General features: G+C 61.5%; 68 protein-coding genes and 1 tRNA gene (2 of these 69 cut by a window edge). 40 read left to right on the top strand and 29 right to left on the bottom strand.

The genetic code is table 11. The annotated features are described in order from the left end of the window. Positions 1-155: the end of a hypothetical protein gene (locus tag LT972_RS07225; protein ID WP_232572530.1), read on the top strand. 922 nt of this gene lie to the left of the window's left edge; only the last 155 of its 1,077 coding nucleotides appear in the window; its start codon lies beyond the left edge, outside the window; its stop codon occupies positions 153-155. Between the two features lie 99 nt (positions 156-254). Beyond that, positions 255-1,430, top strand: coding sequence for a Cdc6/Cdc18 family protein (locus LT972_RS07220; RefSeq protein ID WP_232572528.1), 1,176 nt, complete (start codon positions 255-257; stop codon positions 1,428-1,430). A 6-nt stretch (positions 1,431-1,436) separates the two neighbouring features. Here LT972_RS07220 and LT972_RS07215 read toward each other — a convergent pair whose 3' ends face one another. Next, positions 1,437-1,706, bottom strand: coding sequence for a DUF7571 family protein (locus tag LT972_RS07215; protein ID WP_232572526.1), 270 nt, complete (start codon positions 1,704-1,706; stop codon positions 1,437-1,439). 159 nt (positions 1,707-1,865) lie between these two features. On the opposite strand from LT972_RS07215, the gene LT972_RS07210 reads away from it, so the two are divergent. Then, entirely contained in the window at positions 1,866-2,285 is a 420-nt protein-coding gene (locus LT972_RS07210; protein ID WP_232572524.1) for a universal stress protein, read from the top strand. A 43-nt stretch (positions 2,286-2,328) separates the two neighbouring features. After that, entirely contained in the window at positions 2,329-2,454 is a 126-nt protein-coding gene (locus tag LT972_RS14870) for a hypothetical protein (protein ID WP_269780551.1), read from the top strand. A gap of 1 nt (position 2,455) precedes the next feature. On the opposite strand, the gene guaB is transcribed toward LT972_RS14870, so the two are convergent. Then, a complete protein-coding gene (guaB, locus tag LT972_RS07205; protein WP_232572523.1) occupies positions 2,456-3,952 on the bottom strand; it encodes an IMP dehydrogenase in 1,497 nt (498 codons plus the stop codon). A gap of 486 nt (positions 3,953-4,438) precedes the next feature. Between guaB and LT972_RS07200 the strand changes: the two genes are divergently transcribed. Together LT972_RS07200 and LT972_RS07195 are read left to right on the top strand one after the other, a co-directional pair. Beyond that, positions 4,439-5,341 (top strand): DUF5794 domain-containing protein, encoded by a 903-nt coding sequence (locus tag LT972_RS07200; protein ID WP_232572522.1) that lies wholly within the window; start codon positions 4,439-4,441, stop codon positions 5,339-5,341. A 54-nt stretch (positions 5,342-5,395) separates the two neighbouring features. After that, positions 5,396-5,620: a DUF5795 family protein gene (locus tag LT972_RS07195; RefSeq protein WP_232572521.1), complete on the top strand. Its 225-nt coding sequence runs from the start codon at positions 5,396-5,398 to the stop codon at positions 5,618-5,620. Here the strand turns inward: LT972_RS07195 and LT972_RS07190 are convergent. Then, a complete protein-coding gene (locus LT972_RS07190) occupies positions 5,617-5,826 on the bottom strand; it encodes a hypothetical protein (protein ID WP_232572520.1) in 210 nt (69 codons plus the stop codon). The genes LT972_RS07195 and LT972_RS07190 overlap by 4 nt on opposite strands. 37 nt (positions 5,827-5,863) lie before the next feature. Then, positions 5,864-6,184: a hypothetical protein gene (locus LT972_RS07185; RefSeq protein ID WP_232572519.1), complete on the bottom strand. Its 321-nt coding sequence runs from the start codon at positions 6,182-6,184 to the stop codon at positions 5,864-5,866. 78 nt (positions 6,185-6,262) lie between these two features. On the opposite strand from LT972_RS07185, the gene LT972_RS07180 reads away from it, so the two are divergent. Continuing rightward, positions 6,263-6,436, top strand: a tRNA-Trp gene (locus LT972_RS07180). 126 nt (positions 6,437-6,562) lie between these two features. Here LT972_RS07180 and LT972_RS07175 read toward each other — a convergent pair. The 3 genes from LT972_RS07175 to LT972_RS07165 are packed head-to-tail and all read right to left on the bottom strand — an operon-like array spanning position 6,563 to position 7,917. Beyond that, positions 6,563-6,904 (bottom strand): PIN domain-containing protein, encoded by a 342-nt coding sequence (locus LT972_RS07175; RefSeq protein WP_232572518.1) that lies wholly within the window; start codon positions 6,902-6,904, stop codon positions 6,563-6,565. After that, entirely contained in the window at positions 6,901-7,059 is a 159-nt protein-coding gene (locus LT972_RS07170; RefSeq protein ID WP_232572517.1) for a hypothetical protein, read from the bottom strand. Before LT972_RS07170 ends, LT972_RS07175 begins: the two co-directional genes overlap by 4 nt. 45 nt (positions 7,060-7,104) lie before the next feature. Next, a complete protein-coding gene (locus LT972_RS07165) occupies positions 7,105-7,917 on the bottom strand; it encodes a hypothetical protein (RefSeq protein WP_232572516.1) in 813 nt (270 codons plus the stop codon). 110 nt (positions 7,918-8,027) lie between these two features. On the opposite strand from LT972_RS07165, the gene LT972_RS07160 reads away from it, so the two are divergent. Next, complete coding sequence (locus LT972_RS07160) at positions 8,028-8,219, top strand: hypothetical protein (protein WP_232572515.1); 192 nt, start codon at positions 8,028-8,030, stop codon at positions 8,217-8,219. A gap of 16 nt (positions 8,220-8,235) precedes the next feature. Here LT972_RS07160 and LT972_RS07155 read toward each other — a convergent pair whose 3' ends face one another. Both LT972_RS07155 and LT972_RS07150 read right to left on the bottom strand, forming a co-directional pair. Next, a complete protein-coding gene (locus tag LT972_RS07155; protein ID WP_232572514.1) occupies positions 8,236-8,697 on the bottom strand; it encodes a hypothetical protein in 462 nt (153 codons plus the stop codon). A 107-nt stretch (positions 8,698-8,804) separates the two neighbouring features. Then, entirely contained in the window at positions 8,805-10,175 is a 1,371-nt protein-coding gene (locus tag LT972_RS07150; RefSeq protein ID WP_232572513.1) for a PQQ-dependent sugar dehydrogenase, read from the bottom strand. Positions 10,176-10,290: 115 nt separating this feature from the next. Here LT972_RS07150 and LT972_RS07145 point away from each other — a divergent pair, with 115 nt between their 5' ends. The 5 genes from LT972_RS07145 to LT972_RS07125 all read left to right on the top strand — a co-directional run bounded on the left by LT972_RS07145 (position 10,291) and on the right by LT972_RS07125 (position 13,700). Further along, complete coding sequence (locus LT972_RS07145) at positions 10,291-10,704, top strand: DUF7522 family protein (RefSeq protein WP_232572512.1); 414 nt, start codon at positions 10,291-10,293, stop codon at positions 10,702-10,704. Position 10,705: 1 nt separating this feature from the next. Next, complete coding sequence (locus LT972_RS07140; RefSeq protein WP_452176539.1) at positions 10,706-11,293, top strand: DUF7504 family protein; 588 nt, start codon at positions 10,706-10,708, stop codon at positions 11,291-11,293. Positions 11,294-11,363: 70 nt separating this feature from the next. Further along, entirely contained in the window at positions 11,364-12,128 is a 765-nt protein-coding gene (locus tag LT972_RS07135; RefSeq protein ID WP_232572510.1) for a GTP cyclohydrolase III, read from the top strand. 32 nt (positions 12,129-12,160) lie between these two features. After that, positions 12,161-13,396, top strand: coding sequence for a DNA polymerase IV (gene dinB / locus LT972_RS07130; protein WP_232572509.1), 1,236 nt, complete (start codon positions 12,161-12,163; stop codon positions 13,394-13,396). A gap of 31 nt (positions 13,397-13,427) precedes the next feature. After that, positions 13,428-13,700, top strand: a complete 273-nt coding sequence (locus LT972_RS07125) for a hypothetical protein (protein ID WP_232572508.1) — start codon at positions 13,428-13,430, stop codon at positions 13,698-13,700. Here the strand turns inward: LT972_RS07125 and LT972_RS07120 are convergent, their stop codons facing one another. The 7 genes from LT972_RS07120 to hisC are packed head-to-tail and all read right to left on the bottom strand — an operon-like array spanning position 13,701 to position 18,117. Then, entirely contained in the window at positions 13,701-14,405 is a 705-nt protein-coding gene (locus LT972_RS07120; RefSeq protein ID WP_232572507.1) for an SDR family oxidoreductase, read from the bottom strand. A gap of 51 nt (positions 14,406-14,456) precedes the next feature. Beyond that, entirely contained in the window at positions 14,457-14,636 is a 180-nt protein-coding gene (locus LT972_RS07115; protein ID WP_232572506.1) for a hypothetical protein, read from the bottom strand. Between the two features lie 43 nt (positions 14,637-14,679). Beyond that, entirely contained in the window at positions 14,680-15,327 is a 648-nt protein-coding gene (gene tpiA, locus LT972_RS07110) for a triose-phosphate isomerase (RefSeq protein WP_232572505.1), read from the bottom strand. 35 nt (positions 15,328-15,362) lie between these two features. Continuing rightward, entirely contained in the window at positions 15,363-15,902 is a 540-nt protein-coding gene (locus tag LT972_RS07105; protein ID WP_232572504.1) for a multiprotein bridging factor aMBF1, read from the bottom strand. A gap of 42 nt (positions 15,903-15,944) precedes the next feature. After that, positions 15,945-16,544 (bottom strand): CDP-alcohol phosphatidyltransferase family protein, encoded by a 600-nt coding sequence (locus LT972_RS07100; protein WP_232572503.1) that lies wholly within the window; start codon positions 16,542-16,544, stop codon positions 15,945-15,947. Further along, the gene (locus LT972_RS07095) at positions 16,541-17,047 is read right to left on the bottom strand and encodes an adenylate kinase family protein (RefSeq protein ID WP_232572502.1); all 507 of its coding nucleotides are present in this window, start codon (positions 17,045-17,047) and stop codon (positions 16,541-16,543) included. Before LT972_RS07095 ends, LT972_RS07100 begins: the two co-directional genes overlap by 4 nt. Continuing rightward, entirely contained in the window at positions 17,044-18,117 is a 1,074-nt protein-coding gene (gene hisC / locus LT972_RS07090; RefSeq protein WP_232572501.1) for a histidinol-phosphate transaminase, read from the bottom strand. Before hisC ends, LT972_RS07095 begins: the two co-directional genes overlap by 4 nt. Before the next feature lie 132 nt (positions 18,118-18,249). Here hisC and LT972_RS07085 point away from each other — a divergent pair, with 132 nt between their 5' ends. The 5 genes from LT972_RS07085 (at position 18,250) to LT972_RS07065 (ending at position 20,862) form a co-directional block, all read left to right on the top strand. After that, positions 18,250-18,981, top strand: a complete 732-nt coding sequence (locus LT972_RS07085; RefSeq protein ID WP_232572500.1) for a hypothetical protein — start codon at positions 18,250-18,252, stop codon at positions 18,979-18,981. A 21-nt stretch (positions 18,982-19,002) separates the two neighbouring features. After that, complete coding sequence (locus LT972_RS07080; protein WP_232572499.1) at positions 19,003-19,449, top strand: hypothetical protein; 447 nt, start codon at positions 19,003-19,005, stop codon at positions 19,447-19,449. Positions 19,450-19,512: 63 nt separating this feature from the next. Next, a complete protein-coding gene (locus LT972_RS07075; protein ID WP_390226262.1) occupies positions 19,513-19,920 on the top strand; it encodes a hypothetical protein in 408 nt (135 codons plus the stop codon). Positions 19,921-19,960: 40 nt separating this feature from the next. Beyond that, a complete protein-coding gene (locus LT972_RS07070; RefSeq protein ID WP_232572498.1) occupies positions 19,961-20,386 on the top strand; it encodes a hypothetical protein in 426 nt (141 codons plus the stop codon). Between the two features lie 41 nt (positions 20,387-20,427). Beyond that, a complete protein-coding gene (locus LT972_RS07065; protein ID WP_232572497.1) occupies positions 20,428-20,862 on the top strand; it encodes a Rieske (2Fe-2S) protein in 435 nt (144 codons plus the stop codon). A gap of 43 nt (positions 20,863-20,905) precedes the next feature. Here the strand turns inward: LT972_RS07065 and LT972_RS07060 are convergent, their stop codons facing one another. From LT972_RS07060 to LT972_RS07050, 3 genes are all read right to left on the bottom strand, one after another. Then, positions 20,906-21,148, bottom strand: coding sequence for a hypothetical protein (locus LT972_RS07060; protein ID WP_232572496.1), 243 nt, complete (start codon positions 21,146-21,148; stop codon positions 20,906-20,908). A gap of 96 nt (positions 21,149-21,244) precedes the next feature. Next, entirely contained in the window at positions 21,245-22,834 is a 1,590-nt protein-coding gene (locus tag LT972_RS07055) for a GMC family oxidoreductase (protein ID WP_232572495.1), read from the bottom strand. Beyond that, positions 22,831-23,349, bottom strand: a complete 519-nt coding sequence (locus LT972_RS07050) for a gluconate 2-dehydrogenase subunit 3 family protein (RefSeq protein WP_232572494.1) — start codon at positions 23,347-23,349, stop codon at positions 22,831-22,833. The genes LT972_RS07055 and LT972_RS07050 overlap by 4 nt, the downstream gene beginning before the upstream one ends. A 98-nt stretch (positions 23,350-23,447) precedes the next feature. On the opposite strand from LT972_RS07050, the gene LT972_RS07045 reads away from it, so the two are divergent. After that, entirely contained in the window at positions 23,448-24,689 is a 1,242-nt protein-coding gene (locus LT972_RS07045; RefSeq protein ID WP_232572493.1) for a DUF2268 domain-containing protein, read from the top strand. Positions 24,690-24,716: 27 nt separating this feature from the next. On the opposite strand, the gene LT972_RS07040 is transcribed toward LT972_RS07045, so the two are convergent. Continuing rightward, positions 24,717-25,454, bottom strand: coding sequence for a fumarylacetoacetate hydrolase family protein (locus tag LT972_RS07040; RefSeq protein WP_232572492.1), 738 nt, complete (start codon positions 25,452-25,454; stop codon positions 24,717-24,719). 57 nt (positions 25,455-25,511) lie between these two features. Next, a complete protein-coding gene (locus LT972_RS07035; protein ID WP_232572491.1) occupies positions 25,512-26,495 on the bottom strand; it encodes an aldo/keto reductase in 984 nt (327 codons plus the stop codon). Between the two features lie 126 nt (positions 26,496-26,621). Here LT972_RS07035 and LT972_RS07030 point away from each other — a divergent pair, with 126 nt between their 5' ends. The 3 genes from LT972_RS07030 (at position 26,622) to LT972_RS07020 (ending at position 28,404) form a co-directional block, all read left to right on the top strand. Then, on the top strand, positions 26,622-27,350 hold the full coding sequence (locus LT972_RS07030; RefSeq protein WP_232572490.1) for a metal-dependent hydrolase: 729 nt from the start codon (positions 26,622-26,624) through the stop codon (positions 27,348-27,350). Between the two features lie 113 nt (positions 27,351-27,463). Further along, the gene (locus tag LT972_RS07025; RefSeq protein ID WP_232572489.1) at positions 27,464-27,859 is read left to right on the top strand and encodes an OsmC family protein; all 396 of its coding nucleotides are present in this window, start codon (positions 27,464-27,466) and stop codon (positions 27,857-27,859) included. A 74-nt stretch (positions 27,860-27,933) separates the two neighbouring features. After that, on the top strand, positions 27,934-28,404 hold the full coding sequence (locus LT972_RS07020) for a DUF5799 family protein (RefSeq protein ID WP_232572488.1): 471 nt from the start codon (positions 27,934-27,936) through the stop codon (positions 28,402-28,404). On the opposite strand, the gene LT972_RS07015 is transcribed toward LT972_RS07020, so the two are convergent. Continuing rightward, positions 28,401-28,547: a DUF7557 family protein gene (locus tag LT972_RS07015; RefSeq protein WP_232572487.1), complete on the bottom strand. Its 147-nt coding sequence runs from the start codon at positions 28,545-28,547 to the stop codon at positions 28,401-28,403. The genes LT972_RS07020 and LT972_RS07015 overlap by 4 nt on opposite strands. Before the next feature lie 76 nt (positions 28,548-28,623). On the opposite strand from LT972_RS07015, the gene LT972_RS07010 reads away from it, so the two are divergent. Beyond that, complete coding sequence (locus LT972_RS07010; RefSeq protein ID WP_232572486.1) at positions 28,624-28,917, top strand: DUF5779 family protein; 294 nt, start codon at positions 28,624-28,626, stop codon at positions 28,915-28,917. Here LT972_RS07010 and aglM read toward each other — a convergent pair whose 3' ends face one another. Then, on the bottom strand, positions 28,918-30,195 hold the full coding sequence (aglM, locus tag LT972_RS07005; RefSeq protein WP_232572485.1) for a UDP-glucose 6-dehydrogenase AglM: 1,278 nt from the start codon (positions 30,193-30,195) through the stop codon (positions 28,918-28,920). Positions 30,196-30,314: 119 nt separating this feature from the next. Here aglM and LT972_RS07000 point away from each other — a divergent pair, with 119 nt between their 5' ends. After that, complete coding sequence (locus tag LT972_RS07000) at positions 30,315-30,692, top strand: methylglyoxal synthase (protein ID WP_232572484.1); 378 nt, start codon at positions 30,315-30,317, stop codon at positions 30,690-30,692. A gap of 23 nt (positions 30,693-30,715) precedes the next feature. On the opposite strand, the gene LT972_RS06995 is transcribed toward LT972_RS07000, so the two are convergent. Then, positions 30,716-31,066 carry a TRAM domain-containing protein gene (locus LT972_RS06995; protein WP_232572483.1) on the bottom strand — a complete coding sequence of 117 codons (351 nt, stop codon included), beginning with the start codon at positions 31,064-31,066 and terminating at the stop codon, positions 30,716-30,718. A gap of 62 nt (positions 31,067-31,128) precedes the next feature. Next, positions 31,129-31,812, bottom strand: coding sequence for a VOC family protein (locus LT972_RS06990; protein ID WP_232572482.1), 684 nt, complete (start codon positions 31,810-31,812; stop codon positions 31,129-31,131). A gap of 70 nt (positions 31,813-31,882) precedes the next feature. Here LT972_RS06990 and LT972_RS06985 point away from each other — a divergent pair, with 70 nt between their 5' ends. After that, positions 31,883-32,566 carry a hypothetical protein gene (locus LT972_RS06985; RefSeq protein ID WP_232572481.1) on the top strand — a complete coding sequence of 228 codons (684 nt, stop codon included), beginning with the start codon at positions 31,883-31,885 and terminating at the stop codon, positions 32,564-32,566. Positions 32,567-32,581: 15 nt separating this feature from the next. On the opposite strand, the gene aglJ is transcribed toward LT972_RS06985, so the two are convergent. Then, on the bottom strand, positions 32,582-33,496 hold the full coding sequence (gene aglJ / locus LT972_RS06980; protein WP_232572480.1) for an S-layer glycoprotein N-glycosyltransferase AglJ: 915 nt from the start codon (positions 33,494-33,496) through the stop codon (positions 32,582-32,584). An 89-nt stretch (positions 33,497-33,585) separates the two neighbouring features. Here aglJ and LT972_RS06975 point away from each other — a divergent pair, with 89 nt between their 5' ends. Both LT972_RS06975 and LT972_RS06970 read left to right on the top strand, forming a co-directional pair. Continuing rightward, positions 33,586-34,728 carry a glycosyltransferase gene (locus LT972_RS06975; protein WP_232572479.1) on the top strand — a complete coding sequence of 381 codons (1,143 nt, stop codon included), beginning with the start codon at positions 33,586-33,588 and terminating at the stop codon, positions 34,726-34,728. A 72-nt stretch (positions 34,729-34,800) separates the two neighbouring features. Further along, a complete protein-coding gene (locus LT972_RS06970; RefSeq protein WP_232572478.1) occupies positions 34,801-35,745 on the top strand; it encodes an alkaline phosphatase family protein in 945 nt (314 codons plus the stop codon). Here the strand turns inward: LT972_RS06970 and LT972_RS06965 are convergent, their stop codons facing one another. Further along, a complete protein-coding gene (locus LT972_RS06965; RefSeq protein ID WP_232572477.1) occupies positions 35,746-36,693 on the bottom strand; it encodes a hypothetical protein in 948 nt (315 codons plus the stop codon). 234 nt (positions 36,694-36,927) lie between these two features. Here LT972_RS06965 and aglF point away from each other — a divergent pair, with 234 nt between their 5' ends. The 3 genes from aglF to LT972_RS06950 all read left to right on the top strand — a co-directional run bounded on the left by aglF (position 36,928) and on the right by LT972_RS06950 (position 40,148). Continuing rightward, positions 36,928-37,647, top strand: a complete 720-nt coding sequence (aglF, locus tag LT972_RS06960; protein ID WP_232572476.1) for a UTP--glucose-1-phosphate uridylyltransferase AglF — start codon at positions 36,928-36,930, stop codon at positions 37,645-37,647. Between the two features lie 61 nt (positions 37,648-37,708). Then, positions 37,709-38,635 carry a glycosyltransferase family 2 protein gene (locus tag LT972_RS06955; protein WP_232572475.1) on the top strand — a complete coding sequence of 309 codons (927 nt, stop codon included), beginning with the start codon at positions 37,709-37,711 and terminating at the stop codon, positions 38,633-38,635. 70 nt (positions 38,636-38,705) lie between these two features. Next, positions 38,706-40,148: a lipopolysaccharide biosynthesis protein gene (locus tag LT972_RS06950; RefSeq protein ID WP_232572474.1), complete on the top strand. Its 1,443-nt coding sequence runs from the start codon at positions 38,706-38,708 to the stop codon at positions 40,146-40,148. Between the two features lie 5 nt (positions 40,149-40,153). On the opposite strand, the gene LT972_RS06945 is transcribed toward LT972_RS06950, so the two are convergent. Together LT972_RS06945 and LT972_RS06940 are read right to left on the bottom strand one after the other, a co-directional pair. Beyond that, on the bottom strand, positions 40,154-41,590 hold the full coding sequence (locus LT972_RS06945; RefSeq protein ID WP_232572473.1) for a sulfatase-like hydrolase/transferase: 1,437 nt from the start codon (positions 41,588-41,590) through the stop codon (positions 40,154-40,156). 147 nt (positions 41,591-41,737) lie between these two features. After that, entirely contained in the window at positions 41,738-43,258 is a 1,521-nt protein-coding gene (locus LT972_RS06940) for an alkaline phosphatase family protein (RefSeq protein ID WP_269780553.1), read from the bottom strand. A gap of 533 nt (positions 43,259-43,791) precedes the next feature. Between LT972_RS06940 and LT972_RS06935 the strand changes: the two genes are divergently transcribed. The 10 genes from LT972_RS06935 to LT972_RS06890 form a co-directional block, all read left to right on the top strand. Next, a complete protein-coding gene (locus tag LT972_RS06935; protein WP_232572471.1) occupies positions 43,792-44,562 on the top strand; it encodes a glycosyltransferase family 4 protein in 771 nt (256 codons plus the stop codon). A gap of 431 nt (positions 44,563-44,993) precedes the next feature. Beyond that, the gene (locus tag LT972_RS06930; protein WP_232572470.1) at positions 44,994-45,776 is read left to right on the top strand and encodes a class I SAM-dependent methyltransferase; all 783 of its coding nucleotides are present in this window, start codon (positions 44,994-44,996) and stop codon (positions 45,774-45,776) included. A 347-nt stretch (positions 45,777-46,123) separates the two neighbouring features. Beyond that, a complete protein-coding gene (locus LT972_RS06925; RefSeq protein ID WP_232572469.1) occupies positions 46,124-47,410 on the top strand; it encodes a nucleotide sugar dehydrogenase in 1,287 nt (428 codons plus the stop codon). Beyond that, positions 47,407-48,396, top strand: coding sequence for an NAD-dependent epimerase/dehydratase family protein (locus tag LT972_RS06920; RefSeq protein WP_232572468.1), 990 nt, complete (start codon positions 47,407-47,409; stop codon positions 48,394-48,396). Before LT972_RS06925 ends, LT972_RS06920 begins: the two co-directional genes overlap by 4 nt. Positions 48,397-48,433: 37 nt before the next feature. Beyond that, complete coding sequence (locus tag LT972_RS06915) at positions 48,434-48,964, top strand: NUDIX hydrolase (RefSeq protein WP_232572467.1); 531 nt, start codon at positions 48,434-48,436, stop codon at positions 48,962-48,964. Between the two features lie 76 nt (positions 48,965-49,040). After that, entirely contained in the window at positions 49,041-50,174 is a 1,134-nt protein-coding gene (locus tag LT972_RS06910; RefSeq protein WP_232572466.1) for a DegT/DnrJ/EryC1/StrS family aminotransferase, read from the top strand. Beyond that, on the top strand, positions 50,167-51,300 hold the full coding sequence (locus LT972_RS06905; RefSeq protein WP_232572465.1) for a glycosyltransferase: 1,134 nt from the start codon (positions 50,167-50,169) through the stop codon (positions 51,298-51,300). Before LT972_RS06910 ends, LT972_RS06905 begins: the two co-directional genes overlap by 8 nt. Before the next feature lie 39 nt (positions 51,301-51,339). Next, positions 51,340-52,413, top strand: a complete 1,074-nt coding sequence (locus LT972_RS06900; protein WP_232572464.1) for a glucose-1-phosphate thymidylyltransferase — start codon at positions 51,340-51,342, stop codon at positions 52,411-52,413. A gap of 288 nt (positions 52,414-52,701) precedes the next feature. Further along, on the top strand, positions 52,702-53,649 hold the full coding sequence (gene rfbB, locus LT972_RS06895) for a dTDP-glucose 4,6-dehydratase (RefSeq protein WP_232572463.1): 948 nt from the start codon (positions 52,702-52,704) through the stop codon (positions 53,647-53,649). Between the two features lie 135 nt (positions 53,650-53,784). Next, a protein-coding gene (locus LT972_RS06890; protein WP_232572462.1) for an oligosaccharyl transferase, archaeosortase A system-associated crosses the window boundary here: on the top strand, positions 53,785-53,963 show its 5' portion. Its footprint extends 3,085 nt past the window's final position; the window shows 179 of its 3,264 coding nt (coding positions 1-179); the start codon lies at positions 53,785-53,787; its stop codon lies beyond the right edge, outside the window.

Here is a 53,963-nt window from a genome sequence, read left to right as displayed (position 1 = left end):
GCGGCCTCGTCGGCGAGTTCACGCAACGCGTGCTCTACTCGCACTCGGGCACCCACGTCGACCCGCCGGCGATGGCGATTACCGTCGTGATGGTGGGCGTCGGCGTGCTGTACCTCGTCGGCGTCATCCCGAACAGCGGCTACCTCGGTCTCTGACCGCCCCGATGGCCCGCACTCGCGTGCGTCGGCTCGGGGCGACCGGACGCCTTTTGCCCGTGTGGTCGGAAACCGCGGTCACGCGCACCTCGGCCTGACATGGACCTCGACGCGAGAATACGACGACGGCAACGCCGGAACGACGAGCGACGACTGATTCGCGACGACGAGTCGCTGTCGCCGGTCGCGCACGTCGCCGAACCGTCGGACCGCGGCCCGGTGTTCGAGCGGTTACTCGACCACCTCGACCCCGTGTTCGACGGCACGCTCCCGCCGAACGCGTACGTCCACGGGCCGTTCGGCGCGGGGAAGTCCGCCGTCGTCACGGCGCTGGTCACGCACCTCGGGCGGCTGTCCTCGGAGACGGGGTCGGTCATCCACACGAGCACGCGCGCGGCCTCCCCGCCGTCACCGGGGTTCGTCTACGTCGACCTGCGGGAGACGACCAGCGAGTTCGCGTTCTACCACCGCGTGCTCGACGCGCTCGCCGAGGACGCCGTCCCGGAACACGGCGTCAGCACGCAGACGCTCAGAGACCGCTTACACGACCTGCTCGGCGCGTCCCGGAGTGGCGTCGTCGTCGCCGTGGACCACGTCAGCGAACCCGACACTGCGGACACGGACGGCCTCGTGGAACTGTTCGCCGGTCTCCCGAGCAACGTCAGTTGGCTCGCCGTCGGGCGCGACGACCCCGAGGAGACGCGACTCACCGAGTACACGGCGACGTCGATTCGGGTCGACGCCTACCAGCGACAGATGCTCGTGGACGTGTTGATGACGCGGGCGTCGGCGGCGCTCGCCCGGCGGGCCCTCGACCACCGACTCGCGCGACGCATCGCGGCGTGGGCCGACGGGAACGCTCACGACGCGCTCGCGGCGCTGTTCGTCGCGGCCGTCCGAGCGAGTCGGGCCGACCGGACACACGTCTCCGAGCGGGACGTCGACGCCGCCGTCGCGGAGATTCCGCAGCCGTCGGCGTCGCTCGCTCGCGCGCTCGCGCTCCCGGCGAACAAGCAGTTGGTGTTGGGCCACCTCGTCGCGCTCGACGCCGCGGACCGGGCGTCGGTGAGCGCGACCACGGAGGCGATTAGCGACCGCCCGGACGTCGACCTCACTCGCGGGACCGTGAAGCGATACCTCTACGAGATGGCCGAAGCGGGCATCGTCGAACGCGTCCAGTCCGAACGGCGAGACGGGAAGGGCCGGCCGCCGAGTCGGGTCGAACTCCGAGTCCCGCCGACCGCGTTCCGCCGGCTGTACGACCGCGCGCAGTGACGCCGGTCAGGTGGTCACCGGGTCGCGGGTCCAGCCGGGGTCGTCTCCCGTCCGGGAGATGAGGTCGGACCGGCACGCCGGACAGTAGTCCGGGGTTTCGGTCGCGCTTCTGGGGACGTAGACCGCGCCGCCACACTCCACGCACGCATCCGCAACGACAGTCGTACAGTCGGCACAGACGTTGAAGTCGTCGACTGTGAGGTCGCGCAACGGCTCGAGTTTCTTGTCGAGGATGTACTCGTCGATGGCCGCGTGACAGTTTTGGCACGGTTGCATGGCGATGCGACTCAGACCATGGTACACGTTCACAAATACTTGACGGCGGCGGCGGTACTGTCCCGTCGCGGGCCGCGTCGGCGTCCGGCGGCCGCGTCGCCCGCCACACCAAGGGAATCGGGCCGTAGTTTTATACGCGAGACCGGCGTCTCCCCGCGCATGTACCGCGTACTGGTTCCGGTCGACGACGACGTGGACCGCGCGCTCGCGCAAGCACGCTACGTGACCGACCTGCCGGCCGCCGACGAGGAAGTCGAAGCGATACTGCTGTTCGTGTTCACGGGGGACGCCGAGGACCTGCCGTCGGACCTCCAGCAGTTCAAGACCGCCGACCGCATCCAGTCGGTGCGCCGAGCCCGCGACCACCTCGAAGACGCCGGCGTCGAGGTGCAGGTCCGGGACGACTCCGGGGACACCACCGACGACATCCTCGACGACGCCGAGGAGTACGACGTCGACGCCATCGTCCTCGGTGGCCGGAAGCGCTCGCCCGCCGGGAAAGCCATCTTCGGGAGCGTCACGCAGTCGGTCATCCTGAACACCGACCGCCCGGTCGTCGTCACCGGCGACGGCTCCTAACTGGACGAAACTGGTTTCACGTCTACTCGCCAACAGTTCGGGTATGGCCTACGAGAACTACGAGTGCCGACAGTGCGAGCGAACGTTCCGCGCCCACCCGGACGCGAACGCGGCCGACAGCGGCTACTGCAGTCCGCGCTGCGAGACCGTCGGCAGCGGCTGGTCGTGACCTACTCGTTTTGCGGGCTGTAGTTCGGCGCCTCGTCCGTAATCATCACGTCGTGGGGGTGGCCCTCGGTCTGGCCCGCCGAGGAGACGCGGACGAACTCGGCCTCCTGCTTGAACGCGGGCACTGTCTCGGCGCCGACGTACCCCATCCCGGACTGGATGCCGCCGACGAGTTGGTGGAGTTCGGACGCCAGCGACCCCTTGTACGGCGTCGCCGCCTCCACGCCCTCGGGGACGAACTCCTCGTCTTCCTGTTCTTCCTTGAGGTAGCGGTCGCCGCCGCCGGACTGCATCGCGCCGACCGACCCCATGCCGCGGTACTGCTTGTACTTCTTCCCGTTCATCGTGATGACGCGGCCCGGCGCCTCGTCGGTGCCCGCGAAGTACGAACCCAACATTACGGCGTCGGCGCCCGCGGCGATGGCCTTCGCGGCGTCGCCGGAGTACCGGATGCCGCCGTCCGCGATGACCGGCACGTCCTCCTCGACGGCCACGTCGGCGACCTCGGAGACGGCCGTAATCTGGGGCATCCCGGCGCCCGTCACGACCCGCGTCGTGCAGATAGAGCCCGGCCCGATGCCGACTTTCACGCCGTCAGCGAAGTCGACGACCGCTTCGGCGGCTTCGCGGGTGCCGATGTTCCCGACGACGACGTCCGCGTCGACGCTCTGCTGGATGTCGCGGGCGGAGTCGATGACGTTCCGGTTGTGCGCGTGCGCGCAGTCGATGAACAGCACGTCCGCGCCCGCCTCGTCGGCGGCGGTCGCGCGGTCGTCCTCGAACGGGCCGACGGCGACGCCGACGCGGAGCCGGCCGTTGTCGTCGCGCGCGGCGTTTTCGTGTTCGCGCCGGGAGAGGATGCCCTGCATCGTGACGAGGCCGACGAGGCGGCCGTCGTCCACGATGGGGACGCGCTCGATCTTGTGCTCGTACATGAGTTCGAGCGCTTCGCGGGCGGTGACGTCCTCGGGCGCGGTGACGACCTCGTCGGTCATCGCCTCGCGGACGGTGTCGGACTCGCCGACTTCGAGGTACGGGCGGATGTCCGTCGCGGAGATGATGCCGAGCACTTCGTCGTCGCCGTCGACGACGGGCGCGCCGGAGACGCCCTCGGCGCTCATCATCGCGTCCACGTCGTCGATAGTCTGGTCGGGGGACGCGGTGACGACGTTCTCGCGACGGATGACGAGTTCGTCGGCGCGTTTCACGCGCTCGATTTCGGCGGTGACCGCGTCGGTGTCCATGTTGCGGTGGAGGACGCCGAGACCGCCCTCGCGGGCCATCGCGATGGCGAGCCCTGATTCGGTGACGGTGTCCATCGCCGCCGAGAGGATGGGAACGTTCAGGTCGACGTTCGTGGAGACGCTCGTGGAGACGTCGGCGTCGTCGGGTTCGACGCGGCTCTCGCTCGGACGGAGGAGCACGTCGTCGAACGTGAGCGCTTCGGGAACGCGGAGTTTCTCGGAGAATCGGCCGTCGGTGGACGAGTCGTTCGCCATGTAAACCGTCGCGGCGCCCGCGGCAAAAGCGTTGCGAGATTGGGCGAACGTGGTGTGAATACTCGACACACTTCGCCGACACACGCACGAACGTGTATGTGGGTCGAGGAGGTAGACAGTCGTCCACTTTCGGGTTCGCGAGTCGACGAACGTGCAAACTGGCTGCAACTACTCGGCGTGTTATCGACGTTCGGTGAGAAATACCGAGGGTGAGAAAGCCGTTATTTAAACCCTGGCTTGGATGTCACACCACATGTGGCTCCTTCTCACGCAATCTTTATGCTCCCGACCCCTGTGTTTTGGCGTATGGACTCCATCAGTCCCGATGCAGACTGCATCGCCGGCAACTACAGTGAATTCTCCACCGGCGTACGCACATTTATCGGGAAACTGATGGCCCGACTCCCACTCGGAATGCCGGCGTCCGCACGCGCGTATCGCCGCTCCGACCGGACCACGCCCAGACCCGAGTTGACCGCGTAGTCCATGAGTAGCTCACGTCACCCCATCGCGCTCCGCCTCGAGCAGCGGGTCGGCGGCGCAACCAAGCTGCTCGCTACGGTGATGTTGCTGCCGCTCGTGGACGGCATCTTCGCCGCGCTCGTCCTCGCCGGCGGCCTCGAAACGTGGACCGGCGTCGCGCAGGTCGGCCTGCTCGTCTTCGGTGGCAGCGCCACGCTCGCAGTCATCCTCGCGGAAATGGACGAAGACCCCCGCGAGCAGGTCGCCAGCGTCCTCATCGTCGGCGTCCCCCTCATCGTCGTCGCCGCCGTCGAAGCCGCGCTCGCGCCGACCATCGAGACCATCGTCGACGTGCCGACGTTCGAGCGCTTCGCCGCGCTCGTCATCCTCGCCATCGCCGCGAAGACGGCGAGTTCCACCATCGGCGAGTACCTCCCCTCGCCCGGCATCATCATCGGCCTCGGCTTCCTCGCGAGCTTCCAGCCCGAGAACGTCGCGCTGAAGGTCCAGTACGACACCACGCTGTTGCTCCACGCCGCGGCCGCCGGCGGCGTCGCCGTCGGCTTCGCGCTCGCCGTCGTCGCGCTCCAGCCGTTCCTCCGGCGCATCGTCGACATCGACCGCTTCCGGTTCGGGAGCGCGGTCGCGCTCGCGACGCTCGCGCTCTCCATCTTCCACCTCGTCCCGTCCCAAGCGCCCCTGCTCGTCTTCGGCGTCGCCGGCCTGCTTGCGTTCGACCCCGACGACGTCGCCGACGAAGTCTCCGGCGGCGCCGACACGCAGTCGGCCCCGCCGGCCGACGACGGCCCCGCCGACCCGCGCGGCGTCACGTCCGCCACCGACGGTGGCAGCGACCCCGACACCGACGAACCCGCGTACGGCTACCCCGGCGAGGACGGCGCCGAAGAGCGCGCGCCGTGGCTCTGAATCCGTAACCCGCCCACAGAAGCATTTTACCGTCGCCGCCGTCTCCGGACAGCCATGGCCGACAACCGGGTCGTGCAGGGCCGCATGGTCACGCCGAAGAAACTCGCCGAACTCGTCGAAGGCGACTCCGTGATGGACGCCGAACCCATCAGCGAAGCCGACCGCGACTGCCCCGACTGCGGCGGCGACGTGCTCTCGGTCGGCTACATGCCCTCGGTCACCGAGTTCGTCACCGGCTACAAGTGCCAGGACTGCGACTGGAGCGAACGCGAGACCTAATCCCGCCAGCGGACCGTCGCTATCTCCGTCTCGCTCGCTGCGACCACCGTCCCCACCTGTTCGCCGTCCTCGCAACTCTCGACGTCCACGCGCTCGTAGCCCTCCGCGACGACCTCCCGCAGGTCCGCCTCGAACTCGTCTGCGTCCTCCACGCCCAATCGGTTCTGTCCGCCAATCTCCCGCACCACGACGGGGTACTCGGTCATGCACCGGGCTTCGTCGCCGACCCGGAAAGACCAATCGCTACCCGCGAACCTCGTAGTGTGTCACGGTCGACTCGTACCGCGAGAGCAACGCCGCCGCCCGGTCGGGCACGTGTGCCGACTCGTACTCCTCGCCCGCGAACGCCTCGACGCCGTCCCAGGACTCGAAGCGCGCCACGGTCACGAACGCGACCTCGTCGCCGGCGTCCCGCCGCCACACCTCGAAGTCCACGAGCGACGGAATCTCCCCGCGGGCGTCCGCGAACACCGTCTCGGTGACGAACGCCTCGTACTCGTCCGCGTCACTCGGCTCCGTCCAGCCGCGCCAGACTCGCGCAATCACGCCCCGGCAGTACGCCACCCATCCACCTCGGTCTTGTGCCGCCCCACCACCGAATCGAAACCCTCTTGGGGCGAATCGCCGTACGGTGGGACGCACGGGGCTGTGGCCAAGCCAGGAATGGCGACTGACTCCAGAGGTCACGCGCCCGGGACGAAACTCCACTGGTATACCGAGCGGCCGACTGATCATCGGCCGCACTGACGACCCTCTGGAGTTCCGAGGCGCACCGGAGATATCAGTCGATCGGGGGTTCAAATCCCTCCGGCCCCATACCATTTATAAGTAAAGCGGCGCGTTTTGTCGCTTTCAACTTCACTCGAACCAGCACCAGCCATCCGGCTCTCGAACCGGAGGTGGTGCGCGTGAGCGACCACCCTACGGCAGAAGGCGGTCTTCTCAGACGATATCGACGTCGAGTGCGTCGGTGATGCCGGGTACGTCGAAGTCGGCGTTCGAGGCGGCGAGCCGTTCGCCGGGTCCCTTCGCGCTGCCGGCGATGTAGGTGTCGCGTGCGCTCAGTGCTTGCCCGCTGTTCGCGAGGTCGTCTTGGAGTTCGGCGGCGGCGCGCGCGAGTTCCGGTGTCTCGTCGAGGACGACGAGCCACTCCAGGGCGCCGTCGACGGCGTCGAAGTCCGCGGGCCCGGATTTGAACACCTCGTAGAGCACGAGTGGCGGGGCGACGGCGTCGTCGCGGCCGTCGAGGTAGTCGATGAGAACGCTACTGTCGTAGAGCGTCACCGAGCGCCGACGTCCTCTTTCATCTGCTTGCGCGCGTCGCGAGCGCCCGCTGCGGCGTCCGTGCCCTCCCGGAGGCCGGCGCCGGCGTCGACAGTATCGACGACGGGACGCAGGAGGAGGTGGCCGGGGAGATGGACGCCGACATTCGCGAACAACGCCAGTCCGCCTGCCCTCCTGTATCTCGAGCGTAGTCGCGACTATCAGATCGCGATCTCGACGTCGGTGAAGTACTGCTGTTTCGCGCGCCTGGCTTCCGGTCCTTCCGGGACGAGGCCGGGGGTCGAAGCCTCGCCGTCGAACCGGTCTGGGTCCGGTGAGAGTGAGTCGAGTATCTCTGCGAACTTCGCTCCATCCCGGCCAGTGATGTGGACGAAGCCGCCGTAGCGGCGCTCCTCGACCGGGGTCGAGTCCGGGTCGGGGAACGCGTCCCGAATACAGCCGATTTGCCCGCGGAGGTACTCCGCGGCCTCGTGTTGCGAATACTGGCTGTCTGCGTAGTACTGTTCTCGGTCACTGTCGGTGAGGTCGCCGCCGCCGTGCGTGGCGGACTCGTACCGGACCCCGTCCGAGTCGATGTCACCGGTGAGGAAACTGAGGTTCACCGTGAAACAGTCGGGGTATCGCAGAATCACGAGGAAGAAGAACTGTTCGTCGACGGTGTAGCGTTCCTGCAAGCGGTAATAGCACTCCAGATAGTATGCGGCGAGGGCGCCGATCCAGTCGTCGCGTTCGCCGTCCATGTACGCGGTCGCGACGTCGTAGTAGTCCTCGCCGGCGACCTGCAGCAAGCGGTGTTCGAAGCTCTGTCTCATGTCGTCCAGTTCGTCCTCGTAGACCTCGGTCAACGGGACGTCCGGGTCGTCGAGTAACGCGCGCTTTCGGTCGCCAGCGTCCGCGATGCGCGCCATATTTTCGTGGAGCGTTCGTTCGGATTCCGCGTCCGGCAGTGGAATCCGAACCGCCTGCTGGCGGAGCATATCCGCCCCGGAGTCCAAGCGCTCTTGCCAGTCCATTACCAGTAGCCAGGCCAGACAGGTACAAAAGATGAGGGTTGGAAGGCCTCAATCCCGGAGTTACAGGTATTTCAACGAGTTCAGAATGACGGCGTCTCTTTACTGGAAACGTGCCTGGCGTCCTCGCCGGTCTCGTTACGGCGGGCATCGCAATCATGTACATCATGGAGCCGGCGCAGGGGACCAGTAACGTGGACGCCGGGTTCTTCGAGGTCACCTACGAAGCCGGAATCGGCCTCTACGTTACGGCGGCCGGTGGCGCCGGCGTCTTCACTGGTAGTCTCATCGGCTTGACGAAGTAGCCACTCCGCCGGCCACTCAGTCGTTGGACGTGGAGACGACCAGCGAGCGACTCGCACCGCCGGCGTTCAGTTCCATGTCGAGTGTCGCTGCGAACGCCCCTTCCTGAAGGAGATTGAGGACTGCGTCGGTCGTGTTGCCGTATTTGACCAGCACGTCCACCTGGTGGGGCGTTCGCTCGCCGGGTTCCAGTTTATTGATCGTCAGTTCGTCGGTCGCGATGCGCTCACCGTTGACCTGGAGGTCGAAATCCCCCGAGATATCGGGAATCGCCTGCCCGGCGGGGTTGTGGAACTCCAGAATCAGCGGCATCGTCAGCGACGTCACCCCGAAGTCCGGTTTTCGGACGTCCGTGAAACTGACGTCCAACTTCCCCAACGGCGGTTTGCTGTTCAGACTCCCCAGCGGCGTGCTCCCGCAACCCGAAAAAAGCGCCGCCCCCGATGCCCCCACCGTCTGCAGTACTCGACGTCGTCGCATACACCCCTACGTGAGGGTACATGTTAAAAAACTTGAGGGTGGGGTTGGGTGGCCATGGTGGTCGTCGCCCCGGCTCCGCCGTACTGTGTCCTCCAGGGAGACCGAATTCAGGCCGAGACGAGTCTGTGAACGCGTCCGCTGGACCCGGTCGGGGTGGCGCTGCCGGTGGTGGCAACGTAGAGTTCGTCGTCGTAGTCGCGCCCGAACGCGAGGAGGTACTCGCGGGGCGGCACGTCGCCGTCGTGCCGGAGCGACACGGCTTCGGTCGGCCAGAGACCGTCGTCCGTGGGCGTGGCGACGAACACGTCGCCGTTCGAGCGCCAGTCGCCGAACACGTACTCGCCCGAGAGCGCGGGAACGGCGTCGCCGGTGTAGCGGTAGCCGCCGATGACGGAGATGCCCGAGACGGCGCCGCCCGAGTGCGAGTACTCGATGACCGGGTCGCGCAGCGGGTCGCCGTCGGGCGTCTCGCGCGGGCAGTTCTCGGGCGGACTGTTCGGGGAGGACGCGCTGAAGCAGTGCGTGGCTTCGCGGACGTTCCAGCCGTAGTTCCCGCCGCGTTCGACGACGCTCACCTCTTCGAAGCGGTTCTGGCCGACGTCCGCGACGTAGAGGTCGCCGTCGGCGAACGACATCCGCCACGGGTTCCGGAAGCCCCACGCGTACTGTTCGTCGAGGCCGGGTTCGCCGACGAGAGGGTTGTCGTCGGGAATCGCGTACGGCCTGCCGTCGCTGCTGCCGTCCACGTCGATGCGGAGGACGCTCCCGAGGAGGTTCCGTTCGGTGTCCTGGCCGTTGCCGCCGGCGTTGGCGTCGTACCAGTCGTCGACGTGCCCGCGGCCGGTGTCGTTCGCGCCGCCGCCGTCGCCGGTGCCGACGTAGAGGTAGCCGTCGGGGCCGAAGACGACGCTGCCGGCGTTGTGGTTGGACTGTGGCTGGGGGAGTTCGAGGAGGCGGCGTTCGCTCGCGGGGTCGGCGCGCCCGCCGTCGACGGTGAACGCCGAGAGGACGAACGTGTGGCTGTAGCCGCTCGGCGCGCCGTCTCCGAGCGGGGCGCTGTACCGCGCGAACAGCCGTGGGTCGTCGGGATAATCGGGGTGGAAGGCGGCGCCCAGGAGGCCGCGTTCCTCGTAGCCGGACAGCGACACCATCCGGTCGCGCACGTCGAGGAGCGGTTCGTCGCGGACGCCGTCGGGTGTCGCGACGCGCACGACGCCGGTCTGGTCGACGACGTACGCGTTCTCGGTGTCGCCGGGCGCGAACTCGACGCCGAGGGGTGCGGTGAAGCCCGACGCGACGAGTTCGGTGCCGACGCCGTCGGTGGGCGTCGAGTCGGTCGTGTCTCCGTCTGCCGTCGCGTCCGCGGTGTCCTCGGGCCGGTCGGGTGCGCTCGCGAGACAGCCGGCGAGCGCGCTCCCGAGGCCGAGAGCGAAGCCAGTCTGGAGGACGCCGCGGCGCGTGTGGTGGCGTCGGGTCACGCGAGTACTTGGTGCTCGCGGATGATATGTCTTGACACGGCCGGCGTCTGTGGTGGCGGCCCAGGCGGATTCGTTCGGGCGCAAACCTTTTTGCGCGAAACCGCCAGATACGGTTGTGATTGAACTCCGCCAAGAGCCGGAGTTGACGGCGTTCGACGACGCTGAGGTTGCGTCCGCCATCGACGACGTTGCCGGCGACGACCTTCGGACGCTCGTCGAGTACGACGAACAGCGGTACAATCTGTTGTACATCCGCGACGACGTAGTCGACGAACTGGGCGGTCCGGACGCGTTCGGCGAACTCGCCGACGAACTGCACAGCGACTACCGACTGGATTTCACTCAGCAGGAACTCTACGAGGAGATTTACGGAGAACTCGGGAACGTCCACGCGTTCGTGGCGGTGATGGACCGTGCGACCGTGCTCAGGGTCGTCGGTGACGACGCCGGGCTCTACGTCTCGTTGGAACCCTCGGTTTCGATTCAGGGCGCCCTCGACGCGGTTCGCGAGGTAGTAGACAGTGAGTGAGATGTCGGATTCGCTGACAGAGCAGTTGGCTGACGCGTCGAACATCCTCGTGTTGGAGGACGGGGCGTCGTCGGCGGACGAACGCATCCACGAGATGCTGCTGTCCGGGTTGACCGAGAGGGAGACGGACGTGTTGGTGGTGACGTTCTCGCGGCCGGGGCCGTGGCTGGACGCGTGGGGCGACCAACTAGTGTCCGCGGGGTCGAATCTCGGCCTCGTGCGGTTGAGCGAGACCGACCGCCGCGAGGGCCGGCGGAACGGTGCGCACGTTCGGAGCGTCAACCCGAACGACCTCACCGGACTCGGGATGGCGATTCGGGACTTCTTCGACGGGGCGGCGTCGAGCCCGAACGACGCGGTGGTCTGTTTCGATTCGCTCACCGAACTGTCGGAGTACAACTCGGTGCGGACGCTGTTTCGGTTCCTGCGCGTAATCACCCAGCAGGTCTCGACCGAGGACGCGACGGCGCACTTCCACGTCGACCCGGTCGCCCACGATTCCCAGTCGCTGGCGCGCCTGAAGCCGCCGTTCGACGCACACGTGAAATGCGAGGACGCCGACGAGGTGTCCGTGTCGCGACCGTACTGACTCTGCCAGAACAGTTCTGGAACGCAATCCAAAACTGATATACTTGCGCCGCGTGGAGTGACGGACAACCGTGACGAACACGCAGGTCACCCTCGTCCAACTCGACAACTACGGCCCGTGGACCGTGACGCCCGCCCCCCGCCGGGAAGTGGACCTCCAGACCATGCAGTCCCGGCTGTACGCCGACCTCTCGCAGGCGTTCGGGATGCGCGACGGCTACGTATTCTTCACGCGCTTCGACAACATGCTCGCCGTCACGAACGGCCTCGACCTCGAAGACCACGCCCGGATTCAGGAGTCCATCCGGAACCGCTACCCGGTCACCGTCAGCCTCTCCATCGGCACCGGCGCGTCGCCCGCCGACGCCCTCGTGAACGCCACCGCCGCGCTCCAAGACCAGGGGAGCGCACAGGACGCCGACCGCCGCGAAGCCCTCCTCGGCCAACCCATCGACGAGGCCGAACGCACCGACGACGACGTCCAAATCGCGCACTTCGACGTGGTCGACGCCACCGGCAAGTACACCGACGAACTCGACGCGTTCTCCTCCTTTGTCAACATCGAGCAGGGCTACGCCGAACTCATGAAGCACATGCACGCCGCCCACGACTCGCTTTCCTTCTTCGTCGGCGGCGACAACATCATCGCGGTCTGCCCGGACCTCACCGACGACGACTACGACGCCGCCATCCAGCACGTCCGCGAGACGGCGAACGTCGACCTGCGCGTCGGCGTCGGCCGCGGCGTCTCCCCGCACGACGCCGGCATGGGCGCGAAGCACGCCCTCGAACTCGCGCGCGAGGACGACACCTACGTCGAGGGCGACTTGGCGTAAGCGTCATCCGACGCGCCGACTGACCGAACAGTATGCCCGCAGGCGAACGGCTCCCCGGCGCGCCCGAACGCGAGGAGCGCATCGTCCTGCACGTCGACATGGACTGCTTTTACGCGTCCTGCGAGCGCCTCAAGGACCCGAGTCTGGAGGGCGAACCAGTCGTCGTCGGCATGGGGTACGAGCCCGGCGAGACGGTGGGCGCGGTCGCCACGGCGAGTTACGAGGCTCGCGAGTACGGCGTCGAGAGCGCGCAGGCAATCGGTTCGGCGCTCGACAGCCTCCCGCGGAAGGCCGAGCATCCGGACGACCCGGACGCCGGCTACTACCGGTCAGTGGACATGGACTGCTATCAGGACGTCGGTGGCGAGGTCAAGGAGATTCTGTACGAACTCGGGGACACCGTCCGGGAGGTGAGCATCGACGAGGCGTACCTCGACGTGACCGACAGGACTGCGTGGGACGTCGCCGAAGGGTTCGGCCGGCACGTCAAGCAACGCATCGCTCGCGAGGTCGGCGTGCCGGCGAGCGTCGGCGTCGCGCCCGACATGAGCACCGCGAAACTCGCGAGCGACCACGACAAGCCCGACGGTCTCGTGGTCGTCCGCCCGGACGACGTCCGCGAGTTCCTCGCGCCAATCGACGTGGCCGACGTCCACGGCGTCGGGCCGGTGCGCGCCCGCGAACTCCGCGAGATGGGCATCGAGACGGCGGGCGACCTCGCCGACGCAGACCCCTACGAGCTCGCCGACGAGTTCGGGGAGCGCGGCCGCGACCTCCACCGACGCGCCCGCGGCGAGGACGACCGCCCGGTCGAACCCCGCGGGAAGCCCAAGAGTCTCTCCCGCGAGTCGGCGTTCGACGGCGCGACCGACGACTTCGAGCGCGTTCGCGAGCAGGTCGCGACGCTCGCCGAGGCGGTCGCCGACCGCGCCACCCGGAAGGACGCGTTCTACCGAACCATCGGCGTGAAGGTCGTCACGCCGCCGTTCGACGTCCACACGCGCGCCGAGTCACTCCCCGGTCCCGTCGACGACCCGGATCTCGTGGACGAAGTGACCCAAGAGTTGCTCGGGGAGTTCGCCGACGAGTCCGTGCGGAAGGTCGGCGTTCGCGTCTCGAATCTGGACTTCTCGGAGCGCGAGCAAGCCAGCCTCACCGGGTTCGCGGACCGCGAGGGCGCGACCGAGAGCGACCGCAACCGAGACTGGGAGCGCGATAGCGGCGAGGACGACACGGACGGACAGGCGTCGCTCGGCGAGTTCGAGTAGGTTTTTGCCCGCCGCCGGCGAACGCCCGGTCGTGAACAAACTCCCGCAGGTCGGCGAGGGCGCGTGGCGACTCGACCGGCACGCCCACGTCGTCGTCTACGAGGCCGAGGACGGCGGCGAACTGCTGACCGTCTACGACTGCGGCGCCGCCCAGAAACCGCCTTCCGCGCAGGTCGTCGGCCGCCTCGCGCGCACGGACGCCGCCCACGAGCGCCTCAGCCAGCCGACGGGCTACATCGTGAAACTGGAAGACGGCGGCGTCCTCCGGGAGCGCGACGACGGGTACGTAATCGACCCGAGGTAATCAGACCGAGCGCGTCAGCCCGCCGTCCACGCGGATGTTCTGCCCGGTGACGTAACTCGCGTTCGGGGACGCCAGGTAGGCGACGGCGTCGGCAATCTCCTCGGTGGCCGCCGGACGGCCCATCGGAATCTGCGCTCTGGTCTCGTCGTCCACCTCGTAACTGTCCGCGTAGCCCGGGAGCACCGCGTTCATCCGGATACCGTCCGCGGCGTGCCGGTCGGCGTACAGTTTCGTGAAACTGCCGAGCGCCGCCCGGAGGATAGACGAGACGGGGAAGTCCGCACTCGGCTCGAACGCCGAGAACGTGGAGATGTTGACGAGGCTCCCGCCGCCCTGTTCGCGCATCACCGGCGTGACGAGGCGGGCCGTCCGCACGACGTTCAACAACACGAGGTCGAGGGCGTCGTGCCACTCGTCGTCCCCGATGTCGAGCAGGTCGCCGGTCGGCGGGTGGCCGGTGTTGTTCACCACCGCGTCCACGCGCCCGTAGCGTTCGACGGCGGCGTCGACGAGCGCTTCGAGGTCCGCCGGGTCGGTCACCGACCCCTCGAAGCCGACGCCGCCCAAATCCTCGGCCACGTCGACCGCCGCCCCGGACTTCGAGAACAGGACGGGCGTGTAGCCGTCCTCGGTCAGTCGCCGCGCGCACGCCTCGCCGATGCCTCGCCCCGCCGCCGTCACGACTGCCACGCGTTCGGAACCCATGCACGCGAATCGGTGGCACGTCGCATAAAGCGTGGCGTCGGGGCGAATCTCTCAGTTCGACTCGTCGGTCACGCTCGCCACCGTCCCGAGAAGCGAGACGACGAGACCGCCGAGAATCCCGTAGACGAACACGGGATTTGTGTCTCCGGGCATGAGAAGCCCCGCGACGTGGAAGAAGCCGGAGGCGAGAATCAGGGCGATACCGAACAGGACCACGTCTCTCTCGGACATACAGGGGCCTCGCGGAGACGGCCCTTCGGCGTTTCGACCGTTCTCAGGCGAGCGGTGCGACGAGGTCTTCGAGCGCGGCGCGCGGGTCGTCGGCCTTCGCGACCCCGCTGGCGAGCAGGACGCCCGTCGCGCCGAGGTCGCCCGCGGCTTCCAGGTCGTCGCCGGTGCTGATGCCGGCGCCGCAGTAGACGTCCACCGAGGGGTCGACGGCTTCGGCGGCGGCGACGGCGTCCTCCACGATGTCGGGGTCGGCCTGCGAGACCGGCGTCCCGGTGCCGATGAGTTCCGGGGGTTCGACGGCGACGGCGTCCGGGCCGAGCGCCGCGGCGGCCGCTATCTGCTCGGGGTTGTTCGCACAGACCACGGTGTCGAGGTCGGCGCGCTCGGCGGCGTCGAGGCCGGCGTCGATGTCCGCGAGTTTGCGGCGGCACTCGGAGTGATTGAGCAGGGTGCCCGTGGCGCCGTTCGCCGCGGCGCGCTCCGCGAGCGTCGACCCCGTGTGACTGCCGTGTTCCACGGGGCTGACGTCCTGAGCGTACGTCGTCGCGCCCGTCTCGGCGACCGCGGCGAGGTCCGCGGCTTGCGGCGCGACGGCGATGGTGGTGTCGGTTTCGGCGGCGACGTCGGCGGCGGCCTCCGCGACCGCGACCGGGTCGCAGGGGTAGGCCTTCAGATTGACGAGTACGAACACGTCACAGAGAGGGACTGCCGGGTCGAAAAAAGTTCCTAGCCGTCGTCGCTCTTGCGCTTGACCTTGTCGCCGAGCGTCAGCCCCGCGCTGTCGCTGGACGACGACCACTCCTCGTCGCCGTCCCCGCCGCCGGACTCGGTCAGGGAGATGCCGAGGTGTTTCTCCAGTTTCTCCCGGACGTCGTCGCTCGGGAGGCTGTCGCCGCGTTCGAGCTTCCGGATGACACTCGCCTTCTCGTTGAGTTCCTGCGCGAGGTCCTCCTGGCTGAGCCCCTCGCTCTCGCGGGCCGACCGGATGCGTTGGTCGTAGTCGCTCGCTACCTCCTCCATCTCGTCGAACATGTCGCGGCGGCGCCGGCCGCCCGAGGACCCGCCGGAGCCACCCGACGACGTGGACTTCGAGGACCCGCCCGACGAGGAAGACGTCGAGTACTTCGTGCTGGTGGTGCTGGTGGACTCCTGTTTGACTTCCGTGCCGAAGTCGGCACAGTCGTCGCAGACGTCCAGTTCCGCGCCCTCGACCTTCACGGTCTTCGGGTTCGGAACGTCCGCGCCACACATCTCGCACTGAACCATACCCAGTTCTTGCTCTGGGGCACGCTTAAATGGCACGCCCGGTCAGGCGAGTTGCCGCCACGCGGAGACGAACCGCTGGACAGCGGTCAGGTGGCCGACGACCGCGAACAGGCCGAGCAGGTACGCGACTGGCGAGTAGCCGCCGACCGAGGAGACGGAAACCGAGACGGCGCCAGTGACGCCGACGAGCGCGAGGCGGTCGGCGCGCCCGAGCAGACCGCCGTACACGCGGTCGAGGCCGACGGCTTCGGCCTGCGTGCCGAGGTAGGAGGTGAGCAGGACGCCGGTGACGGCGGCGAGGCCGAGGTCGAAGCGCGCGATGCCGGCGGCCAGGCCGGCGACCACGACCACGTCGGCGTACCGGTCGAGGACGTGGTCGAGCAGGTCGCCGGCCTCCGAGTCGGTGCCGAGTTCGCGGGCGAGCGCGCCGTCCAGCAGGTCGAGCCAGCCGTTCAGGAAGACGAGCACGGCGCCCGCGCCGTACGCGAGCGGCGTCGCGACGTAGAACGCGACGCCTGCACCGACTGCGAGCAGAAACGCGACGACGCTGACGCTGTTCGGCGTCGCGCCGACGGCTTTCGCGCCCCGGACCCACGGCGCGAGCAGGCGGTTCGCCACGGGACGGAGTTGGTCGAGGGTCATAGGTAGTCCGTGAAGTCCACGTCGCCCGCCGACGGCTCTCGGTCGCCCGCGATTGCGGCGTCCACGTCCGCGGCGACGTCCTCGGGCGTGCGACCGGTGGTGTCCACTTCGTAGACCTTCGACTCGCCGTGGATGCGCACGGCCTCCGAGAGAATCACGTCCAGCGCCTCGCTCTCCGCGTTCTCCTCGGCTTTCCGGGGCGACTCGCCGCGCTCGGTGAGCCGTGTTTCGAGTTCGTCCGGCGCACACCGCAACACGACGACCCGGTCGACGTCCACGAGGTGCGCGAGGTGGGACTCCACGAGTACGTCGTCCTCGCCGGCCAGCCACTCGCGCACGGCTTCCATGTCCGCGACCTTGCTGTCGCGGTCCTCGTCGACCTCGCTGTAGAGGCCCTCGTCCTCCACGAGTGCGTTGACGTGGACGACGTCGAGGTCGCTGTCGAGCAGTTCCGAGACGGTCGTCTTCCCTGTCCCCGGCGTGCCGGTGAGCGCGACTCTCACGCGTCCAGCACCTCGTTCAGCACGGCGACGGCGCGCTCGGTCTCCTCCCGGGTGCCGATAGTGACGCGGACGCACTCGGGCAGACCGAAACTCGAACAGTCCCGAATCAGCACGCCCTCTCGCTTCGCGGCCTCCGTGACGGCCTCGGCGTCGCCGACGTTCGCGAGCACGAAGTTCCCGTGGCTCTCGTAGGTCTGCGCGTCGAGTTCGTCGTGGACGTACTCGCGGCCCCACTCGACGCTCTCGACGGTCTGCTCGACGTGTGCGTCGTCGTCCATCGCGGCGAGGCCGGCCTCGCAGGCGACGGCGCTCGCGGCGAACGGCGTCTGCACGCGAGCGTACGCGTCGGCCCACGACTCGGGGACGAGCGCGTAGCCGAGGCGGACGCCCGCCAGCCCGTACGCCTTCGAGAACGTTCGCAGCACTGCGATATCGTCGCGCTCGTCGAGCAGTTCGACCGCCGACGGCCCGTCGGCGAACTCGCCGTACGCCTCGTCGACGACCACGAGCGCGTCGTCGACGCCGTCGGCGATGTCTCGCACCGCGTCGAGCGTGAAGCGCGCGCCCGTCGGATTGTGGGGGCTCGTGAGGTAGACGACGCGCTCGCCGTCGTAGGCAGAGAGGACGCTCTCGGCGTCCAGCGCGAACTCGCCGTCGCGCTCCGCGACAGGGTACTCCGCCACGTCGCCGTGGTGGAAGCGCGCGCTCATCCCGTAGTACGTGAAGCCGGGCGAGGGCACGAGCACGGTGTCGTCGGGGTCGAGCATCGCCCGCGCGAGGTAGTCGAGCGCGCCGTCGCCGCCGTTCGCCAGCCACACCTGTTCGTCGGTCACGTCCCACCGGTCGGCCACCTTCGCCGTCAGGTCGGCGTGGACGGCCTTCGGGTAGCGGTGGACCTCCGACGCCGCGGCCCGGATGGCGTCGGCCGCCTTCGGACTCGGGCCGTGGGGGTTCTCGTTCGAGGAGAGTTTCACGAACTCCGAGGGGTCGCGCCCGAGTTCGCGCGCGACCTCCTCGATGCCCCGACCGGCCCGGTACTCCACGTGGTCGGAGAGGTCCCGTAGTTCCATGCCCGACGAGAGTGGCGGGCGGGCCTTAAGCGTGCCCTCACTAGATTGGACCTTCATATTTATAATATATTAGAATATTTTAATTAAACATTCTAAAATATATTTATAATCACCCATCTGCATTCTGTATATATGTCTAAAGACAACAGACAGACACGTTCGCAGAGTAAACGAAGAACACTTCTGAAGAAGCTCGGTTTAGGAGCAGCAGTTGGTTCCGGCTTGAGCGTTGGTGCAGTTGGTTCCGTGACTGGCTCACCAGACCAATCTATTCCTAACCCAGATCCAGACAAGCACGTACCTGGACCAAGTATGGAATACGGGTTTGATACAGATTCCGAGTGGATTGCCCACCGAGAGGAAGCTGAAGATTCATTGAATCTGGTCATAAACGCGGACAATCCTGGAAGTTATCCAATTGATCTTTGTTACACCACAGAGAATCAGGAAGCTTGCGTGCAGGGCTTGGGCGAAACCTTCAGTATTGGACAACAGCCCTGCGTGAGTTGTCCAAGCGGCCATACACCTACACTAAACTACACCACAGCAACTCTGCATGACTTCAGCTCAGGCGTGAGCTTCGATATGTGGATGGGGGTGAATATGAACACTGGCTGCCTCTGGGGTGGCAATGAATCAAGTGGGTATGCGAAGAAATTCCAATGTGACATGAAGACACGTCGAGCGAATCTTATAGAGGAACCACAGAACTACGAAGGACCAATCGAGTCATTAGCAACTGATGTCACGAATTGGGTTGCAAACAACGAGAAGAAGGCGCTTGTCGTAGGCGGTGGATTGTTGTTGGTCGCGGCGGCTACATTTGGCCCTGGGGTCGCAGGCACACTAGTTCTTACTGCGTAATAGATGCTGGAATCATTCGACGTGAAGGAGCGAGTGGTGACGGTAGTTAGTGTTATTGTACTCTGGTTTGCGGGACTTGGAGCGGGTGCCGTAATTGCCTCCCAGAGTGCCCTCAGTAGTTCCGTGGTTGTCCTATTCGCCAGCGCACTTGCGCCAGTCTACATGGTGAGAATTGGGATTCAGTCCCTGCCAGATCGGTTCGATTTCGAACGATACCTCGCCGAGACCGACGAAAGCCTGCAGTTCGTACAATACGTAACTACGGCTGTACTTGCAGTTTCTGTAGGCACCGCGACAGGGATTATCACAAACCGATTGGCTACCCCTTTGCTCCCCCAGCTGAGTCTTTCCGTTGGAATGCTCGTGGCGTTCATCTGCTCGCTTGTTCTCGGACTAAACCTGTTCGTAGTTCTTAACAAGGAATACCGAGTCGAATCAGAATCCGTGGCAAAAAACAGTAACCGCTAGTTAGCCGGTTCCGAGTCCATCTAAGCACTCCATTGCAAAGGCCGTCGCCCGCGAACTCCGGGTATGACACTCCCCGAGGTTCTCGCCGCCGCACTCGCCCAACAGGAGCCGGTGGGCTTCCTCGATTCGCTGGTCGTGTTCGCGGTGAGCCTGCTCGTCGGTGCGTTCGGCATCTACGTCGGCGGCCGCGTCGTCGCGGACGTGGACGACTTCGGGCACGCCGTCGTCACGGCACTCATCGGCGCAATCGTCTGGGCAGTCGTCGGCTTCCTGCTCGGGTGGATTCCGTTCCTCGGCGCGCTGTTGACGCTCGCGGCGTACGTCTGGGTCATCAACAGCCGGTATCCCGGCGGCTGGGTGAACGCGATTCTCGTCGCGCTCGTGGCCTGGCTGGCGTCACTCGTGGTGTTGTACGTGCTCGCGGTGTTGGGCGTCGCGAGTTTCGACGCGCTCGGCGTACCGGGCGTCTGAACCCCGGCGTTTTACGGCGGTTCCGTCCTCAGGTGTGAGCATGGCTCTGCCCGAGACGCTCGCGTACGTTATCCACATCCTGTTCGCCGGTCTGGTGACCGGGTCCGTACTGTTCGCCGCGTGGACGCTCCCCGCGGTCCAGGGGTCGCTGTCGAGTAGCGCGCGCGAGACGTTCGTCTCGCGGCTCCGCATGGTATCCCGGTCGAGTGCGCTCCTGCTGTTCGCCACGGGGGGTTACATGCTGTCGGCGTTCGACTACGTGCCCGGCGACCGACTCACGGGCACGGGCGACGGCCATCTCGTCCTCGCGATGTTCGTGTTGTGGCTCGCGATGACCGGCGTCGTCGAGGCCGCGTCCTCGAAACTCGCGGACGGCGAGGACGCCAGCACGCTGCTGTACGTCGCCGCCGGCCTCGCGGCGCTCGTGCTCGCGGACGCCGGCGTGCTGGCGGCGGGCGGGTTCTGACCACCGGGAGAACTAACTGCGCGCCGCCCTCCCTGCTTCCTATGACGAGTCGCTATCGACTGACGAGCGTGGACGCCGTCCGCGACGAGGGGTCGTGGGTGTTCACGGTGCGCGACCAGCACGACGACGACGAGGAGGTGTTTCTCGTGCCCTGCGACGACGACGAGAAGCCCCCCGTGGAGGCGTGGGTGAACCGCTGTACGCACGAAGCCCAACGGCTCTACCGCGAAGACATCGGCGCGATTACGCGGGACGGCGAGGTCGTCTGCCCGAAGCACGGCTCCACGTTCGACACGTGCTCGGGGTACTGCGACAACGGGGACGCCGCGGACACGACGCTCGTCTCCGTGGACGTCGACGTGGAGGACGGCCAGGTCTACCTCGCGGACGAGGACGTGACGTTCCTCTACGAGGGCACGAAACACGACGACGGGGACGACGACGGCCCGAGTTCCACGTCGCACCTCCAGTTCTAGCGCGTCGACGCGGGAAGTCGGGCGGCGTCGGGCAGTTCGGGGGCTACGCCGTCGCGGGGTTCGAGTGTCGCCCGCGGCTGTGGCGTCGACGCCGGGCCGCGACCGCTCGTCGCCCGCGTTGAACGGCGAGCACGGCGGCGACGGTGGCCGCGACGGTAACCGTCGTTCCGGGGGCGGTGGCTGCGGCGACGGCGGCGAACGTCGCGACCACGGCCAGGAGCGCCGCCGCGACGGTGGTCGGGAGGTCGTGTGCGTCGGTCGGCGCGTCAGTGAGTGCGTCTCTCATCACAGATAGTCCTACGGCCACCACCACAATAAGCATAATCTGAATTACATTTCTGTACGCGGTCTTACTGAAATTCGCTTCTGTATCGGCGCCGGATCAGAGGCGTTCGTCCACGTGGTCGGCGGCCTTCAGCGCGAGCGCCGCGATGGTGAGCGTCGGATTCATCGCGCCGCCCGTCGGGAAGACACTGGAGGAGGCGACCGTGAGATTCGAGAGGTCGTGCGTGCGCAGTTGCGCGTCCACCACGCTATCCGCGGGGTCGTCGCCCATCCGCGTCGTCCCCATGTGGTGGAAGGCCGGCCCCGTGGAATCGGGGCCGACCGTCCACGTCACGTCGGCGCCGAGTTCGTCCAGAATCCGGCGCTGAATCTCGTTCGCGCGCTCGACGGTCCGGCGCTCGTAGTCCGACAGCGACCACACCACGTCCGGCACCGGATTCCCGTGGTCGTCGGTCGTCTCCGGGTCGAGGCGAATCCGGTTTTCCTTCCGTGGCTGCTGCTCCACGAGCGCGCCCACCGCGACGTGCGTCCCGTAGTTCGCGCGAATGCGGTCCAGCATCTCGTCGCCCCAGTTGTCGCCCGAGAGCGCCATCTCCGCGGGCGACGGGCCGGCGTAGTTCAGAAACTCCAGTTTGATGGCGCCCCTGCTGTCGTCCGGTCTGTCGTAGAACTGGTGAGTCTCGCTGGTGTTGAAGCCGACGTGGTTCTGCCGGGTCGGCTCGTCGAGCGTGCCGCCGACGCCCGCGAACAGGTGGTCCATGAAGTACTTCCCGACCGCCCCCGAGGAGTTCGCGAGACCGTCCGGGTACTGCTCGCTCTCCGAGAGCAGGAGGAGCCGGGGGTTCTCCACGCCGCCCGCCGCGAGCACGAATTCGCGGGCCGCCTGTCGGTGCTCCTCGCCCTCGGGCGTCGCGTAGACGGCGGCCGTCACGCGCTCGCCGGCGTCGCCGTGTTCGAGGCGCTGGACGGGCGCGCGGTCGATGACGTGGACGCCCCGCTCCTCCGCGCGCTCGACGTGAATCGTCGCGTCGTACTTCGCGCCCGACGGACACACCGGCTTGCAGGTGCCGTAGCCGACACAGGCGCTCCGGTCGTCGCGGGACTCCGAGAGGCGCGCGTTCGGCACCGAGTGCATGGCGATTCCCAACTCCTCGCACGCCTCTGCGAACAGCGAGTCCGAGTAACTCGGCGGGAACGCGGGAAGCGGGTGTGGTTCCTCGCGGGGCGGCGCGAACGGATTGTCGCTCGCGCCCGCGACGCCGAACGCGTCCTCGGCGTCGGCGTAGTAGGGCTTGAGGTCGTCGTACGCGATTGGCCAGTCGGCGCCGACGCCCGTCTCGCTCTCGACGCGGAAGTCCTGCTCGTGGAGGCGCATCACCATCCCCTGCCAGTGGAGCGTCGACCCGCCGACGCCCTTCACGCGCGCCGCGTTCAGAGGGTAGTGGCGCTCCCCGGAGGACTCGTAGGCGTCGCGGGCGCCGCCCATCTCCCACACCGAGTCCGGGCCGTGCGCGGGCCGGATGTCGCGTTCCATCCGTCGCTCCCGGTCCTCGCTATCGAATCGCGGGCCGGCTTCGAGGACGACCACGTCGTGCCCGCGCTCCGCGAGTCGGTCCGCCATCAGGCTCCCGGCGGGCCCCGCGCCGACGACGCAGACGTCGACGCGCTCGGATGGCTCGCGGTTCATTTCGGCCCTCGCTGGTAGGACTGGGTTCCGCCGGGGAATCCCTGCGGGTTCTCGATGCCCGCGAGTTCGCCCCCGGTCGGCGTCGTGAACAGCGCGTACAGCAGTTCGTTCACGAGGTAGTACCGGACGCGCTCGCGGTCGCTGCCCTCCGGGTCCGGGTCGGCGGCGTCCACGTCGAACCCGGAGAGCGTGTCGTCGGCCGTGTCGGGGTCGAGCGCGGCGAAGTCGGCGTCCTCCCAGTTCCGGCTGTAGTCGTCGAGCGCGGCGACGGCGTCCGCGACACCCTCGGCGTAGTCGGGCCTGTCCCGAACCCGGGTCGCGCTGTACTGCCTGACGAACTCCTCGACGCCCTCGACTTCGGAGGGGTAGACGACCTCGGCGACGGCCACGAGCGTGTCGAGTTCGTGGTCGCCGAGCGGGGTGTCGTCGCCGCCAGAGAGCAGCGTCGCGCCCGCGCCGACGGCCGCACCGCTGGCCGCGAGCGCCGCGAGCACGTCGCGCCGAGACAGTTCCATTCGACGCGCCTCTTAGGCCAGCCTAAACTTCAGGGTTGCGTTTTCCGGGGGTGTGACCCCTGCCGGGGATTTACGGTGACGCGGTCGTTCGACCCGCCATGGACCGACGACGGGTGCTGGGGGTGGCAGTCGCCGTCCTGTTCGTGACCGCGGGCTGTCAGGCCCCGACGAACACGGCGACGGGGGACGCGGCGACCGACGCACCGACGACCGAGAGGGCGACGGAAGCGACGACGCAGACGAACACGACGGGGACGAACGATGGCCCCGCCGAGTCGACGGAGTTCGTCACCGTCACCGACGACCTGCCCTACGACGTAGCGCCTATCTATCGGCGAACCGGCCGCTTGCTCGGCCTCGACCAGCCGAGTTGGCCCCACACCGTCGTCGCGGTGAAAGAGCCACCGGAGGGGGGGAGTATCGGGCAGGCCTCGACGAGCGGCTTCACGAACCTCGTCGGCATCGAACCGCTCCCGTCCGCGGGGGAGGACGGCGGCGTCGTCACGGGCGCGGTGACGCGGGGGACGGACGTGACGCTGTTCGACCACCCGAACGCGAGCGCGGCGTTCCAGCAGCGGATTCTCGCCCACGAGTTCGTCCACGTCTTCCAGACCGAACTGCCGGTCCGCGCGGCCGTCGACGAACTCGACCTGCGCCGGAACCGCGCGTTCCTCAAGGGCGCGATGACCGAGGGCTCCGCCGAGTACGTCCAAGAGCGCTACGGCATCGAGTACCAGAACGTCACCCTGAACCAGACCGCGATTCCCGAGCGCTGGACGAACGCCTCGGCGTACGTCCGGTACCGCATCGCGCCCTACGAGTACGGCTCCCGGTACTTCGCGATGCGCCTCGACGACGCGAGCGGCGTCGTCGACGTCTACGAGAATCCGCCGCGCACGACCGAGCAACTGCTCCACGGCTACGCGCCGGACGGCGAGCGAGCGAAGGAACTGACCGTCGAAGCGAACGCCTCCGAGAGCGAGTTCGACGTGCTCGGCGGCGGCCGCACGAAGGGCGAACTGTTCGCGCGCCTCGCGCTCTCCTCCGAGTTGGAATTCGAGCGCGCCGCCGACGCCGCCGCCGGCTGGGGGATGGACCGCCTCGTCTACTTCCGGGACGACAGCGGGAACGACGCCTACGCGTGGGTGCTCCGGTGGGACGACGCGAGCGAAGCGACGGAGTTCGGCGACGCGTTCGCGGACTACGACGCGGGCAACGAGGAGCAGTTCCGCCTCGCGTCGGTCAGCGACGAGACGGTGGTCGTGTTCGCGGGCGCCGACTCGTTCGTGGAGAACGCAGCGGCCGCGGGCAACACCTCCGACGTGACGGTGCGCGCGTAGCGCGGTCGCGGAGCGCGCCGGCGGTTCTCAGGGCGCGCGCTCGACGTCGTGTTCGAGGACGCCGACGCCCTCGACTTCGACCTCGACGCGGTCGCCGTCGGCGAGTTCGCCGACGCCCTCCGGGGTGCCGGTGAGAATCACGTCGCCCGGTTCGAGGGTGACGAACGCCGTAATCTCCGCAATCAGTTCGGGGACGTCGAAGATGAAGCGCTCGGTGGTCGAGGACTGGCGCGTCTCGCCGTTCACGCGCAGTTCCACGCTCGCGTCCTCGGGCACCTCGTCGGGCGTCGCGAGCACCGGACCGAGCGGGCACGCGCCGTCGAAGGCCTTCCCACGAACCCAGTTCTGTTCCTCGCGCTGGTCGGTGCGATTCGACACGTCGTCGGCACACGCGAACCCCGCGACCACGTCCATCGCGTCGGCCTCGTCGACGTGCTTGCACTGCTCGCCGACGACGACGGCAAGTTCGGCCTCGTGTTCGACGCGCTTCTCGGCGGGCAGTTCGACGGTGTCGCCGTGCCCCGCGAGCGCGTTCGGCGGCTTCAGGAACAACAGCGGGCGGTCGGGCACGTCCTCGCCGCGCTCCTCGGCGTGGGCCGCGTAGTTCCGCCCGACACAGACGACCTTCGACGGGTCACAGGGCGGCAACACGTCGACCTCGTCGGTGTCGTAGGTTCGCCCGCCGAACGAGACGGTGTCGGCGTCGGCGTCGTACTCGCCGGTTCGGACAGCCCCCGCCGGGTCGCGAAAACGCATCTGGTGCATAAGCCCGGATTCCGGTGGGTCGCGCCTAAGCGTTCCGGGTGCGGCAAGCCGAGTCTCCTACCAGCGCTGGTGGACGTGCTCCTCGACGGTGAGTTCGTAGACGTCGCGGACGGCGCCGTGGGCCTCGTGGCTGAGCGGCGCGGCGTTCGACGCGGCGACGTTCGCCTCGATGTGCTCCGGGGACGTAGAGCCCGGAATCACGGTGGAGACGGCTTCGAAGTCGAGAATCCACCGGAGCGCGAACTGCGCCATCGTGAGGTGGTCGGGGACGTGCTCGCGGAGCGCCTCCACGGCGGTCACGCCGTCGTCGAGGGGGACGCCGGCGAACGTCTCGCCGACGTCGAAGGCGTCGCCGTCGCGGTTGAAGTTCCGGTGGTCGTTCTCGGGGAACTCCGCGTCCGCGTCGATGTTCCCCGTGAGCAGGCCCGAGGCCAGCGGGACGCGCACGATGACGCCGACGCCGGCCTCGGCGGCGGCGTCGAGGAAGCGCTCGGCGGGGCGCTGCCGGAACGGATTGAAGATGATTTGGACGGTCTCCACGCCCGGGTACTCGATTGCCTTCAGGCCCTCCTCGACGCGCTCGACGCTCACGCCGTAGTGGTCGAGTTTCCCCGCGGACTGCAGGGCCGCGAGCGCGTCGAACGTCTCGGGCCGGTAGTAGACGTCCGTCGGCGGGCAGTGCAGTTGCAGGAGGTCAAGCGAGTCCACGCCGAGGTTCTCCCGCGAGCGGTCGACGAACCGCTCGAGGTTCTCGTGCGTGTACCGGTCCGCCTCGTGGGGGTCGAGGCGGCGGCCCGCCTTCGTCGCGACTACCGGTTCCTCGTCGCGCGCTTCGAGGACGTCACTGATGAGGCGCTCGCTGCGGCCGTCGCCGTACACGTCCGCGGTGTCGAGGAAGTTCACGCCCGCGTCGAGCGCGGCGTGGACGGCGCGCTTGCCCTCGTCCTCGGAGACGTCGCCCCACTCGCCGCCGATTTCCCACGTGCCGAGGCCCACTTCGCTCACGTCGAATTCCGTCGTGCCGAGTCGTCGCGTGTCCATGCCCGAACCGACTCCGCCGGGGTACCTAACGGTGCTGGACTCCGCGAGTCTGTCCGGGTTCGACCCGCGGCGGCCACCAACCGGCCGTCACGTTTTATGTGGGATTCGAGAGTAGTTACGGACGGCATGGAACTCACTTGGCACGGACACTCGACGTGGCACGTTTCAGTCGGCGAAACGGACCTGCTCATCGACCCGTTCTTCGACAACCCCCACACGGACACGGACCCGGAGGAACTCGACCCGGACCACGTCCTGCTCACGCACGGGCACGCGGACCACATCGCCGACGTGGACCGCTACCGCGGCGCGCACTTCGTCGGCACGCCCGAACTCACGGGCTACCTCACCGACGAGTACGGCATCGACGACTCGACGGGGATGAACCTCGGCGGCACCGTCGAACTCGGCGACGCCTACGTCACGATGGTGCGCGCCGACCACTCCAACGGCATCGACACCGGCTACGGCACCTCCGCCGGGATGCCCGCTGGCTACGTGATTTCGGACACGAAGCCCACGCAGGTCGCGGACGCCGAGAGCACGACGTTCTACCACGCCGGCGACACCAGCCTCCACACCGAGATGCGTGACGTCGTCGCGACGTACCTCGAACCCGACGCCGTCGCCGTCCCGGTCGGCGACCACTTCACCATGGGACCGTGGCAGGCCGCCGTCGCCGTCGACTGGCTCGACGCCGAAATCGCGTTCCCGATGCACTACGACACCTTCCCGCCCATCGAAATCGAAATCGAGGACTTCGAGCGCGAAGTCGACGCCACCGGCAGTCAGGCCGACGTCCACGTCCTCGACGGCGACGAGACGTTCGACCTCGCGGACGCGCTCTACTACTGACGGCGCCCCGCCGTCACGCCGCCCGCGTCCGGTTTCGTCACGGGGGCGCGTCCGGGGCGAACCCCACCGAAAGAACAACGCTTACGGGTCGCGCGTGACTCCGTCCGCGTGCAATGACCATCGAAGTTACCAGCACGTCCGAGGAAGGCTACACCACGCGGTCCCGCGTCGGGGACTTCGAACTGACCATCGACGCGACCGGCGAGGACGGCCCGGACCCGAACGCCACACTCATCGCCGACTACGCGTCCTGTTTCATCCCCGCGTTCCGCGTCGGCGGCCAGCAGGAGGGCTTCGACGACCTCGGCCGAATCGACGTCGACGTCGAGGGTGACCTCGACGAGGACGACGACCTCACCGCGATTCGCTTCCACATCCTCGTGGAAGCCGACCTCTCCGACGACGAGTTCGACGCCGTCGTCGAGCGCGCCGAGGGCATCTGTCACGTCCACACCGCGCTCCGCGAGGAACTCCACGCGGAGATTACGGGCGAGACGGACGCCTTCTGAGGACGCGCCCCCCTACTCGATTCGCTCGTTTTTTCGTCGCAGCATACAAGCACGCCGCCCGCGTACCCGGAGCCATGAGTGACGGCTGGCAGGACCGCATCGTCGGTGCCCGCATGGCGGTAGACCAGAAGTTCGGCGACCGAATCCGGGGCTCCTCGCTCTCCCGCCCGCAGTGGGGCCTCGTGATGACGGCCGTCGAGTTCGAAATCGAGAACCCCGACGACCCCGAGAACGCCGAAATCGCCGCGGACACCTCGAAACTGGAACACGTCCTCCCGGAGATGCAGAACGTCGACGACCAGATGAACGCGATGGCCGGCGGAGGCGGCAACGGCGGGTCGTCCTCGGGCGGCGTCGTCGGCGGCATCAAGGACGCACTCGGCCTCGGCGGCAGCGACGACGACGGCAGCGAAGAACTGGAACGAGAAGCGACGCAACTCGCGGGCGAATACGCCGACGAACTACAGGCGCACTTAGAAGACGAGGGACGCTTCGAAGACGTCTGTCGCGCCGCCGTCCGCGAACGCGACCCAAGCGAGAATTAGCCGTCGCCCGAGTGGAACAGCGTCAACTCCTCGGCCTCGTAGATGTTCAACAGCTCCGTGACGAGTTCGTCGTAGGACTCGTCGTCCTCCTGGAGGCCCTCCAGTCGCTCCACCGTCTCCTCGCTGAGCATGACCTTCGGCATACGTGAACGGACGCCATCCCGACGCATAAACCCTCTGTCGGGAAGGTTTTTGCCGGCGCGGGCCACACCTGCGAGCATGAGCGACGGCTTCAATCTCGACCTGCGAAGCGCCGAGGAGGAGATCGACCTCCCGGAGGAGTTCGAGGGCCACGTCACCCTCGGCGTCCTCGACGGTACCACGCCCGACGCCGAGTGGCTCCAAGAAATCGAGGACGGCAACGTCCTCCTGCTCGCCGTCGAAGGCGACCTGAACGAACTCGCCGCCGGATTCGCCGGCGACGTCAAGAACGCCGACGGCACCCTCATGCACTTCCGTGACTTCCTCGTCGTCGCGCCGCCCGGCGTCGGCGTCGACGCCGACCGGCTCTGACTACCACGTCAGTCCTTCGTACGTGATGCCGTCGCGGCGCTCCACAATGCGCCGGCCGTCGACGACCACGCGCTCGGCCATCGCGTCGAACTCGTCGTCGAGCGCGCCGAACTCGTCCCAGTCCGTCACGACCACCGCACCGGACGCGCCGTCCAAGGCTTCTCGCGCGCTGTCGGCGTAGTCGACGTCCGGGCGCTTCTCGGCCATCTTCTCGGTCGCCACCGGGTCGTACGCGACCACGTCGGCGCCGCGCTCCTGCAGGCCGTCGATGACCGGAATCGCACGCGTCCCGCGGATGTCGTCCGTTCCCGGCTTGAACGAGAGACCGAGCACGGCGACGCGCTCGCCGCCCACGTCGACGTGGTCGTCCAGTAGTTCGAGCAAGCGCTCGGGCTGGCCGTCGTTCAGTTCCACCGCAGCTTCGAGGACGGTCGGGTCGTAGCCCTCGGACTTCGCAGCGGCGATTATCGCGGCCACGTCTTTCGGGAAGCAACTACCACCCCATCCCACGCCGGAGCGCAGGAACCGGCCGCTGATGCGGTCGTCGTGTGCGATGGCGTCCGCCACCTCGTAGGCGTCGACGCCGAACTCCTTGCAGATGTTCCCGAGGTCGTTGACGAGGCTGACCTTCGACGCGAGGAACGCGTTGTTCGCGTACTTTATCATCTCTGCCTCCCGCAGGTCAGTCTCAACGACCGCGGCGTCAGCGTCCGCGAGCAGTGGCTCGTACACCTCGCGGAGCGTCTCGTAGCCCGCCTCGCTGGTCGCGCCGAAGACGACCTTGTCGGGGTCGAGGAAGTCCGAGACGGCCGACCCCATCCGGAGGAACTCGGGGTTCATCGCGAGCGTCGCGCCGTCGAAGCCGCCGCGCTCGATGGCGGGCGCGACCACGCTGTCGGTCGTCCCCGGAACGACGGTGCTCTTCACGACGACGACGTGGTCGTCCTTCCCGGCGAGCGCCTCGCCCAGCGACTCGGCTCCGGCCTCCATGATGGACGTATCGATGCTGCCGTCCTCGCGGGACGGCGTCGGGAGCGCGAGGAACGTCACGTCCGTCTCTCGGACCGTCTCGTAGTCCGTCGTCGCGCGCAGTCGGTCGCCCGCGTGCTCGGCGATGCGTTCTTCCAGACCCGGTTCGTGGATGGGCGCCTCGCCGCTGTTGATGGTCTCCACCACGTCCTCGTCGATGTCGACGTTCACGACCTCGTGGCCGAGGTCCGCGAAACACGCCGCGATTGTCGTGCCGACGTACCCGCTGCCGACGATGCTCACGTTCACGAGAGGTTCCCCTTGCCCGGGCCTACGACCGACCCCTACAAATGTCGTTCGTCACCTCGCGCTCGTCACTTCCGTGACGACCACCCACGCTTTCCTCGCTGCCGCGCGTCAGCCTACCCATGACGCGCGTCGCGCTCATCGCTCACGACGACGAGAAGCCCGAGATGATCGACCTCGTGCGGGCCTACGAGGACCTGCTCGCGGGGTTCGACCTCGTCGGCACCGGCACGACCGGCCAGCGAATCACCGACGAGACGGGCCTCGACGTCGAGCGCAAGCAGAGCGGGCGCCTCGGCGGCGACGTGCAGATCGGCGCGGAGGTCGCCGCGGACGAACTGGACGCCATCGTCTTCCTCCGCGACCCCTTGACCGCACAGCCACACGAACCCGACATCAGCGCGCTGTTGCGAATCTGTGACGTCCACGACGTGCCGCTTGCGACGACGCGGACCTCGGCCGAGTACGTCCTCGACGGACTGGCGCGAGACACCGAGTGAGCGGCCGACGTTCCTTCGCGGCCTCAGGCCGTCCCGACGAACGACGCGTCCGCCGAGGTCTCGCCGCGGTTGAACGACAACACTTTGGCGCGAATCACGTCGCCCTCGGAGACGCTCCCCGGAACGTCCTCGGTGAACACGACGAATCCCTCCACCTTCCCGACGGCGACGCGCTCCCCGGAGTGGTGGTCCGTGAACTCCGTCACGCCGAACTCGTAGGTCTCCCCGATTTCCACGGGCGGCTCGCGCTCCTGTGCTTCCTCGTGGGCGCGCTTCGACGCCCGGGCGTCCGACGACCGCCGCCGCAACAGCGCGAGAACGCCGAGCAACACCACCACAATACCGACTCCCGCCCCGACCAGCACGTAATCCATGCGCGTCCGGTCGTTGCGAGGCGCCTACAAACCTTCGGCCGACGGCTGCGAGCCCGGCGTGTTTACGCCTCGTGGAACGTCAGGTAGTGGCCGTCGGGGTCGCGAACGCGGACGCCGGCCTCGATGTCGGCAACCTCGCAGGCGCGGTCCGCGACCGCGGCGGCGGCCGCGCTCGGGTCGTCTGCGAGGAAGCCGAGGTCGACGTGGACGCCGCCGCGGGCGTCGGCGATGCCGCGCTGTGGCTCCCAGAGTTCGAGGTCGACGGGTCCGGCGAGGCGGACGCGGTCGCGGCCGTCGCCGCGGTCCACCACCTCGAAGCCGAGGTCGCGGTAGAACGCTTCGGCGCTGGCGAGGTCCTCGACTTCGAGGACGACCTCGAAGATTCCCGTGAGGGCGTCGTCGCCCTCCGGTCCCGCGGTCCCGATTTCGACGCAGTGGGCGTCGGGGTCGTCGAAGTACAGCGAGCGCGCGCTCCCGAAGTCGAACTCCGCGAGGTCGAAGTCGTCGTCGAGGGCGTCGTACCACTCGTCGTAGCGGTCTTCGGTAGTGGCGAACGCGTAGTGGACGTGGACGCCGCCCCGTGGGACCGTCGAGGGTTCGCGGAGCACGAGCGTCGTGTCGCCGACCTCGTAGCGGGCCTCGTGGTCCGTTCGGGTGCCGTCCAACCCCAGATGTGTCTCGTAGAAGTCGCTCGCGTCGTCGAGGTGGTGGACTTCGAGCGCGAGCGAGTCGAGGGCGTCGAGCATATCCCCGGATTTCGCGGCGAGAACCAAAGGCGTACCCCGTTTTTTGGTGGTGGCAGGCGTACGTGGGGGTATGCCGATGAAAGCAGGCGGTCGAGCCACCGACTTCGAGGTAATCGACCGATTCGACGGCGGCGTCGGCTGGATCGCCCACTCGGACGAGACGATGCAGCGCGCGAGCCACGCGCTCGTCGTCCAAAACGAGGACGAGAATGAACCGGCAGACGTGTGGGTCATCGACCCCGTGGACGCCGACGGCTTGGACGACTTCCTCGCGGACCTCGGCGACGTGAGGGGCGCCGTCGTCCTGATGGACCGTCACTCTCGGGACAGCGAAGCCATCGCGCGCCGCCACGACGTGCCCGTCTACGTCCCCGACTCGGTGGACCTCGACTTCGGGACGCGCACGGAGCGCGTCGGCGGCGCGCTCCCCGGGACGGACTACGAGGTCGTCCAGACGGTCGACTGGCCGGGCTGGGACGAGGTCGCGCTCTACGACGGCGAGACGCTCGTCGTCGGCGACGTCGTCGGCACCGCCGACTACTTCACCACCGGCAGAGAGCGCATCGGCGTCCACCCGATGCTCCGCGTGAAACCGCCGGGCGTCCTCCGCAAATTCTCGCCCGAGCGCATCCTCACGGGACACGGCCGCGGCGTGATGAACGACGGGGACGACGCGCTCCGGCACGCGGTGGACGGCGCGAGAAAGCGCGGGCCGAAACTCTGGCTAGAGAGCCTGAAGTCCCTCGTGAGCTGAAGCGCCTTCTGGAGTTCAGTCCCGCAGGCGCTCCAGGCGACGCGTCTGCTCGCGGTGGAGCGTCACCACCAAGTCCGAGAGCAGCCCGAACATGAGGAGTTGGAGGCCGAAGAGGACGCTGACGCCCGAGACGAGCGCGATGACCTCGTGGGAGACGCCGTTTGCGAACCAGTCCCACGCAACGTAGCCCGCGAGCGCCGCGCCGAGCGCGCCGAACCCCGCGCCGATGCTCCCGAAGTAGAACAGCGGATTCGACGTCTTCGCGAGACTGTAGAGCGTGAGGATGATGCGCGCGCCATCGGAAATCGGATGGAGGTTCGTCTCCGAGCCGTCCGGCCGCGCGCGGTACGTCGTCGGCACGACCTCGACCGGGATGCCGTGGCGCGCGCACTCCACGGCCATCTCCGTCTCGATGCCGAACCCCTCAGCGGAGAGGAACATCCGATCGAAGGAATCTCTCGTAAATGCTCGATACCCCGAGAGGATGTCGCCGTAGTCCTCGCCGTGGATGCGCCGGAACGCCGCGTTGATGAGGCGGTTGCCCACCTGGTTCAGTTTGCTCATCGCGCCCGACCGCATGTCGGCGGTTCGATCGCCGATAACGTGGTCTACGCTCCCTGAAACGAGCGGGTCGAGGAGGCGCGGGGCTTGTTCCGGAGGGTTCGTCATGTCGCCGTCGAGGAGGAGGACGTACGCCTCGTCGATTTCGGCGACGCCTTGGCGGACGGCCTGTCCCTTGCCGTCGCCCGATTGCTGGACCACTCGCGCGCCGTGCTCTTCGGCGATCTCTCTCGTGTCGTCCGTCGAGTGGCCGTCCACGACGAGAACGCTCTCGATGCCCACGTCGTAGAGGCCGCCCACGACGTCGCCGATAGTCGCGGCCTCGTTGCGGGTCGGCACGAGGGCGCAGACGTTCTCGTACTCCGTCATTGAGTTGGATTCGATAGGGAAAGCGCAAAAACGTATTCCTTCCAAGTGAGGGCGGTGGTGTTTTACCGGAAGGTGACAAACCCGCGGTCATGAACTTACTCGCCGTGGCCGCGATTGTACTCGCGGCTGTTGCGGCCATCCCCTACGTGGCGTATCTCGCGCTGTACGCGTGGATTCGTCCATCGGGGTCGCCCGCGGACAAGCAGGACTGGGAGCCATCAGTCAGCATTGTACTTCCGACGTACAACGAGGAGAAGATTGTCGAGACGAAACTCGAGGATATCCTCGAACTCGACTACCCGATGGAGAAAGTGGAATTGGTGGTCGTTGATTCGAGCGACGACGACACCCGAGCGATAATTCGAGATTTCTTCGCAGACCGCGAAGCCCCCGACCTGGTGTTGCTCGAGGAAGACGAACGCCGCGGACTCGCTCCCGCGCTCAACGATGCCTACGAGGCTGCCGACAACGAAATGGTCGTGAAGACCGACTGCGACTCGAAGCTCCCGTCGGACGTGCTTCGAGAGGCCGCTGCGAACCTCGCGGACGACGACATCGCGGCCGTGACCGGACAGAACGTGGAAGTCCTGGGTGGGAGTGAAGTCGAGTCCGGCTATCGCGGCGTGCAGTCCCACATCCAACAGTTGGAATCGCATCTCGACTCGACGCTCATCTTCCACGGACCGTTCTCCGCCTTCGAGAACGACGCGCTGTTGCCGATTGATCCAAATTCTCTTGCGGACGACACGGAACTGGCATTGAAGATTCGCCGGCAGGGAGGGCGAGTGATCTTCGATCCGGCCGTCCGGTACAAGGAAGCGAGTTTCTCGAACTTCGTCAAGCGTCGCAAGCAGAAAGACCGGCGTGGGATGGGGCTGATTCGGTTGTTGGTCCAGCACCGAGACGCACTCGGAAAGTACGGCAAGTACGGTAAGGTCGTGTTGCCGTTCAACTGGTGGTTCATGATACTCTCCCCGTGGCTGCTGCTCTCTACGCTAGTGGTTGGGACTGTTGGCGCCATTCTAGAGTGGGGCGCAATCGGCCTTGGTCTACCACTCGCGGCCGGTCTGTTCGTCTACCTCGGACAGCGGGATTGGCTTGGCTCAGCACAAGCATTGTACTCAGTTTTCGACACACAAGTGTCGCTCCTGCGTGCGAGCGTCGAACTCATAGTGGGTGATTCGGATGGAACCTGGGATGTCGATGCGGAGTTACGAGAAGCATTCGACTAAGCCCTTATTCCTCTTAGAAATTATTTAGACAAGTGCGAACTGTTTTTACCGCTATCGTAGAATCAGGTATCTATGACCGGCTCAAAGCAATCTCTAACTCAGTCTGGATTGCAGATTTATCGGTCTCAAGGACTCAAGCAACTGGTTCGTGAGGGATTCTTCTATAGTTACGAATCTATGCTACGAGCAGGTTGCTCTCTGTTCGGCAACAAAAAAGGGAAAAACATTTTCTCCGATGATTGGGACGTTCTCCTCATTCTGGATGCGTGCCGAGTGGACTTGATGCGGGAAGTCGAGGATGAATACTCGTTTCTGAACTCAGTTGGGACTCGCTGGTCGGTAGCCAGTACTTCTGCGGAGTGGATGAAAAATACATTCACGGAAAGGCACCGAGATAGAACCGAGAACACAATTTACGTCACTGGGAACCCCTTCAGCAACGAGCACGCCAACGCAGACGATTTTGCGGAATTCCACGAAGTCTGGCGGGACGGCTGGGACGATGATGCAGAAACTATTCGGCCTCGGCCACTCACTGACACTGCTATCTCACGATGGCAGTCGCGTGAAGACGCGGACCAGATGATCGTTCACTACATGCAGCCACACTATCCGTTCCTCGACTCTTCACTCGCTGGAACGGGCCTCTCGCTAGAGAGTTGGGGAGAGACATTCGATTCGAGGAACGTTTGGGAATTACTCCGAGACGGAGAGATAGAACAGGAAGATCTCTGGGATGCCTACCGTGAGAACCTCCGAACAGTTCTTGATGAAGTCGAGTTGCTGTTGGATACCATCGATGCGGGCACCGTCGCAATAACAGCGGACCACGGCAATGCTATCGGAGAGTACGGTATTTATGGACATCCTGGCGGAATTTGTCTCCCATCCCTCCGGAACGTCCCATGGGTCACAACTAGTGCGACACAAGTACGCGAATACGAACCGAAGATGACCCGCCAAGGAACGACTGACGAAGATGTATCCAACCGGCTAGAAGCACTCGGATACCGGTAATTAGGGCGCGTGCCGAGAGTTTGCTACGCGACGGAGAAACGTCTGGAAGCGGTACGGAATACGGTTTGCCACGCGAAACCAACCTACACTCAATGCTCGCCGCATCCAATTTTTTGTATCCGACTCGAGTTCCAGCAACTCGGCGTACTCATCCCACTCTGTCTGAGGTAGAGCGGTACTGAGGAGTTTCCGATCGCCATAGTGGAGGCCTGCAACAGACGACGGAATCCGAAGAAACGCCGTGACTGGGTAATTGTTCTTTAGCAGAAGTTGTGTGAACGGGTACTCCTGTGCGAGCAGTGACAGTGCAACTTGATCACTGTAGAACAGCGGGGTTTCATTCCCTGCCGACTCAACGATGTTATTACTGTTTTCGGACCGAATATCCATAGTCACGTCCAGAAGTCGTTTGGGTATCGAGAGATCGTGCGCAACGACAACCGCCGAGTTGTAGAACGGATACGGTAACTCACCGCCGAGCACTGACGACACGCGACGAGTGGGCTCATCAAATCCGTAGCGCTCGTACAATGTCTCCCAAACGGGAATTGATACATTGTTCGTCCAGAATGACCCACGAAGTGTGCATGGACGAGCGCTCAGTGCAGCGTCATCTGCAGAGAAAGTGAGGCTATCCAACAGAATGATGTCGGTATCGAGCATGACCGCTCGCTCTACTCCGCTACGTTCTGCAGCGAGTTCGAATGCCCGAAGTTGGGCTGATATGGGGTACTCGGGGTCAGGATACGGGCCAATTTCTACCGTTGCAATCTCCCCCAAACCCTCCAATAAACCACTAGACATGTGTCGTGCACCCGTTTCGGGAACGAATACTACGATTCCCGCATCAGGATGGTGCGTCTGAATAGAACGGGCAAGAGCGAGTGCTTGGTTGCCAAATGCACCTTGGTCTGCCGTGATTGCGAAGACGGTCTCCTCGTTAGTCATTGGTGTTTTGGCACGGCTAATCGAATTAAAGAAGCCCCCGGGGCAGCCAAACCAACAACCACTTTATACTTCATCTCCTTCACGAATCCCATCGTTGCCACAACGTTCGACAGGCCTCTACAAAATGTCTCTGCTCGGCACATGCCCAGCGTTACGACGAATATGAGTGAGCCGATGGTGAGATAGACTGACCACACCAAACCTATTTGCCGCCCCATCAACTCCCACCGAATAATGCAAGCCGTCGTTCTCGCTGCGGGAGAAGGCACTCGACTCCGCCCCCTCACAGACGATAAGCCGAAAGGGATGGTCAAAGTCGACGGTCTGCCGATTCTAACACACGTCTTCGAGCAGTTGGAGGGAATTGGCATCGATGAAATCATTGTCGTCGTCGGCTACCGGAAAGAGAACATTATCGGTCACTTCGGTGATGAGTTTCGGGGGATTCCAATCACGTACGCTCACCAACGAGAGCAGAACGGACTCGCTCACGCACTGGTCACTGTCGAAGACCACGTCGATGATGATTTCGTGTTGATGCTCGGCGACAACGTTTTCGATGCGAACCTCGGTGAAGTGGTTGAGCGACAACAATCCCAGCACACGGACGCCGCGTTTCTCGTAGAGGAGGTTCCTCGAGAAGAAGCGTCCCGGTATGGAGTGTGTGACACCAACCACGACGGCGAAATCGTGAACGTCGTCGAGAAACCAGATGATCCACCGTCGAATCTGGTCATGACGGGGTTCTATACCTTCACTCCCGCAATCTTCCACGCCTGCCATCTGGTCCAACCGTCGAGTCGTGGCGAGTACGAGCTCTCCGAAGCCATTGACTTGCTCATCGAGAGCGGCCGCACGATAGACGCAATTCAAATGGAAGGATGGCGAATCGACGTGGGCTATCCTGAAGACCGCGACCGGGCTGAGCAACGTCTCCGCGAAGAGTCCACCTGACCGGCGCGACGCCGCAACCAGAGCAGTATCGTTTTATCATTCACCCTCCGAGTCGAAAATGATGACTGCCCCCGGAACCGTGAGCGTCGTCATCCCGACGTACAACCGGGCAGACGTACTCGGCAAAGCAATCGACAGCGTTCTCGCTCAAACCTACGAAGACATCGAAGTCGTCGTCGTGGATGACGCATCGACTGACGGTACCGAACGACTGCTCGACGAATACGAGACCGTCCAGTATTACTGTTTTGAGGAGAACCAGGGGGCGAACGCAGCTAGGAACAAGGGAATCGAGTTAGCGGAGGGAGAATTCGTCGCGTTCCTGGATGCAGACGACTACTGGAAGCCAGACAAACTGGAACGGCAACTCGAAGCGTTCGACGATGCACCAGAGAACTGTGGCCTCGTCCACACGGCGATCGAAATTCAGGACTTCGATGGCGCAACCATCGACAAGGTCTCTACGGCGGCACCCGACAATCCGAAACGTCGACTCCTCCTCGGTGACTATGTGGGGACGTTCTCGAGTATCGTCGTGAAAACCGAGGTATTCGAAACTGTTGGTGATTTGAAGCGAGACCTGCCGAGTTGGCAGGACTGGGAGTTCTACCTCCGCGTTGCAGACCACTACGGCTTCAAAGCAGTACACGAACACCTGACGGTCAAGCGCTCCGGAAAAGACGACCAAATCAGCAAGAACCTCGACACGCTCCTCGAGACGACGTATCCGTTCTTCGAATCGCTCATCGAAGCGCAGGCGAGTGAATATGGGGCGGTATTCCGACGGCGGGCGCTCGCTAGACTACGAATGGAAGTCGGGGATGCTGCACTCGTGAATCGGAACTCGGCGATTGCCAGGCGGTATTTCGCGAACGCAATCCTCGAATATCCCTTCGAACCGAAGCTCATCATGTATCTCTTGGTGTCTATTCTTGGGATTGACGCGTATGATCGGTTGTTAGATACGAAACGAAGCTTCAGGGCATGACTCGAAGAGAACTGATTAACTGCGGCTCAGGTGCAGATTTTGGACTAATTCGCCACTCAGGAGGGACTCGATGAAAACCCCTGCAGAGGTGGATCTAACTCGCGAGGCGCTGTTCACCTTTCTCTGGGACAGTCTGGACAAGATAGCTGCATTTGTCGCATTCGTCTACTTCGCGAACTACTTTTCAACTAGCAGTTTTGGCACAGCGTACACCCTAATCGGAATCAGTCTCATATTGGGGAGTGCTCCGAACGCGATCGCGATTGCGATCCGAAAACGGATCAGTGAAGATACGAGCGACTACGAGCGATTTTTCACATTCGGAGCTATCTTCATAGTGGGATACGCAGCCCTATGTGGCGCGGCAGTCTTTTGGCTGGGGTCAGTTACTGAACTACCGTTTGAACCACTTGCGGTTGCTGGAATCGCGCATCTGCTCGGTCGAACGTTCCTTTTCCACGTTGAGCGCATCTTCGATGGAGTCGGATCCACGGGGACAGCAGCCGGCCTCGATTTCGCTGACGGACTACTCACTGCTGTACTTCGATTCCTGTTCATTCTTGGATTTGGGATGGGTGCTGCGGGATTAATCTATAGTGCTGCGCTCTCTGGCTTGCTCGTTGGTTTGACCGCGTACCTCCGACGGTTCGAAATTCCGACGCAACCACCGAGATGGTCCACCTTTGACGACGTCCGCAATTTCTCGGGCTGGTCTCTCCTCTCTCGCCTGGGAAACGAGATTCTGGAGAATTCAGTGGTCGTTCTTCCAGGGCTATTATTCTCACCGACGTTGGCATCCTACATCAAGTCGGCCAAGAACCTGATTGAACCGGCTCGTATTCCAGTGAGAAGCGTTATCGAGTCAATCTTCGTGCAGGTGAGTGCCAGTATCGAGCGAGGCAACAATCCGGTCCAAGCGATCCAGAACGGTGTAGATGTCGCCATTCTGTTCGCGACTCCATTGACTGCCGGAGCTCTCGTGCTTGGGGACGAAGTAATGGTAACAGTATACGGTGCACAGTATGCTGATTCGGGATACATCTTGGCTGCTGTCGCAGCGGCATTCGTATTCCAAGCACTTACAAAAATACTCACCAGCTCCCTTGCTGGGTCGAACTACCCCGATTTAGTCGCAAAGTCAAGTATACTAACCACGGCCGTAGCAGTCCCACTGTTTGCAGTTACACTTACATTGGATTGGGAGTCCCTTTTCCTCTACTGCCTCGTCGGCTCTCACGCACTCCGCTCAGTAATCTCTCTCTATTACCTAAATACAAGTGTTGCTTCGGTAACCGACCTTTCCTGGCGGTTCATCGGCCACCAACTCGTAGCGTCTACAGTGATGGCTGTGATGGTTTGGGTACTGCTACGAGAGACGGCTATATCGTCGTGGATGTCGCTGTTGTTCATCGTTGGGGCTGGAGCAGCATCGTATGGACTGGTACTACTCACAATCAGCAAAGAGGGACGTCGAATCGCGAATACAGTTCTAAAGCGGTTAAACGTCCCCTGAGTTCGTCACCGATAACCCAATTCCTCGAGGCGGTCCTTTACACCGGGCTCAATTGGCTCAGTTCGATCTTCACGAATATCGGGGGTCCGCAGAGTCGAGAAAGCCGCTGAAACTCGAGGCTCTATCTCGTATTCGTCGTTCGGAGTGGCTACTTGGGCGTCTTCAATTGAGACCGACGCTTCGCTGTCGCCCCACTCTGTGAGTTTCACGACCTTGTCGCCGATTTGCTGGACGACGCAGTTCGCAGTAGGTTCTTCACCGTCTGTCTGTGAATCGATTTGTTGGGCGGCTCCGCCCGTATAGCTGATACGTGCTCCAGTCTCAGCGCTGAAATCTGTCGGTTCGAAGTCCTCAGAGACCATCGATAGAATCACATCGTGAATTCGAGTGAGTGAAACTGGATTCGTTACCGAACCACTCTGTTTGGAGGGAGTTCGGACTAGAAGGGGGACATTTGTCTGGACTGGATGGATACCTGCTTTGTGCTCTACGACAGGTTCGTCAGGACGGAGAAAACTGTCCTCCCCGAATCCTTCCCCGTGGTCGCCAGTAATGATGACAAATGTATCTTCAAGTGCGTCCCGTTCCTTGAGACCGTGAATTAAGCGCTTTATTGCGTGGTCGCATTGCCGAATTCCGCCGTCGTACAGGTCCTCAAGTTCCCGTAATTTCCACAGGGGCTCATCCTCTCGAAGGAACGGCCATACGGGGTCTGAGAGCGATTTCTGTACTTCCCAAGCCGTAGAATCACTCCACAGGTCCATATCTGCCGATGGAACATATGGGCGGTGAGCGTCCATGAGGTTGATACATCCTGCCCATGGGCCAGAAGAGTCGCGAGACCACTTAAGGAAGGAATCAACGTAGTACTCTCCAGTTGGTTCAGCGAGGAGCCAGTTCGAAACACGCTCTGGGAAGTCGTACTGAACTTTCGCTGCGACGCCATTAAGAAGAGACTTCAACGGCGCATCGTGCGATAACGATTCACGGATGAATGCGAGGTAATCGCCGTACTCGTTTCTGTGTGCGAATTCACCTGGATTCAATCCACTCGGATAAATCACACTCGGCTTCCCACGAACGGTGTCGAAGGAGTGCTTGAGGCCGACCTCCGCCTCTGTCAGCCAGGTGTTCTCAGAGAAAACACCAGTATCGTATCCCCGCTCCGATAGCTTGTGAAATACTGTCTCCTGAGGATTGATGCTGTCTTCGGTACTAGTAACACCGTGCTCAGCAACGTCGTACCCAGAGAGCATACTCACGTGACTCGGAAGTGTCCAAACACCGGGAGACCACGCAGACGTAAACTTTACTGACTCCTTCTCGAACTCCGATAAAAACGGCGTCGTTTCACGGTCGTGTCCGTAAATTCCAAAATTCCGGGCGCGCGCTGAATCTAAAACGACTAGTAGAATGTTCGGAGGGCGAGTCGTTTCACTCATAGTAGATATCTACTAGCAACACCGGAATAAAGTTTTGTCGTGTATTGTCTATGTACGCCAACACTATCAAGAAAGACGCCTGAAAACACGAATTAGGTCAGGAGGCAACGAAATAAGCGTCGGGTCGTCGCAACGAAAATAGCCGCGTTACTCGAGGTATCCGAGATCTTGGAGCCGATCGTTTACGTCCTGAGTAGCATCTTCGTGGCCGTTGCTTCGTCCAGACATGGTTGCCGTAGTGTACGAAACCTCCTTGTTCGCAGGTTCTGACCCCGGTGCAAACAGATCCATGGCCACAGAACCAGAGAATCCCTCAGGAATCGGCTCCCCAAATAAGTGAAGGACAGTGGGTGCTATATCGGTAAGGTAAGGCGTTTTCACATCGTCACTGGAACCAAAGCTAGGTCCTTCCGCGATTACCACTCCCTGCTGGGCGTTGTCCGCGAGGACACCGTGCGGCGAACCCCACACCTGTTTTTCGTCTTCAGAGTGTTGGTTCTTGACCTCGAAGCCGTCGTTCCATCGGACCAGCAGGTCGGGGGCATTCTCCCCAACTGGGTCACCGTACACGTCTGAGGCAGGCACGATGTCCTCCAGAGCCCGTCTGCCCGTTTTGGGGTCTTCCACCGCAAGTAGTTCATTAGTGAGTGCATCTGCAAATGACGGATCATCATCCAGCAAGTACACAGGCCCCTGTGGAAGTGCTACGGCACGGGATTCGTCGAAATCGATTCTGGACTCGTATTCCCCCGAGTCAAGCAATCGACGACCAGAACCGACACGTTGGCGAATAAATTCTGGAAGAACGCGACCGACCTGCTCTGAGATTCCAAGGGCATCGGTTACACTTTTGACGTAGTCCACAACTGAGCGGTCATCCTCGGGAGCGGTAACCGAAAGATACCCCTGTTGTTCGAGCCACGCGTTGAGATAGAAAACCCGCTCGACCTCGTGCAGCCCGTGGTCGGAATGAATAATGAGGTTGTCGTCACTATCGACCAACTCGCCGATTCGCTCGTCGATAACTTTCCAGAGGCCCTTCACTTCCGGTGCATCCCACGCCTTGTGCTGCATGACGTTGATGTAGAAGAGGGTGAGATTGAGGAAGTCAGGGTCGTGCTCTTCCAGCAGCCACTCCGCAACGTCGAAGCGCTGTTCGATCATCGCCTCGAAATCGGCTACGATCTCTGAGTCAGTTGCGTTCTCGACAGACGGGTACTCCTTCGGATGGAGCTGGTAATCGAACTCACTCTCCAGAGTGTCCGACAGGGACTCTGGATACGTGTAGTTGTCTGGGTCGGCGAAGGGTCCGCCGCTCACGAAGTGTCCATCAACCGCTTGGGGCGGAGAGTTAAGCGGAACGCCCATGACCGCAACCTGGTACCCGGCGTCGGACAGTCGCTCCCAGTAACACTCGTCGGTGAGCGGCAACTGGTCGGCCCCGACGAACTCGTTTGTCTCCCGGTCGAGTTGTCGCCACCAGTAGACACCGATGTCGTCGGGGTTCTTTCCGGTCCCGTAGCACCGCCAGGCAGGACTAGTGACTGGCGGGGTTGAGCTTTCGAGTTCGCTGGATGTACCATTCTCAACAATCCCGGAGAGCGTAGGAAGATCGTCCAGCCATCGATCCAAGAGCGTCCAAGTCGTACCATCGATACCGAGGACGATTGTAGTGATAGTAATCCCTCTGAGCGACTTTAACGGTCTAAATATTTAACAACCCGTGGTTGCTCCGCTCAGGTCACACTCGGAACTACAATTCCGTGGTGAAATCAAGTTCAACAAAAGAATTGAAGTATCGATGTCTCAAGCAGTGAGTTAGATATGGGGAGCTCAAACGCCAAACGTAGAATCGCATTTGTCGGTTCTTTTCCTGGTTGGTCAAATCGTGATGACGTAATTGAAGAGGGACTCAGGCGGAGGGGGCACACAGTTCAGAAAGTTCAATCGCCCAGTCTTTTCACTCGTCGAAGACAGCGAAATCTGTCCGACCGATTCGACGGGTATCTACTCTGGGTATTCCTCGTCGCACTCATATTGATAGAGAATACCCTAGCACTCCTTTACTCCGCTTTACACCTGCGAACTCTCAAAGACGCAGATATCCTCTTCGCGGCAAACGCTTCAGATTACAGTGTATTTTCAATGAAGATATTGGCAATTGTTCTTGACTCCCCCTCTACTTTGATTCGCACGGTGGTTTGTACTACCCGAACGTTCTTGGTAGACAACTAGTAGCCCAGAACTCCCCCGCCGCTCGACTCTATTTCAAGCTAGATAAACTGGCGATCAAAGTAGCAAACAAATACATTTCTCTAACGGATGCGATGACTGAGGAGTTTGCCGATGCTTTCGACTTACCGATGGAAAATGCTGTAACAATTTACTGCGGGGTAGATGAAGATCGATTTGCAAGCCGGGAAGGAGGTAATAATGACAGTAACGTTGACGTGAATATTCTGTACTGGGGGAACTATATCAACTTCCATGGCGTTTCAGAACTTCTCTCTGCTGCCGAATCTCATCCTGATAAAGAGTTCGTCTTTCTCGGTGATGGTGGGAGCCGGACAGAAATCATGGAGGACGCAAAACGAAAATCACTAGATAACGTCAAATTCGAGGGGTTTGTAGACAATAAGACGCTTTTGGCCTACATTGATGCTGCAGACCTAGTTAGTAATCGGTTAGTCCACAACCCTCACGGAGATATTGGTATTGGAAACAAGGCTGCAGAAGCCGCGTATTTCTCGAAGCCCATGCTGAGTGTAGACTCGCCTGCAATTTGCGAGCTATTCGAAGACGGGGAGACGGCGGTTTTACTTGAAGATAGAACAATGGTGTCAGACCGAATTGGACAGTTCTACGAAATGGAAAAGGAAGGCAGTATTGGAGATCAGGCAGGAGAGGTCTATGATGAATTTATGGAACCAGAGATTGCAGCGGATAGATTTCTCGGGAATGCCGACGACTGAGTCCGAGTTATGACACCTTCTGTGGGGTACTTCACAGTCCTGATGGAAGATTCTACTATCCCACAGGGTTTCCTGTCAAAGTAGTACCCATATCGACATTCTTGGCCGGATTAAATAAGGCACTTCTATTCACGAATATTCCGGGAGAGACAGTTACAAACTTAGAATCGTTCTCTCGAGAATCACATCTTAGGTGCGGGAGTTAGATGAGTGCGTAGATTGAACTAATACTCTCAGCAAGTTCCTCATCATCCTTGAAATTTAATCGCCCCAGTTTTGTTAAGAGAATGGGGTTCATTCGCGTGGGTCTTCAAAAGGGATTGGGTGTGAATTTGTGAACGACTGGGCTTCTGATTACAGGATTCAGGAGACAATCCATTAAATGTGATTTTCAACATCACTAAGTATGCGATAGGGGCTAATGGATAATTATGCCAGGACAGTCTCTACCAACCAGGGTTTGGGAGATTTACTCCGAAGAGGGTTTGATAAGTCTACTAAACAGTATTCAATCGTATATCCGAAACAAAACACACTCGAATTATACAAAAGTAGTAAATTCTTTAAAACGTTTCACGCCGGATAAATCGCGACAACTGGAACTAAATGACGTTGTCGTGCCAGTAAATATTAATTTGCTCGATGTGTATTCTCCATACTATGAACCGGCATATCCAACAGAAAATGATCCAGAATATGAATATACTGAGGTTGAGTCGCTTAAATCCTATGCTGAGAAGGGTGACGAGGTAGTTGTCATTGGTGGCGGGCTCGGTGTTACAGCAGTAGTTGCAAGCAAAGTGACGGATAGCAAAGTAACTGCATTTGAACAATCCAAGCAAACATATGAGATATTGAGTCAGACAATTGAATTAAATGATTGTACCGATAAAGTCGACATAGAGTTGGCAGCGGTGGGTGAAGTGGCCGGGTCAAATTTCACTCAGAATCCACCATCTGATGTGAATAGAGTCCCGGCAAGCAAACTGCCCCACGCTGATGTTTATGAAATGGACTGTGAAGGCGCAGAAACTGCAATTTTACAGAAGATGGATGTCAAACCATCGGTTTTACTTGTCGAGACGCACAATAATCATAGTGAAGTAGTGGACATTCTAAATAGTAAGGGATACGATGTCGTTGAAGTAGTGGAGAACGGCAAGAATCAACACCCATCTTGTACACATATTAGAGCACAATTATCAATAGACTAATCGATTGTCACTTCTATACTACCGGCGGTTCGTCTGGACAGGCCGCTGATGCAGATCGAGTTAGCTGCACACTTTGTGAGGCGTGGATAATTTTTCCAGAGTGAGGGCTATTAGTGGCGCAATTCGAGCTTCATTACACTCGAAACACATATATAAAATTTGGAGGGTTTAGAATTTCAATTTGGGAAATTTCGGAGCGCATGAGATAGGGGTTCAAGAACAAACTCATCACCGGTTCCAGGATATCAAGGTGTGAAGTCTGGTTCTGACTGACTGCAGATTTACTGGTACGTTCTTCGGACAAAAGCTATGATAAGGCTAATAGGGACGTGCATCAGCATGGATGTATGCGGATTGGAATCATCGGTGGTGGAGGCCATGTTGGTCTGCCCTTAGGTATAGTACTCGCCGATGCTGGCTTCTCAGTAACACTCATTGACAAGGATGAGACTAGACTGCAAACGGTCGAAAGTGGAGAACTGCCGTTCAATGAGCCAGGAGGCGAGGAGATGCTCGAAACTGTACTGGCCTCCGGTCGCTTAGATACGACTACTGAAATTGAGACAGCTGAAAATTGCGATGTCATCATGTTCGTCATTGGTACCCCCATCGACGAACACCATAATCCACAGATGGACGTTCTGTTAGATGTCGTAAACGAGGTGATTCCAAACCTCAGCGACAACCAGTTGCTAATTTTCCGTTCGACAATCTATCCGGGCACGACAGAACTCGTCTGTGAAACCCTAGAAGAACGAGGATTTACGGTCGGAGAGGACGTCTACGTCTCGTTTGCCCCAGAGCGAATAGCACAACACAAAGCGTTTGAAGAGATTGTTGGTCTCCCACAACTTATCGGTGCGCCAGACGACGACAGCTACGAGCGTACCGCGGAGGTATTCAATAGTATTCTTGAAGAGGACTGCCTCAGATTGAATCCAACCGAGGCAGAACTCGGCAAACTGTTTACGAACATGTGGCGGTACCTAACGTTCGCCGCAGCGAATGAATTCCACCTAATCACGGAATCCTTCGCCACACACCACAACGTCAACGTAAACAAGATTCTGGATAAAACTGGTAAGAACTATCCCCGGTTTGATGTCCCATCTCCAGGCGCCAACGTCGGTGGGCCATGCCTGACGAAGGACGGGTGGTTCCTAGTCGATAATATCCCATTTAACGAACTTGTTTCAACTGCCTACCAGATCAACGAAGGGATGCCCGCCCAGATCATAAAAAGAATGGCCGAGAAGTCCCCCGACCCGTCTAAAATTTCAGTTCTTGGAATGACTTTCAAAAGAGATTCCGACGACGTCCGGAACTCTGTCTCATTCAAAATGGAGAAACAACTCCAGATGAAGGGGTATCGAAATGTCGTCGAAGTGGAACCGAATGTTCCCGGTTACGACGATTTGGAAGACATCGAGCAAAGCGACTGGGTGATTCTCATGACGCCACACACAGAGTTCGAAGATTTCGATTCGATTCAACGCCGTGTCAATAACGATGACTGTCTTTACTGTGATATCTGGGGTGTCTGGGATGCTGCCAGATACCAATCTGACAACGGCTACTTTGTGGGGCGGGAATTGGACGACGAGCTCAGCGGTGAAACCGAGGTGAGTCTATGAGAATTCTGGTAACCGGTAGTGAGGGATCGCTAATGCAGTGGACTATCAAACACCTACTGCAAAACGATCATGAGGTGGTTGGCGTGGATAACCACGCTAGATACGACGACTACAACCACACCCGAGTGGTTGACCCGGAGGAATACGAATTCCACAAAGCTGATCTAACAGAACATGATCGAGTGATGGATCTCGTAAGTGATGTAGACGGGGTCATCAACGCAGCTGCGTTAATATATGGTGTCAAAGGGTTCCATGAATATCCCGCAGATATTCTTTCCAACGACGTAGTCATCCACCGAAACATTCTGGAAGCAGCAAAGAAGCACGATGTGTCGCGTGTAGCGTATCTGTCCTCGTCGATGGTATATGAGCAAGATGAACCGCCTCACAATGAGGCGGATGTGTGGAAAAGCCGAGTCCCCTCAACTGACTACGGGCTCTCGAAGGTTGTAGGAGAACGTCTTAGTATGGCGTTTGAAGAACAATATGGTATCGAATACACAATCTGGAGGCCATTCAATATAATCACCCCTTACGAGAAGAGTGAGGACGAAGCAGGGATTAGCCACGTCTTCGCCGACTTTTTGCGGAAGATACTCGTCGAGAAGCAGAACCCAATGGAAATCTTCGGTGACGGAGAGCAGGTCCGTTGCTTCACGTGGATCAATGAGGTTGCAGAAGCAATTGCTAACCAGTCGTTTGCAGATGCAACGACAAACGAGACGTACAATCTGGCAAATCCTGAGCCAGTAACTATGAAAGAACTTGCTCGTCGAATTTTCGCGAAAGGAAGGGATCACGGAATTGTTAGAGGTGAAGAACTAGAATTCGATTACGTTCCAATATATGACGACGACGTGAAGAAGCGAGTTCCCCACGTTAATAAAGCGAACGCAGACTTCGGCTGGGACCCAAAGGTCAAATTAGACGATTCACTCAACCGTTGTATTGACAACATGGATGAGATATACGACGAGATTTGAGTGTAGTAATATAGCTGGGCCGGAATAGCACAATTTCATGGGAGAAAACTGGCAGACACTTAGTCAAGATACAAAATTCGAGTGTCCGTGGTTCTCTGTTGGGTCAGATCAAGTGAGAAATCCCGACGGCGAAGTCAAAGATTATTACTGGGTTGACCGCCCGAAAGATGCAATCGCTGTCGTAGCAGTTTCAGACGGAAAAGTTGTAATGGTAGAACAGTATCGCCCCAAATTAAAACAGAAATTCACAGAGTGTCCAGGAGGACACGTGGAAGAGGAAGAGTCGCACATTGAGGCAGCCAAGCGTGAATTACGTGAGGAGACCGGGATATCGGCAAGTGAATTCTTCCACCTATCTACGTACTACCCAACGGCAACGGCACGGTATAAGCGTTCGATAATTGTTGCAGAAGGATTATCCGAGGGACAATCTACACCTGAAGACTCAGAGTATATAGACTGGCGATATGTCTCTGTTGACCGAGCATTGGACATCGCAGCTTCCCAACCAGCGACTGGATGGACCTTAGCACCGCTTACGTTGGCTCGTGAAAGGGGATATATCTAAAATTCAACGTGCAGATTTCAGGTTTCTCGGCGGGGCCTCCGAAACCATTATTGAAATCCCCCCATCGTCGTATGTCATGGAAGACGAAGTCCCGCTGTACAAGCCCGAGAACGTTATCGGGGACGAAGTCCTCGCGGGTATCGGGGACGTCATTGCGTCTGGGTGGCTCACACTCGGACCGGAGACGCGGTCGTTCGAAGAGTCCTTCGCGGAAGCGCACGGCTGCGAGCACGGAATTGCAGTAAATTCGTGTACGTCTGCTCTGTACGCGTGTCTGCGAGCTCTGGGAGTGGAAGCGGGCGATACAGTGGTTGTTCCGGCGATGACCTTCTCTGCCACTGCGAACGTCGTCGAACTACTCGATGGCGAGGTAGTCCTCTGTGACGTGAACTCGAATGGGAACATGGATACTGAGAGCCTCCAGCGGCTACTCGACGAACACGACGTCTCAGTTGTCATCCCGGTTCACCTGTATGGCTTGCCGGCCAACATGACCGAAATCACGGACATCGCCGAAGAGCACGACGCAGCCGTAATCGAGGACTGTGCGCACGCGCCTGGTGCCACACTCGACGGAAAACCAGTCGGGTCGTGGGGAGATGCGGGATGCTATAGTTTCTATGCGACGAAGAACATGACAACAGGTGAAGGCGGGATGGTCGTCACGAACGACGAAGAGATCGCGGCCGACGTCCGAAAGCTCAGAAATCACCATCAGACGAAGTCCCCCGACGAGAAGAGGGACAACTGGGGCTACGACGTGGATGGCCTTGGGTTCAATTTCCGAATGAGTGAAATTCAGGCGACCATCGGGAATAGTCAGCTCCAGCAGCTTCCCGCAATGAACGAATCGCGACGGAACGTTGCAGACCGATACGTCGACGCCCTTCAGAAGATTCCTGGACTCGAATGGGTTGGGGAAAATGAATCAAGCACCGAACATGCCTTCCACCTTTTCGTGATCGAAGTCCAAGGAGAGTACCCATTGACACGGGCAGAGTTGTACGACTATCTCTCCGAAAGAGGGATAATCACAGGCGTTCATTACCCACCAATCTCCGAACTCTCGTACTACAACGACGTGGCTGGAGAGCACACCAACGCGGATACGCTGTACGAGGGTATTCTATCAATTCCGATGTATCCATATATGACGGACGATGAACAGGATTTCGTCGTAGACGCACTTCGAGACCCGACGAATGAGTAACGACGTTGGCCACTTCGTTTCAAATTATCTTCCAATCACAGAGACGTTTATATATCAATACCTTACTAATCACGAGCGATATGAGCCGTTCGTCTGTGGGACGTTCAGTGAGAACGTGGATCTGTTTGAGTTCTCCCCAAGAGAGATTTTCATGGAGTTACCACGGTGGAATCCTCGATTCTGGACCTATGGGGCTCTCGCCAAGTTAGGTGTCAAGGATATCAGGGACACTTACTACCCCCGAGTGCTGGAGCGACGAGACCCGGATATTATGCACGCCCACTTCGGGCCGATGGGCGTAGATTTAGCTCCGTATCAACGTGACAATCGGAAGCTAGTGACGTCATTCTATGGGTACGACGCTTCGCGCTTCGTTCAACAAGAAGCGGACGCACGAGAGCAGTATCAGACGCTGTTCGACCAGGGAGACCTCGTACTCGTCGAGGGACCGGCGATGGCCGAGAAGGTGGAGGAGTTGGGCTGTCCGAGGTCCAAGATAGGAATCCAGCGAATTGCAATCAATACGTCACGCATCACACCGCAGTATCCAGACGTAGACGGGGGTATTCGCGTACTGATGGTCGGCCGATTCGTCCAGAAAAAGGGAATGCCAGACGGAATCAAGGCATTTGCAAATGCGTTCAAGAGGAACGATGCAGAGTTGCGGATTGTCGGTGGTCCAGGAACCTACAAACAGAAGCAACTGCAGAAGATCGCCAGAGATGCGAACATTGAAGATAGTGTGACGTTCACGGGGTTCCTAGAGTACGACGACTACTTGAGGGAAGTTCATGAGTGCGATCTTTTACTGGCGCCGAGTAAGCTGGCCGACTCGGGGGACTCAGAAGGAGGCGCTCCGACAGTCCTGCTTGAAGCACAGGCGTCCGGCAAACCGGTTGTGTCCACGACTCACGCGGATATTCCGTACGTCGTTGAGGACGGTGAAACCGGTATTCTCGTGGAACCAGGTGACGTTACTGCACTGTCCGAAGCGTTAACATCGTGTACGGCAGATCCTGAAAAAATGGAGGAGATGGGGCGTGCTGGTGTCAAACGAATGGCCGAGCGCCACGACATCGGTGTTCTAGCACCAAAGCTTGAGCAACGCTACGACGAACTTCGATAATCCCTTGTCGGGGGTGTACGAAGCCCAATCAAGAACAAGATGAAGGGAGTCATACTATCTGGCGGGAGAGGGACCAGGCTCCGACCGATTACCCATACTGGACCTAAGCAGCTCGTACCAGTCGCTAACAAGCCGGTAATCCAGTATGCCGTGGAGGATTTGGCTGAGGCGGGAATAGAAGAAATTGGAATCGTACTCGGTAAAAAAGGCGCCGAAGAGATCCAGGACTTCCTTGGCGACGGAAGCGAGTTTGGAGTTGAAATAACGTACATCTTCCAAGGGGAACCATTGGGATTGTCCCACGCGGCAGGATGTGCTCAAGCATTCGTTGGGGACGATGACTTTATAATGTACCTGGGGGACAATATGCTGAAACAGGGTATTTCGGAACTTGTAGAGAGTTTCGAGTCAGGAGACTTTGACGCTGGAATTGCCCTCCAAAGTGTCGATAATCCAGAACAGTTCGGCGTCGCGGCTGTTGATGAGGAGGGAACAGTGACACGTCTCGTTGAGAAGCCCGAGAACCCCCCTAGCGATCTCGCGCTCATCGGCGTTTACGTTTTCTCGCCCGCAGTTTTCGAGGTTATCGAAGAACTTGAGCCGTCGTGGAGAGGCGAGTTAGAAATCACGGACGCCATTCAGGAACTGTTAGAGAATGGAGGGCGTATTGATTCACACGTCGTGCGTGGTTGGTGGAAAGACACTGGGAAGCCAACGGATATTCTGGAAGCGAATCGTTTAGTTCTGGACGACAAAACGGGTAGGATACAGGGAGAAATCAGAGACGGCGCGGAAATTTCTGGTGACATTGAACTCCAGCAGGGCGCTGTGGTTGAAAGTGGTGCAGTAGTTCGTGGCCCTGTCTCTATTGGTGCGAATGTAACAGTGACTAGCGGAACGTATGTGGGCCCGTATACGTCCATTGGCGCGAATACGACCGTTGACGGAGCTCATATCGAGAACAGCGTTATTATTGGCGACTCAACGCTATCCACGTCCGAAAAAATTGTAGACAGTCTGCTGGGCAGCGGAACTGAAATCGAAAGTTCGGATGGCCTGCTACCCGACGGTCACCGCTTGGTTGTCGGCGAAAACTCAAGCCTGAATCTATAGAATGAAGATAATCACCCACACGTGTCCCACGTGCGAAACGGTCGTAGCTGCCAACGTTCTAGAGCGCAATAGAACGATGAAATGTCCGAGAAGTGGTTGTGAGGAAATCCTGTCGTTCGATGACCTCAGTGACGAGGATCAGACGTACTTCCTCAAGAATTGCGAGAAGTACCAGTTGTGAATCGATAAAATATACTGACCTCTCAGGTGTTTGTGGTCGGAATAGTTTCTAAGAGGTGTCAGAGGACTTGGTAACAGGTTTACCGTTGTCCCTCCCACGAGAGTACTATGAGGATACTCGTCACTGGAGGAGCCGGATTCATCGGGTCCAACTTCGTTCACTACATACTGGAAGAAACAACCGATGAGGTAGTGACACTAGACGCACTGACGTACGCCGGTTCCACCGAGAATTTAGAATCGGTCATGGACAATCCACGACACAAATTCGTAGAAGGGGATATTCGAAACGAATCCCTTGTATCAACCCTGATTGAAGATGTAGATGCCGTTGTGAATTTCGCTGCCGAATCTCACGTTGATAGATCAATTGATAGTTCTGAGGCGTTCGTAGCGTCTAACGTTGTTGGCACCCAGACCCTACTTGACGCTGCACTCTCAACTGATATAGAACGGTTTGTTCAGATTTCCACGGATGAGGTCTATGGGCAAATTTTAGATGGAACGTTTGAGGAGGGGGACCGACTGGGTCCTCGGAATCCGTACGCCGCGACTAAGGCGTCTGCCGACCTACTCGCCTCAAGTTACCACACTACGTATGGATTGCCCGTCTCAATCACAAGGTCGTCAAACAACTACGGACCTCGGCAGCACCGCGAAAAACTCATTCCAAAATTTATCGCGAGAGCAATGACTGGCCAGACGCTCCCAGTATACGGCGACGGTTCAAACGTACGCGAATGGACTTACGTTCGAGACAATTGTAGGGCAATTGACCTCGTACTGCGAGAGGGGGGTAGTGGAGAGATTTACAACGTAGGGAGTGGCGTGGAACGTTCAAACCTAGAGGTCACCAAAAATATCGTCGATCTCACAGGTGCCTCTGAAGATCTAATCGAATTTGTCGAGGACCGCGCCGGACACGACCAACGCTATGCTCTCGCTACAGACAAAATCGAATCACTTGGTTGGGAAGCAGAATGGGACTTCGAGGAAGGACTACGACGAACGGTCGAAGACATACAAAACCGGGTGGAAGAAACGTCGGGAGCATAAATTATGAGTTGGCAGACGGTTCAATCCGGAGGACAGTCTAATCTGTAGGCCTCCGTGCTGCCGCTGGCCCTCACCGGAATTGCAAGTCGTGTGGTTTCACAAGGCTTATTCGCGCTCTATTAGTCCCTACACGCAATGAGCGAGAAGACTGAAGCGTCGAGGGAGTCCTCCATCTCGTTCGATTCGGCCCTCGACGTGCTCGAAGATTGGTATCACGTGCCGGTTATCGGCGCGGTGTTGGCGTTCATGTTCTGGGTTCGCGTCCAGTCGTGGAAGGCCTTCACCGTCGACGGCGAAGTGTACTTCTCGGGGAA

It is taken from the genome of Halobacterium litoreum, assembly GCF_021233415.1.
GTDB lineage: Archaea > Halobacteriota > Halobacteria > Halobacteriales > Halobacteriaceae > Halobacterium > Halobacterium litoreum.
This window is presented reverse-complemented; position numbering and strand designations above follow the sequence as displayed.

Excerpts from the sequence above, each read along its gene's own strand:
- LT972_RS07220 (WP_232572528.1), top strand. The coding sequence starts at position 255 with ATGGACCTCGACGCGAGAATACGACGACGGCAACGCCGGAACGACGAG.
- LT972_RS07215 (WP_232572526.1), bottom strand. The coding sequence starts at position 1,706 with ATGCAACCGTGCCAAAACTGTCACGCGGCCATCGACGAGTACATCCTC.
- LT972_RS07210 (WP_232572524.1), top strand. The coding sequence starts at position 1,866 with ATGTACCGCGTACTGGTTCCGGTCGACGACGACGTGGACCGCGCGCTC.
- LT972_RS14870 (WP_269780551.1), top strand. The coding sequence starts at position 2,329 with ATGGCCTACGAGAACTACGAGTGCCGACAGTGCGAGCGAACGTTCCGC.
- guaB (WP_232572523.1), bottom strand. The coding sequence starts at position 3,952 with ATGGCGAACGACTCGTCCACCGACGGCCGATTCTCCGAGAAACTCCGC.
- LT972_RS07200 (WP_232572522.1), top strand. The coding sequence starts at position 4,439 with ATGAGTAGCTCACGTCACCCCATCGCGCTCCGCCTCGAGCAGCGGGTC.
- LT972_RS07195 (WP_232572521.1), top strand. The coding sequence starts at position 5,396 with ATGGCCGACAACCGGGTCGTGCAGGGCCGCATGGTCACGCCGAAGAAA.
- LT972_RS07190 (WP_232572520.1), bottom strand. The coding sequence starts at position 5,826 with ATGACCGAGTACCCCGTCGTGGTGCGGGAGATTGGCGGACAGAACCGA.
- LT972_RS07165 (WP_232572516.1), bottom strand. The coding sequence starts at position 7,917 with ATGGACTGGCAAGAGCGCTTGGACTCCGGGGCGGATATGCTCCGCCAG.
- LT972_RS07155 (WP_232572514.1), bottom strand. The coding sequence starts at position 8,697 with ATGCGACGACGTCGAGTACTGCAGACGGTGGGGGCATCGGGGGCGGCG.
- LT972_RS07140 (WP_452176539.1), top strand. The coding sequence starts at position 10,706 with ATGTCGGATTCGCTGACAGAGCAGTTGGCTGACGCGTCGAACATCCTC.
- dinB (WP_232572509.1), top strand. The coding sequence starts at position 12,161 with ATGCCCGCAGGCGAACGGCTCCCCGGCGCGCCCGAACGCGAGGAGCGC.
- LT972_RS07120 (WP_232572507.1), bottom strand. The coding sequence starts at position 14,405 with ATGGGTTCCGAACGCGTGGCAGTCGTGACGGCGGCGGGGCGAGGCATC.
- LT972_RS07115 (WP_232572506.1), bottom strand. The coding sequence starts at position 14,636 with ATGTCCGAGAGAGACGTGGTCCTGTTCGGTATCGCCCTGATTCTCGCC.
- LT972_RS07105 (WP_232572504.1), bottom strand. The coding sequence starts at position 15,902 with ATGGTTCAGTGCGAGATGTGTGGCGCGGACGTTCCGAACCCGAAGACC.
- LT972_RS07100 (WP_232572503.1), bottom strand. The coding sequence starts at position 16,544 with ATGACCCTCGACCAACTCCGTCCCGTGGCGAACCGCCTGCTCGCGCCG.
- hisC (WP_232572501.1), bottom strand. The coding sequence starts at position 18,117 with ATGGAACTACGGGACCTCTCCGACCACGTGGAGTACCGGGCCGGTCGG.
- LT972_RS07085 (WP_232572500.1), top strand. The coding sequence starts at position 18,250 with ATGTCTAAAGACAACAGACAGACACGTTCGCAGAGTAAACGAAGAACA.
- LT972_RS07075 (WP_390226262.1), top strand. The coding sequence starts at position 19,513 with ATGACACTCCCCGAGGTTCTCGCCGCCGCACTCGCCCAACAGGAGCCG.
- LT972_RS07070 (WP_232572498.1), top strand. The coding sequence starts at position 19,961 with ATGGCTCTGCCCGAGACGCTCGCGTACGTTATCCACATCCTGTTCGCC.
- LT972_RS07065 (WP_232572497.1), top strand. The coding sequence starts at position 20,428 with ATGACGAGTCGCTATCGACTGACGAGCGTGGACGCCGTCCGCGACGAG.
- LT972_RS07060 (WP_232572496.1), bottom strand. The coding sequence starts at position 21,148 with ATGAGAGACGCACTCACTGACGCGCCGACCGACGCACACGACCTCCCG.
- LT972_RS07055 (WP_232572495.1), bottom strand. The coding sequence starts at position 22,834 with ATGAACCGCGAGCCATCCGAGCGCGTCGACGTCTGCGTCGTCGGCGCG.
- LT972_RS07050 (WP_232572494.1), bottom strand. The coding sequence starts at position 23,349 with ATGGAACTGTCTCGGCGCGACGTGCTCGCGGCGCTCGCGGCCAGCGGT.
- LT972_RS07045 (WP_232572493.1), top strand. The coding sequence starts at position 23,448 with ATGGACCGACGACGGGTGCTGGGGGTGGCAGTCGCCGTCCTGTTCGTG.
- LT972_RS07040 (WP_232572492.1), bottom strand. The coding sequence starts at position 25,454 with ATGCACCAGATGCGTTTTCGCGACCCGGCGGGGGCTGTCCGAACCGGC.
- LT972_RS07035 (WP_232572491.1), bottom strand. The coding sequence starts at position 26,495 with ATGGACACGCGACGACTCGGCACGACGGAATTCGACGTGAGCGAAGTG.
- LT972_RS07030 (WP_232572490.1), top strand. The coding sequence starts at position 26,622 with ATGGAACTCACTTGGCACGGACACTCGACGTGGCACGTTTCAGTCGGC.
- LT972_RS07025 (WP_232572489.1), top strand. The coding sequence starts at position 27,464 with ATGACCATCGAAGTTACCAGCACGTCCGAGGAAGGCTACACCACGCGG.
- LT972_RS07020 (WP_232572488.1), top strand. The coding sequence starts at position 27,934 with ATGAGTGACGGCTGGCAGGACCGCATCGTCGGTGCCCGCATGGCGGTA.
- LT972_RS07015 (WP_232572487.1), bottom strand. The coding sequence starts at position 28,547 with ATGCCGAAGGTCATGCTCAGCGAGGAGACGGTGGAGCGACTGGAGGGC.
- LT972_RS07010 (WP_232572486.1), top strand. The coding sequence starts at position 28,624 with ATGAGCGACGGCTTCAATCTCGACCTGCGAAGCGCCGAGGAGGAGATC.
- LT972_RS07000 (WP_232572484.1), top strand. The coding sequence starts at position 30,315 with ATGACGCGCGTCGCGCTCATCGCTCACGACGACGAGAAGCCCGAGATG.
- LT972_RS06995 (WP_232572483.1), bottom strand. The coding sequence starts at position 31,066 with ATGGATTACGTGCTGGTCGGGGCGGGAGTCGGTATTGTGGTGGTGTTG.
- LT972_RS06990 (WP_232572482.1), bottom strand. The coding sequence starts at position 31,812 with ATGCTCGACGCCCTCGACTCGCTCGCGCTCGAAGTCCACCACCTCGAC.
- LT972_RS06985 (WP_232572481.1), top strand. The coding sequence starts at position 31,883 with ATGCCGATGAAAGCAGGCGGTCGAGCCACCGACTTCGAGGTAATCGAC.
- aglJ (WP_232572480.1), bottom strand. The coding sequence starts at position 33,496 with ATGACGGAGTACGAGAACGTCTGCGCCCTCGTGCCGACCCGCAACGAG.
- LT972_RS06975 (WP_232572479.1), top strand. The coding sequence starts at position 33,586 with ATGAACTTACTCGCCGTGGCCGCGATTGTACTCGCGGCTGTTGCGGCC.
- LT972_RS06970 (WP_232572478.1), top strand. The coding sequence starts at position 34,801 with ATGACCGGCTCAAAGCAATCTCTAACTCAGTCTGGATTGCAGATTTAT.
- LT972_RS06965 (WP_232572477.1), bottom strand. The coding sequence starts at position 36,693 with ATGACTAACGAGGAGACCGTCTTCGCAATCACGGCAGACCAAGGTGCA.
- aglF (WP_232572476.1), top strand. The coding sequence starts at position 36,928 with ATGCAAGCCGTCGTTCTCGCTGCGGGAGAAGGCACTCGACTCCGCCCC.
- LT972_RS06955 (WP_232572475.1), top strand. The coding sequence starts at position 37,709 with ATGACTGCCCCCGGAACCGTGAGCGTCGTCATCCCGACGTACAACCGG.
- LT972_RS06950 (WP_232572474.1), top strand. The coding sequence starts at position 38,706 with ATGAAAACCCCTGCAGAGGTGGATCTAACTCGCGAGGCGCTGTTCACC.
- LT972_RS06945 (WP_232572473.1), bottom strand. The coding sequence starts at position 41,590 with ATGAGTGAAACGACTCGCCCTCCGAACATTCTACTAGTCGTTTTAGAT.
- LT972_RS06930 (WP_232572470.1), top strand. The coding sequence starts at position 44,994 with ATGCCAGGACAGTCTCTACCAACCAGGGTTTGGGAGATTTACTCCGAA.
- LT972_RS06925 (WP_232572469.1), top strand. The coding sequence starts at position 46,124 with ATGCGGATTGGAATCATCGGTGGTGGAGGCCATGTTGGTCTGCCCTTA.
- LT972_RS06920 (WP_232572468.1), top strand. The coding sequence starts at position 47,407 with ATGAGAATTCTGGTAACCGGTAGTGAGGGATCGCTAATGCAGTGGACT.
- LT972_RS06915 (WP_232572467.1), top strand. The coding sequence starts at position 48,434 with ATGGGAGAAAACTGGCAGACACTTAGTCAAGATACAAAATTCGAGTGT.
- LT972_RS06910 (WP_232572466.1), top strand. The coding sequence starts at position 49,041 with ATGGAAGACGAAGTCCCGCTGTACAAGCCCGAGAACGTTATCGGGGAC.
- LT972_RS06905 (WP_232572465.1), top strand. The coding sequence starts at position 50,167 with ATGAGTAACGACGTTGGCCACTTCGTTTCAAATTATCTTCCAATCACA.
- LT972_RS06900 (WP_232572464.1), top strand. The coding sequence starts at position 51,340 with ATGAAGGGAGTCATACTATCTGGCGGGAGAGGGACCAGGCTCCGACCG.
- rfbB (WP_232572463.1), top strand. The coding sequence starts at position 52,702 with ATGAGGATACTCGTCACTGGAGGAGCCGGATTCATCGGGTCCAACTTC.